Below are 46196 nucleotides of genomic sequence, written 5' to 3'. Positions count from 1 at the left end.
ACGTCGATTCGCCCGGATTGCGCGATCATCGGCGAGCCGACTTCTCTGCAGCCGATTCGCGCGCATAAAGGCCATATCTCTACCGCCGTGCGCGTGCTGGGCCAGTCCGGCCACTCCAGCGATCCGGCGCGCGGCGTGAACGCCATCGAACTGATGCATGACGCCATCGGCCGCATCATGACCCTGCGCGACGACCTGAAAGAGCGCTATCACTACGAGGCGTTCACCGTGCCGTATCCGACGCTGAACCTCGGCAGCCTGCACGGCGGTGATGCCTCGAACCGTATCTGCGCCTGCTGTGAACTGCACATGGACATCCGCCCGCTGCCGGGCATGACCCTGAGCGATCTCGACGGCCTGCTGAATGAAGCGCTGGCCCCGGTGAGCGAACGCTGGCCGGGTCGCCTGACGGTCTCGGAACTGCACCCGCCGATCCCGGGCTATGAGTGCCCGCCGGATCACCAACTGGTCCAGGTGGTGGAAAAACTGCTCGGCGAAAAAACCGACGTGGTGAACTACTGCACCGAAGCGCCGTTTATTCAGACCCTGTGCCCGACACTGGTGCTCGGCCCGGGCTCAATCAACCAGGCCCACCAGCCGGATGAATATCTGGAAACCCGCTTCATCAAGCCCACCCGCGAACTGATTACCCAGGTTGTGCATCACTTCTGCTGGCATTAAAACCGCACCGAAGAGTCCCCCCTCCCCGTGGGAGAGGGTTAGGGTGAGGGGAACAAATCGCATGATCTCCGTCACATTCCCATAAGCATCTCTTATCTGACGCAAAGCGAATTAAATTTCGTAAATTGCCCACATTTATTCGTTTGCTGAACCGTTTTCGCAGCAATTGACGACGGGGGTTTTACGTGGCTTTATAAAGGGAGATGACAAAATAATGTCCAAAAGATTTTCGATTGGGCATAAACAAAAATGATGGGGTGACTGGGTTTTTATGAACGAACAATATTCCGCGTTGCGTAGTAATGTCAGTATGCTCGGCAAAGTGCTTGGAGATACCATCAAAGATGCGTTGGGGGAAAACATCCTCGACCGCGTTGAAACCATCCGCAAGCTGTCTAAATCTTCCCGTGCCGGTAACGAAGCCAATCGTCAGGAGCTGCTCACCACCTTGCAGAACCTGTCAAATGATGAGCTGCTGCCCGTTGCACGCGCATTCAGCCAGTTCCTGAATCTGGCCAACACCGCTGAGCAATACCACAGCATTTCGCCAAATGGCGAAGCTGCCAGCAACCCGGAAGTCATTGCCCGTACGCTTCGTAAACTCAAAGACCAGCCCAATCTCAACGTAGCCACCATCAAAAAAGCGGTGGAATCTCTTTCGCTGGAGCTGGTGCTGACCGCTCACCCAACCGAGATCACTCGTCGTACGCTGATCCACAAAATGGTGGAAGTGAACAACTGTCTTAAGCAGTTGGATAACAAAGACATTGCCGACTACGAGCGCAACCAGCTGATGCGACGCCTGCGCCAGCTGATTGCCCAGTCCTGGCATACCGATGAAATTCGTAAACATCGTCCAAGCCCGGTCGACGAGGCAAAATGGGGCTTTGCGGTGGTGGAAAATAGCCTGTGGGAAGGGATACCAAACTACCTGCGCGAGCTGAACGAACAGCTAGAAGAGAACCTGGGCTACCGCCTGCCGGTTGATTTTGTTCCGGTGCGCTTCACCTCCTGGATGGGCGGCGACCGCGACGGTAACCCGAACGTGACCGCGGAAATCACCCGTCACGTCCTGCTGCTGAGCCGCTGGAAAGCGACCGATCTGTTCCTGAAAGATATTCAGGTACTGATCTCCGAGCTGTCGATGGTTGAAGCAACGCCGGAACTGCGCGCGCTGGCCGGAGAAGAAGGTGCCAGCGAGCCGTACCGTTTCCTGATGAAGAAACTGCGTGGTCAGCTGATGGCGACTCAGGCCTGGCTGGAGGCACGCCTCAAAGGTCAGCGCCTGCCGAAACCCGAAGGTCTGCTCAGCCAGAACGAGCAGCTCTGGGAGCCGCTATACGCCTGTTACCAGTCGCTTCAGGCCTGTGGCATGGGCATCATCGCCAACGGCGAACTGCTCGACACCCTGCGCCGCGTGAAGTGTTTCGGCGTGCCGCTGGTGCGTATCGATGTACGTCAGGAAAGTACCCGTCATACTGAAGCGCTGGGTGAACTGACCCGCTACCTCGGCATCGGCGATTATGAAAGCTGGTCCGAAGCCGACAAGCAGGCCTTCCTGATCCGCGAACTGAATTCCAAGCGCCCTCTCCTGCCGCGCAACTGGGAACCAAGCAACGACACCCGCGAAGTGCTCAATACCTGTAAGGCGATCGTGGATGCGCCGAAAGGATCGGTGGCCGCCTATGTGATCTCCATGGCGAAAACCCCGTCCGACGTGCTGGGCGTTCACCTCCTGCTGAAAGAAGCCGGTATCGACTACGCTCTGCCGGTCGCGCCACTCTTTGAAACCCTTGATGACCTGAACAACGCCAACGACGTGATGACGCAGTTGCTGAACATCGACTGGTATCGCGGCTTTATTCAGGGCAAGCAGATGGTGATGATCGGCTATTCCGACTCCGCAAAAGACGCGGGCGTGATGGCGGCATCCTGGGCGCAGTATCAGGCGCAGGACGCGCTGATCAAAACCTGTGAGAAAGCGGGTATAGAACTAACCCTGTTCCACGGACGCGGTGGCTCAATCGGCCGTGGCGGCGCGCCTGCTCACGCGGCACTGCTGTCACAACCACCGGGAAGCCTGAAAGGCGGCCTGCGCGTTACCGAGCAGGGCGAGATGATCCGCTTTAAATACGGTCTGCCGGAAGTGACGATCAGCAGCCTGTCGCTCTACACCAGCGCCATTCTGGAAGCGAACCTGCTGCCACCGCCGGAACCGAAAGAATCCTGGTGTCGCATCATGGACGAGCTGTCAGATATCTCCTGCGATCTGTACCGCGGCTACGTGCGTGAAAACAAAGATTTCGTGCCTTACTTCCGCTCGGCAACCCCTGAGCAGGAGCTGGGTAAACTGCCGCTGGGCTCGCGTCCGGCCAAACGTCGCCCAACCGGTGGCGTCGAGTCTCTGCGTGCAATTCCGTGGATCTTCGCCTGGACGCAAAACCGTCTGATGCTGCCCGCCTGGCTGGGTGCCGGTGCCGCACTGCAGAAAGTGGTGGAAGACGGCAAGCAAAATGAACTGGAAACCATGTGCCGCGACTGGCCGTTCTTCTCTACCCGCCTGGGTATGCTTGAGATGGTCTTCTCGAAAGCTGACCTGTGGCTGGCGGAATACTACGATCAGCGTCTGGTGAAACCTGAGCTGTGGGCGCTGGGTAAAGAGCTGCGCGAACTGCTGGAAGGCGACATCAAAGTGGTACTGGATATCGCCAACGACGCACACCGGAGGGAAGACCTGCCGTGGATTGCCGAATCTATCCAGCTGCGTAATATCTACACCGACCCGCTGAACGTCCTGCAGGCAGAGCTGCTGCACCGTTCGCGTCTGGCAGAAGAGGAAGGTAAAGAGCCGGATCCACGCGTCGAACAGGCGTTAATGGTGACGATTGCAGGCGTTGCGGCAGGTATGCGTAACACTGGCTAATGCTTTACGCCCGGCGGCGCTGCGCTTGCACGGGCCTACGATAAGTAGGCCGGGTAAGCGTTAGCGCCACCCGGCAAATTTCGGTAGTCCCCTTATGCATTTCGATATCACCCAGATTTTGACTGACCTGGTGAACCGCACGTTACCGCTGGGTCAGATTCATTTCTCAGCGCTGAATGAACAGCATCCCCGAACCTCTCCCTGCCTCGGCATTACGCTTGATACCCCCTGCGAGGCCTTTTTTTCTTTTTTTGGACAAATCACACCTCCCGCGCCTCACGTCCTGAGCATACATTTCGGTAAGCAGCAGCTTACAATCGAGTTACAGCGTGACAATGTGCTCTTACAACAATTACAGATTGCCCGACGCGGCCCGCGAACGGGGGCTTTTCTTCTGCAAACGCTCACCGAATTACAGATGCAGCCTGAGGAGCAAGACACAGCAAGGCTGGTGATTTTAAGCCTGCTCAGCCACTGCCGGGATCTGCTTGGCAGCGAAATTCACACCGACAGCCGCAGCCGGGCACTGTTCGAAGCCGTTCGGAGCTATATCGAAGAAAATTATGCCTCTTTGTTAACTCGCGAATCCGTAGCACAGGCGTTCTACATCTCACCAAACTACCTTTCCCATCTATTCCAGAAAGTCGGCAGCGTCGGATTCAATGAATATTTAACAAAAACGCGCCTGGAACATGCGCGTCAGCTGCTGAAAGGCTACGATCTCAAAATTAAAGATATCGCCACACGCTGCGGATTTACGGACAGCAACTACTTTTGCCGTCTCTTTCGCAAACACACCGAACGTTCCCCTTCCGAATATCGACGCCAGTATCACAGCCAGCTCATCACCAAAAAGTAGCATTGTGATCGCTCTCTCACTTCGCTAAGGACATTACATTTGTCCAGTATTTAGCAAAATTGACCTGTATTCGCCGCGCCTGGGTGCGCCGTATCCTTTATTCAACCTTTCTGACTTAAGGAAAAATAATGGAACTGTACCTGGATACCGCCAACGTGGCGGAAGTAGAACGTCTGGCGCGCATTTTTCCCATAGCGGGTGTCACCACAAATCCGAGCATCATTGCTGCCAGCCGCGAATCCATCTGGGAAGTGCTCCCGCGCCTGCAAAAAGCCATTGGACCTGAAGGTACGCTGTTTGCCCAAACCATGAGCCGCGACGCAGAAGGCATGGTGGCGGAAGCTAAACGCCTGAGTAATGCCATCCCGGACATCGTGGTGAAAATCCCGGTCACGGCTGAGGGGCTTACCGCGATCAAAGCGCTGAGAAAAGAGGGCATTACCACGCTGGGTACTGCCGTTTATAGCGCCGCACAGGGTTTGCTCGCCGCGCTGGCGGGAGCGAAATATGTCGCTCCCTATGTAAACCGCGTTGATGCTCAGGGTGGTGACGGCATTCGCATGGTCCAGGAGCTGCAATCCCTGCTGGAAATGCACGCGCCGGAATGCAGGGTGCTCGCCGCCAGCTTCAAAACGCCGCGCCAGGCGCTGGACTGCCTTCTCGCCGGATGTGAAGCAATCACGCTTCCTTTAGATGTAGCGCAACAAATGCTCGGCACCCCGGCGGTAGAGTCAGCCATAGAGAAGTTCGAGCAGGACTGGAAAAACGCGTTTGGTAACCTCAACCTCTAAGGGAGAACTGTTATGGACCGTATCATTCAATCACCTGGGAAATACATCCAGGGTGCTGATGTGCTTACCCGTCTCGGCGACTATCTGAAACCGCTGGCACAGCGCTGGCTGGTTGTCGGCGATAAATTTGTGCTGGGTTTTGCCGAAGAAACCCTGCGTCAGAGTTTTAAAAAAGCCGAACTGCATGCAGAAATTGCGCCGTTTGGTGGCGAATGTTCACAAAATGAAATCGATCGCCTGAAAAAGCTGGCCGACAGCGCCGACTGCATGGCAGTGCTGGGCATTGGCGGCGGTAAAACGCTGGATACCGCCAAAGCGCTTGCCCACTTTATGGACGTGCCGGTCGCCATTGCGCCAACCATCGCATCCACCGATGCGCCGTGCAGCGCCCTTTCCGTGATTTATACCGACAGCGGTGAGTTCGACCGCTACCTGATGCTGCCGCACAACCCGAACATGGTCATTGTCGACACTAAAGTGGTGGCGGGCGCACCAGCGCGGCTGCTGGCCGCCGGGATTGGCGATGCACTGGCAACCTGGTTTGAAGCACGCGCCTGCTCGCACAGCGGGGCAACCACTATGGCGGGCGGAAAGTGCACACAGGCGGCGTTAGCGCTGGCCGAGCTGTGCTACAACACGCTGGTTGAAGAGGGTGAGAAGGCGATGCTGGCAGCGGAACAGCACGTGGTGACGCCTGCTCTTGAACGCATTATCGAAGCCAACACCTATCTCAGCGGCGTAGGTTTTGAAAGCGGTGGTCTGGCAGCGGCACACGCTATTCATAACGGTATGACGGCGGTACCGGATGCGCATCACTTTTACCACGGCGAAAAAGTGGCGTTTGGCACGCTGACTCAACTGGTGCGGGAAAACGCGCCGGTAGAAGAGATCGAAACCGTCGCGGCACTTTGTCACAGCGTGGGGCTGCCGATCACCCTGGCGCAATTGAATATCAAAGAAGATATTCCGGCGAAAATGCGTCTGATTGCGGAAGCATCTTGCGCAGAAGGTGAAACCATTCACAACATGCCGGGCGGCGTGTCACCGGATCAGGTTTACGCGGCGCTGCTGGTTGCCGACCAGTATGGGCAGCGTTTCCTGCAGGAATGGGAGTAAATAGCGTGAATAAAAATCCCCGCATCAGCGGGGATTTTTTTTGCCCGTAGGCCGGGTAAGCGTTAGCGCCACCCGGCACAAGGGTTACTGCAGGTCAAACCGATCCAGATCCATCACCTTCGCCCATGCCGCTACGAAGTCACGAACGAACTTCTCGCTGGCATCGCTGCTGGCGTAAACCTCAGCCAGCGCGCGCAGGACAGCGTTGGAACCGAAGACAAGGTCGGCACGGGTAGCGGTGGATTTCACTTCGCCGCTGGTGCGGTCGCTACCGGCAAACAGTTCGTTTGATTCATCGGTCGCTTTCCACTGGGTGTTCATATCCAGCAGGTTCACGAAGAAATCGTTGCTCAGCACGCCTTCACGGTTGGTGAATACGCCATTCTTGCTGCCATCGAAGTTGGCACCCAGAACGCGCAGGCCACCGATCAGCACCGTCAGCTCTGGCGCCGTCAGCGTCAGCTGCTGGGCTTTGTCGATCAGCAGTGACTCGGTGGTGGACACATCCACCTGCGCACGGTAGTTGCGGAAGCCATCGGCAACGGGTTCGAGCAGGTTAAACATCTCGATATCCGTCTGATCCTGACGCGCATCCACGCGGCCCGGCGTGAACGGTACGTTGACGTAAACACCTGCGGCTTTCGCAGCTTGCTCTACGCCTACCACGCCCGCCAGCACGATGATATCGGCCAGTGAAGCTTTGTTGGTGGTGCGCTGGATAGCTTCCAGAGCCGGTAACGCGCGAACCGCCGCGGCGTTCACGTCCCAATCGCGCTGAGGTGCCAGTGCCAGACGCGCGCCGTTGGCACCGCCGCGCTTATCGCCACCGCGGAAGGTTGAAGCTGACGCCCAGGCAACCGAAACCAGTTCGCTCACGGACAGACCGGATGCCACAATTTCCGCTTTCAGGCTTTCAATGTCTTCTTTCGAAGGATTGAACACCGCCTGCGGCAGCGGATCCTGCCAAATCAGATCTTCTTTCGGCACTTCCGGGCCGATGTAACGCGCTTTTGGCCCCATATCGCGGTGGGTCAGCTTGAACCAGGCACGCGCGAAGGCTTCGTTGAAGGCCTGCGGATCGTTCAGGAAGCGGCGGGAAATTTTCTCGAATTCCGGGTCAAAACGCAGCGTCAGGTCGGTGACCAGCATGGTAGGTTTACGTTTTTTCGACGGGTCGAACGGATCGGGCATGATTTCCGGCGCATCCACGGCTTCAAACTGAATCGCACCTGCCGGGCTGCGGGTCTGCACCCATTCGTATTTGAACAGGTTCTCGAAGAAGTAGTTGCTCCACTGGGTAGGGGTTTGCGACCAGATGACTTCCAGACCGGAGGTAATGGCATCTGCGCCAATCCCCGTGCCGTGCGTGCTCGCCCAGCCCAGGCCCTGCGCTTCAATCGGCGAGGCTTCCGGGTCGGTGCCCACGTGCGTGGCTTCACCCGCGCCGTGGGTTTTGCCGAGAGTGTGGCCGCCCGCGATCAGCGCAACGGTCTCTTCGTCGTTCATGCCCATGTTGCCGAAGGTCGCGCGAATGGCCGCCGCAGCAGACAGGGGTTCACCGCTGGCGTTTGGCCCTTCCGGGTTGACGTAAATCAGGCCCATTTCGGTGGCGGCGAGAGGACGCTTCGCCAGCGCTTCCGGGTCACGGTGGGTCAGCCAGGCCTTTTCATCGCCCCAGTTCACGTCCAGATCCGGCTCCCAGACGTCTTCACGCCCGGCGCCAAAACCAAAGGTGCGGAAGCCGGAGTTCTCCAGCGCCACGTTCCCCGCGAGGATAAACAGGTCAGCCCAGGAAATTTTTTGTCCGTATTTTTGTTTGATAGGCCACAGCAGGCGGCGCGCCTTATCCAGGCTCACGTTATCAGGCCAGGAGTTCAGCGGTGCAAAGCGTTGTTGACCGCGTCCGGCACCGCCGCGCCCGTCAACGGAGCGATAGGTACCTGCCCCGTGCCAGGCCATACGGATAAACAGGCCCGCATAGCTGCCCCAGTCGGCAGGCCACCACGGTTGAGAGTCGGTTAAAAGTGTTTTGAGATCGCCTTTAAGGGCGGAGTAATCAAGCTTGCTAAATTCTTTGCGGTAGTCGAAGTCTTCACCCAGTGGGTTCGAACGATTGGAATGTTGGTTAAGAAGATCGATGCGGAGTTGTTTTGGCCACCAGTCGCGGCTGCCTGTACCTGCGCCCGCGCTGTGATCGACGCCGCCCTGATGGAACGGGCATTTGCCGACTGATGCCGCTTTATTGGTCTCGTCTGACGTGCTCATCGCTTTGCTCCCTTTTACAGTGTTACCGTTACGATATACGCCCTTGTTGATAAGGTATAGTTGAGATAACCCACAGATTCGATAGTTAAATCCGTTTAATTTCCCATGGAAAATACATGAGTTTTGTACGTCAAAGGCAGCATTGCTGATATGGCAGGAAAATAAAACCCTTATAAATCAAAAAACCCTCCGAAGAGGGCTCTTTTTTTTGTTACACGCCTGGTCTAACGCCGAGCGTGTGGCATATGGCGTAACTCATCTCTGCACGGTTCAGCGTGTAGAAGTGGAAATCCTTCACCCCTTCACGACTCAAGATCTTCACCATGTCCATCGCGATATTTGCGCCCACCAGCTTGCGTGTTTCCGGGTCATCGTCCAGCCCCTCGTACATTTTAGACATCCAAAGCGGAATGCGCACATTGGTCATATCGGCAAATTTCTTCGCCTGTTTGAAGTTAGAGACCGGCAGAATGCCCGGGATAATTTCGACGTCGATACCCGCAGAAACGCAGCGGTCACGGAAGCGCAGGTAGCTTTCAACATCGAAGAAAAATTGCGTTATCGCGCGGTTCGCGCCAGCGTCGACTTTGCGTTTCAGGTTGAGCAGGTCCGCCTGGGCGCTTTTCGCTTCCGGATGCACTTCAGGATAAGCAGCAACGGAGATATCAAAGTCAGCCACGTCTTTCAGCAGCGCAACCAGATCGGCGGCATACATGTCCGGCTTGCCGCTCCCCGGCGGCAGGTCACCGCGCAGGGCAACGATATGACGAATGCCGTTATTCCAGTAATCCTGGGCGATAGCCCGCAGCTCGTCGCGGGTGGCATCGATACAGGTAAGGTGCGGTGCCGCTTCCAGACCGGTACGATCTTTGATGCCTTTAATGATGCTGTGCGTACGGTCACGCTCGCCGGAGTTAGCACCATAAGTCACGGAAACAAACTTCGGTTTCAGGCTGCTCAGGCGATCGATAGAGCTCCACAGGGTTTGCTCCATTTCACTGGTGCGCGGCGGGAAAAATTCAAAAGAGACGTTAATCTGGCCGTTTACTTCGGCCAGGCTCTGATTCAGGGCTTCCCGCTGGTTGGCGTGAAAAAAGCTCATACCTTACCTCTATCTATCGCGTGTCGTTGTCTGTGGTGTTGTGAACTTCTATACGTTTAGACGTCCAGATGTAAAAATGACGGAAAAGCGGAGTGACGTCAACATAAATAATCAACAATAACGGTGAGGTTTGTTCAGGGAAGATGAAGGGAATTCATGATGGGGGGTGAGTGCGGTCTGATGCCCTCACCCTAACCCTCTCCCCCAGGGAGAGGGAAATACAGAGGTTACAGTAGCTTAGCCAGACGGTTAATGTCGGACTGGATCGCCCCGGCTGTGACATCGCGCCCCGCGCCCGGACCGCGGATCACCAGCGGGTTATCGCGGTACCAGCGGCTTTCGATAGCGAAGACGTTATCGCACGGCAGCAGCGCCGCCAGCGGATGTTCAGGACGCACCGCCTCCACGCCTACGCGCGCTTTACCGTTCGCCTCGAAACGCGCTACGTAGCGCAGCACCAGGCCCATCTCGTTGGCGGCTTCCAGACGCTGTACCATCTGCTCGTTCAGCTCGTCGCCGTTTTCGAAGAAGTGATCTACAGACCCTTCCTCACAGCCCGCAGGCACCAGCGATTCAACACGCACCTGACCCGGTTCGATGTCGTAGCCCGCTTCACGCGCCAGGATCACCAGCTTACGCATCACGTCTTTCCCGGCAAGGTCCACGCGCGGATCGGGCTCGGTTAAACCCTGCTGCCATGCCTGATCCACCAGGTCGGTGAAGGGTACGGTGCCGTCGAACTGCAGGAACAGCCAGGAGAGCGTACCGGAGAAGATACCGCTCAGCGCCAGAATACTGTCGCCGCTTTCAATCAGGTCGCGCACGGTATGGTTAACTGGCAGCCCCGCGCCAACGGTAGCGTTGTAGAGCCAGTGACGACCGGTTTTTTCAAACGCGTCGTGGATCTGACGGTATTTATCGGTGCTGCTCGCCCCCGCCAGCTTGTTGGCGCTGATGACGTGGAAGCCGTGGCTGGCGAAATCCAGATACTGATCCGCAAGCTGCTCGCTGGCGGTCACGTCCAGCACGACCAGGTCATCGTAAGGGTGCGCGCGCATCCACAGGAACAGGGACTCTTCATCCTGCTCAATGGCTTCATCATTAAAGAAGGCAAGCGCGCGGCTGGCGTCCAGCCCTTCGTAATTCAACAGGCTACGGCGGCTGTCCACCACGCCCGCGAGAATAAATTCAAATCCGGTACGCGCGGAGAGCGTTTCCTGCTCACGGGCGAACAGTTCCAGCCAGCGGGAACCGATGTTCCCTTTCCCGAACAGCACCAGGCCGATGCGTTTTTCCGCGCGGAACAGGGAGGTATGCAGACCCTGAATCAGGCTTTCGGTTGGCCCTTTACGCAGCACGGCCACCAGGCTGATTCCCTCTTCTGACTGCCAGGTGAACTCCACCGGCTGGCCTTTCAGCTGCTGCCAGAAGCGGTGGCAGTGCAGCGGGTTACGGGTGACGCCCGCGCCCACCATCGCCACCAGCGCCAGACCCTGACGCAGGCGAAGCTCGCCCGGCAGGCCCGCTTCATCGAGGATTTTCAGCGCGCTGTCCGCCACTTCTGCGGTATAGCAGAACTGCAGCAGCTGGCGGTCGTTGTGAACGCCGACGGCCAGCGGGCGCACCTGAGCACGTTTGAGGATCAGGTCGATATCTTTATGCGCCAGCCTGAAGTCCTGGCCCGCAGGCACCTGGAACTCAATCAGGCAGATGTCGTCGTGGCTGGTGACAATACGCGCGCCCGTACCGGAGGCCAGTACGCGTTCGATACGGGTAGAGCCTTGATCCGGGGTATAGCTGCAGCGCAGCTGCAGGTCGATATCGCTACCGGAAACCGGCTGCAGCGTACGGGCGTGCAGTACCGGCGCGGCCAGACGCGCCAGCTCGCTGGCTTCGTCGAGACGCAGCAGCGGCAGCAGGCAGGCATCTTTCACCTTACGCGGGTCCGCGCTGTAGACACCGGCCACGTCGCTCCAGATGGTGACGCGGGACACGCCCGCCAGCGCACCGATTTGCGTTGCCGAGTAGTCCGAGCCGTTACGGCCCAGCAGCACGGTTTCGCCCGCGTTGCTGCGGCTGATAAAGCCGGTCACGACGATACGTTTGCCCGGATGCTGCACCAGCAGCTGTTGCAGCAGCGGGTAGGACAAACCTTCATCCACCTGAGGCTGCGCGGCGCGTTCGGCACGCAGGAAATCACGCGCGTCGAGCCAGGCCGCCTCCACGCCCAGATGTTGCAGAACGGCGGCCATCAGACGTGCGGACCACACTTCACCGTGGCCCACCACTTCGGCATAGACCGCGTCGGTAATACCGCTGTCCAGCAGGGCAGCCAGACGCTCAAGGTCATGGGTAAAGGCGCTGATCAGTCCATCCGCCACGTCCGCAGGCAGCAGGCCGGCAATCAGCTCGCTCTGGTAACGGCGTAAAGACTGTTGTACCTGATGCGCAGAAAGGCGATCGGTCTGGCTCAGTTTCAGCCAGCTAATCAACTGGTTGGTGGTGCTGCCCGCCGCCGAGACAACCATCATGTCACCCGGCTGTGAATACTCGGTCATGATCCCTGCAACGCGCAGGTAACACTTCACATCAGCAAGACTACTACCACCAAACTTGTGCAGTTGACGACCCTTCGCCCCTGCCTGCGCTATCACACTCATGATTACCCCTTGGCTGCGACCTGGAAGCCATTTTCCAGATCGGCAATTAAATCTTCAGAATCTTCAATGCCGGTTGAGATACGCAGCAGCGTCTCAGAGATCCCGGCGGCGGCACGTGCTTCCGGTGCCATACCTGCGTGCGTCATGGTCGCGGCGTGGGAGATTAAGCTTTCAACCCCACCTAATGATTCCGCCAGCGTAAACAATGACAGCCCGCTCAGGAAGCGACGCAGCGTTTGCTCGTCACCGTCCAGTTTCAAAACTCAACATCGCGCCAAAACCTTTCTGCTGGCGCGCGGCAATCTCGTGCCCCTGATTTTCCGGCAGCGACGGGTGATAGAGTTTCTTCGCCAGCGGCTGGGTTTTCAGGAAATCGACGATCGCCTGGGCATTGCGCTGCGCCACTTCCATGCGTGGCGACAGGGTGCGAATGCCGCGTAACAGCAGGTAGCTGTCGAAGGCGCTCGCGGTAACGCCAATGTTATTGGCCCACCATGCCAGTTCGGTGACAACGTCGGGATCTTTTGCAATCACCACGCCTGCCACCACATCAGAATGACCGTTCAGATATTTAGTGCATGAATGCAACACCAGATCGGCACCCAGTGCTAACGGGTTCTGAAGGGCCGGGCTGAGGAACGTATTATCCACTACACTTATCGCTCCCGCATCCCTTGCGAGCTGACAAATTTTCGCAATATCGACAACGCGCAAGAATGGATTGCTTGGACTTTCCACCAGAACCAGCTTCGGTTGCTCTGCCAGCGCCTGCTTCAGCGCCTGTTCGTCGTTTTGATCGACAAACAGCACGCGATAGCAGCCGCGTTTTGCCAGGCTATCAAACAGTCGATAGCTGCCGCCGTAGCAGTCGTGCGGCGCAACCAGCAGGTCGCCAGGCTTCAGGAACACCGTCGTCACCAGGTGGATTGCGGACATCCCCGTATTGGTTAATACCGCACCCGCCCCCCCTTCCAGCTCTGCCAGGGCACGTTGGGTCACGTCACGCGTAGGGTTGCCACGACGGGAATAGTCATGCGCGCGGGGTTCATTAAATCCGGTGAAATTATAGGTACTGGAAAGATGAATCGGCGGGACAACGCAGCCGTACTGCTCGTCATCATTCAATCCGCTACGCACTGCGATGGTGGCCTGTTTACGCGTCATGGTGAGGGCTTCCTGGCTTAATAGGTGAAAAGTCAGGCACCAGAGTAAACATTGAAAGTATGGACGTCAATACATCTGGACATCTAAACTTCTTTGCGTATAGATTGAGCAATGCGCAAATAGCCGTTAAAATTATATGCTTTAGTGCACGCTGCAGCGGCAATATCCGTGCCACGGTATCGTCTCTACGGTAAACTAGGCAAGATTACGGTTCAAAACCGGCGGTTATCGGTTCTGCGCCTTTAGATTAATGACTGAGAGGATTAAAGGTATCTCATGGCTGAATGGAGCGGCGAATATATCAGCCCATACGCTGAGCACGGTAAGAAGAGTGAGCAAGTAAAGAAAATTACGGTTTCCATTCCTCTGAAGGTGTTGAAGATCCTCACCGATGAACGCACGCGTCGTCAGGTGAACAACCTGCGCCACGCGACCAACAGCGAACTGCTGTGCGAAGCGTTCCTGCATGCGTTTACCGGCCAACCGTTGCCGAACGATGACGATTTGCGCAAAGAGCGCAGTGATGAAATCCCGGAAGAGGCGAAAATCATCATGCGTGAACTGGGCATTGACCCGGATACGTGGGAATACTGAGAAGCAGATACAAAAAAGGCACCTTGCGGTGCCTTTTCTTTCGGGATACTTATTTAGCGCCCGGGATGCTGAAACGCTTGTTGAAGCGGTCAACACGGCCACCGGTTGCAACATCACGCTGCTTACCAGTGTAGAACGGGTGGCATTTGCCGCACACGTCCAGGTTCAGATCGTGACCCACGGTGGAGCGGATCTGGATAGAGTTACCGCAAGAGCAGTTTGCAGTAATCATTTCGTATTTCGGGTGAATATCTTTTTTCATGGGAGAACCTCAGTTAAGGCCGCGTCGCTCTTCCAGCCCTAACGCCAGACACCACGCGATGTTGAATGTAATTTCTTTGGCGTAATATACACCAAAGGCGGCGAATCATACAGAATTTGACCAGCGTATGCAAACTGATCCGCACGCCGCTTTCACTAATGTGTATACTAACGCGCCACTTTTCAAGTCAGGAAGATTCGATGCCCGTCGCTCACGTTGCCCTGCCCGTTCCGCTTCCCCGCACCTTTGACTACCTGCTGCCCGACAGCATGAGCGCCAAAGCGGGCTGTCGCGTGACCGTGCCGTTTGGCAAACAGCAGCGCGTGGGGATCGTGGTTTCCGTGAGTGAAAAAAGCGAGCTGCCGCTTAATGAACTGAAATCGGTTGTTGAGGTACTGGACAGCGAGCCGGTTTACTCCACCAGCACCTGGCGACTGCTGCTGTGGGCGGCGGATTACTATCACCATCCGATTGGCGACGTCCTGTTCCACGCGCTGCCAATCATGCTGCGCCAGGGCAAAAGCGCCAGCCATGCGCCGATGTGGTACTGGTTTGCTACCGAGCAGGGTCAGGCCGTGGATATCAACAGCCTGAAGCGTTCGCAGAAACAGCAGCAGGCGCTGGCGGCACTGCGTCAGGGAAAAATCTGGCGGCATCAGGTCGACGAGCTTGAGGTCAGCGAAACCGCGCTCCAGGCATTAAGAAAGAAAGGGCTGAGCGAACTGGCAAGCGAAGCGCCCGCCCTTCACGACTGGCGCGACGGCTTCTCCGTCTCCGGCGATCGCCTGCGTCTGAACACCGAGCAGGCCACCGCCGTGGGGGCGATTCACAGCGCCTCGGACCATTTCTCTGCCTGGCTGCTGGCGGGCGTGACGGGGTCCGGCAAGACCGAAGTTTATCTGAGCGTGCTGGAAAACGTGCTCGCACAGGGCAAACAGGCGCTGGTGATGGTGCCGGAAATCGGCCTGACGCCGCAGACCATCGCCCGCTTCCGCGAGCGCTTTAACGCGCCGGTTGAGGTGCTGCACTCAGGGCTTAACGACAGCGAGCGCCTCAGCGCCTGGCTGAAAGCGAAAAACGGCGAAGCGGCGATTGTGATCGGCACCCGCTCATCGCTGTTTACACCGTTTAAAAATCTCGGCGTTATCGTAATAGATGAAGAGCACGACAGCTCCTATAAACAGCAGGAAGGCTGGCGCTATCACGCCCGTGACTTAGCGGTATACCGCGCACACAGCGAGCAAATTCCCATTATTCTCGGCTCCGCCACGCCTGCGCTCGAAACGCTGCACAACGTGCGCCAGCGTAAATACCATATGCTGCGCCTGACGCGTCGCGCGGGTAATGCCCGTCCGGCGATTCAGCACGTGCTGGATCTGAAAGGTCAGCAGGTTCAGGCCGGGCTCGCGCCTGCATTGATTACCCGAATGCGACAGCACTTGCAGGCGGGCAACCAGGTGATCCTGTTCCTTAACCGACGCGGCTTTGCACCCGCCCTGCTGTGCCACGACTGCGGCTGGATTGCCGAGTGCCCGCGCTGCGACCACTACTACACCTTCCATCAGGCCCAGCGTCATTTACGCTGCCACCACTGCGACAGCCAGCGCCCGGTGCCGCGCCAGTGTCCGTCGTGTGGCTCAACGCATATCGTGCCGGTCGGTCTGGGCACGGAGCAGCTGGAACAGGCCCTTGGCCCCTTCTTCCCGGACGTGCCGATTTCGCGTATCGATCGGGACACCCCCAGCCGCAAAGGCGCGCTGGAACAACAGCTGGCGGAAGTGCATCGCGGTGGTGCACGCATATTGATTGGCACCCAGATGCTGGCAAAAGGGCATCACTTCCCGGACGTCACGCTGGTCGCCCTGCTGGACGTTGACGGCGCGCTGTTCTCGGCAGATTTCCGCTCCGCCGAGCGCTTCGCCCAGCTTTATACCCAGGTGGCGGGGCGTGCCGGACGCGCAGGAAAGCAAGGCGAAGTGGTGCTGCAAACGCACCACCCTGAGCACCCGCTGCTGCAAACGTTGCTGCATAAAGGCTATGACGCCTTTGCCGAACAGGCGCTGGCCGAACGCCAGACCATGCAGCTGCCACCGTGGACCAGCCACGTCATCATCCGGGCGGAAGACCATAACAACCAGCAGGCGCCGCTTTTCCTGCAACAGCTGAGAAACCTCCTGCAGGCCAGCCCGCTGGTGGATAGTCAGCTGTGGATTTTGGGTCCGGTTCCAGCGCTGGCCCCGAAACGCGGCGGACGTTTCCGCTGGCAAATCTTACTTCAGCACCCGTCACGTATCCGCCTGCAGCATATTGTCAGCGGCACGCTGGCGCTGATCAACACCCTGCCGGAAGCGCGCAAAGTGAAGTGGGTTCTGGACGTCGATCCCATCGAAGGCTGAAGACGGATCGAAAAATTTAACGCGCCTCACACTTTTTATGAAAATTCTGTAACCGATTCCATTAACTATCTGTAAAAATGGTGATGTCCGCAGTTCGGTGTTCAGGCGAGGAGAAGACGTTGAAGTCCAGGAAAGAGGTCACTACGGCGACCATGAAAGACGTTGCCGAGAAAGCACAAGTCTCTACGGCAACCGTGTCCCGCGCATTAATGAACCCGGATAAAGTCTCCCAGGCGACCCGTAACAAGGTTGAACAGGCGGCGCTGGAAGTGGGCTATTTCCCGCAGGCGATGGGGCGCAACGTAAAGCGCAATGAATCGCGGACTATTCTGGTGATTGTGCCGGACATCTGCGACCCCTTCTTTAGCGAGATCATTCGCGGTATCGAAGTGACGGCGGCTGAACAAGGCTATCTGGTGCTGATTGGCGACTGCGCCCACCAGAATCAGCAGGAAAAAACCTTTATCGATCTCATTATCACCAAGCAGATTGACGGCATGTTGCTGCTTGGCTCCCGCCTGCCGTTTGATGCCAGCATTGAAGAACAACGCAATTTACCGCCGATGGTGATGGCCAACGAGTTCGCACCAGAGCTGGAACTGCCGACGGTGCATATTGATAACCTGACAGCCGCGTTCGATGCGGTGAACTATCTTCAGGAGCTGGGGCATAAGCGTATTGGCTGTATTGCCGGGCCGGAAGAGATGCCGCTTTGCCACTACCGCCTGCAAGGCTATGTTCAGGCGCTGCGCCGTACCGGAGCCATCGTTGACCCTCACTATATTGCGCGCGGTGATTTTACCTTTGAAGCGGGCGGACAAGCGCTGGAGAAACTGCTGGCACTGCCGCAGCCGCCAACGGCGGTGTTCTGCCACAGCGACGTGATGGCGCTGGGCGCGCTATCACACGCCAAACGTCGTGGGTTACGCGTGCCAAAAGACCTGTCGATTATCGGCTTCGATAATATTTCGCTTTCAGAGTTTTGCGATCCGCCGCTCTCTACCGTTTCACAACCGCGCTATCAGATTGGCCGCGAAGCGATGCTGCTTTTGCTGGATCAGCTGCAGGGTCAAACGGTTAGCAGCGGCTCGCGGTTACTCGACTGCGAGCTGATTGTTCGCGGCTCTACCCAGGCATTGACTTAAAGTAAATGCCTTTCGGACACCCTTATCTGGTCAAAGCCCCGCCGCTTAAGTAACATGGCGGGCTGACGAACGAATAAATACAGCGAAACGATAGTGGCACAACGAGATTATGTACGTCGCGGCCAGCCGGCACCTTCGCGACGCAAAAAGAGTAGTTCAAAAAGCAAGCAGCGGAACCTGCCTGCCGTCTCGCCAGCAATGGTCGCTATTGCTGCGGCTGTACTGGTGGCCTTTATTGGCGGCCTGTACTTCATTACGCACCATAAAAAAGAAGAATCTGAAGCGCTTCAGGGCAACAAAGTGGCCGGTAATGGCCTTCCGCCGAAGCCTGAGGAGCGCTGGCGCTATATTAAAGAGCTGGAAAGCCGCCAGCCTGGCGTGCGTGCGCCTACCGAACCGTCTGCCGGTGGCGAGGTGAAAAATGCCGATCAGCTGACGAACGAACAGCGCCAGCTGCTGGCACAGATGCAGGCCGATATGCGCCAGCAGCCTACGCAGCTGAATGAAGTGCCGTGGAATGAACAAACGCCTGCGCAGCGTCAGCAAACGTTGCAGATGCAGCGTCAGCGCCAGGCACAAATTCAGCAGCAACAACAGCAGCAGTGGACGCAAACCCAGCCGGTACAACAGCCGAAGGCCCAGCCATACCAGCAGCCACAGCAGCAGACGCGTACGGTACAATCGCAGCCTGTTCAGCAACAGCCAAAAGCGCAGCCGTATCAGGATCTGCTCCAGACGCCAGCGCATACCACGGCGCAGCAGCCGAAAACGCAGCAGGCCGCGCCGGTGACCAAAGAGACCGAAGCACCGAAGCAAACGGCTGAGAAAAAAGACGAACGCCGCTGGATGGTGCAGTGCGGCTCGTTTAAAGGCGCCGAGCAGGCCGAAACCGTGCGTGCTCAGCTCGCGTTCGAAGGATTTGACTCACGCATTACCACCAACAATGGCTGGAACCGCGTGGTGATTGGCCCGGTCAAAGGCAAAGAAAATGCCGATGGCACTATCTCTCGTTTGAAAGTAGCCGGTCACACAAACTGCATTCGACTCGCCTCCGGGGGTTGAAACCCCCAAAATCCCCCCCATCTATCATTTAATTCAGCCCTGAGCACTGGCTCAGGGCTTCTGTTTCCCGAATCTGTAACCAGGGGGTCTGCTCGTGACAACAATAGTAAGTGTACGCCGTAACGGCCATGTGGTAATCGCCGGTGATGGCCAGGCCACGCTGGGTAATACCGTCATGAAAGGCAACGTGAAGAAAGTGCGTCGTCTCTACAACGACAAAGTGATCGCCGGTTTTGCAGGCGGCACGGCGGATGCCTTCACGCTGTTTGAACTGTTTGAACGCAAACTGGAAATGCACCAGGGTCATCTGGTGAAAGCCGCCGTTGAACTGGCGAAAGACTGGCGTACCGACCGCATGCTGCGCAAGCTCGAAGCGCTGCTGGCCGTGGCCGATGAAACCGCCTCGCTAATCATCACCGGTAACGGTGACGTGATTCAACCGGAAAATGACCTGATTGCCATCGGCTCCGGCGGCCCGTACGCCCAGGCTGCAGCCCGCGCCCTGTTGGAAAACACCGACATGAACGCGCGCGATATCGCGGTGAAAGCGTTGGATATTGCAGGTGATATCTGCATTTATACCAACCACAACCACACCATCGAAGAATTGACCTCCAAAGCGTAAGGATCTCCCATGTCTGAAATGACCCCACGCGAAATTGTCAGCGAACTGAACAAACACATTATCGGCCAGGATAACGCCAAGCGTTCCGTGGCGATTGCCCTGCGTAACCGCTGGCGTCGTATGCAGCTTGACGAAGAGCTGCGCCACGAAGTGACCCCGAAAAACATTCTGATGATCGGGCCGACCGGTGTTGGTAAAACCGAAATCGCTCGTCGCCTGGCGAAACTCGCTAACGCGCCGTTCATCAAAGTGGAAGCCACTAAGTTCACCGAAGTGGGCTACGTGGGTAAAGAAGTGGATTCCATTATCCGCGATCTGACCGACTCGGCAATCAAGATGGTGCGCGTCCAGGCTATCGAGAAAAACCGCTACCGCGCAGAAGAGATGGCCGAAGAGCGCATTCTCGACGTGCTGATCCCACCGGCTAAAAACAACTGGGGCCAGGCAGAGCAGCAGGCGGAACCGTCCGCAGCGCGCCAGGCATTCCGCAAGAAACTGCGTGAAGGCCAGTTGGACGACAAAGAGATTGAGATCGATCTCGCTGCCGCGCCGATGGGTGTGGAAATCATGGCGCCTCCGGGCATGGAAGAGATGACCAGCCAGCTGCAGTCCATGTTCCAGAACCTGGGCGGCCAGAAGCAGAAAGCACGTAAGCTGAAAATCAAAGACGCGATGAAGCTGCTGATTGAAGAAGAAGCGGCGAAGCTGGTGAACCCGGAAGAGCTGAAGCAGGACGCTATCGACGCGGTTGAGCAGCACGGCATCGTGTTTATCGACGAAATCGACAAAATTTGTAAGCGCGGCGGCAACAGCTCCGGCCCGGATGTATCCCGCGAAGGCGTTCAGCGCGACCTGCTGCCGCTGGTTGAAGGCTGCACCGTCTCCACCAAGCACGGCATGGTGAAAACGGACCACATTCTGTTTATCGCTTCCGGTGCGTTCCAGGTTGCCAGCCCGTCGGATCTGATCCCGGAACTGCAGGGCCGTCTGCCCATCCGCGTTGAGCTGCAGGCGCTGACCACCGAAGATTTCGAACGTATCCTGACCGAGCCAAACGCCTCTGCCACCGTGCAGTACAAAGCGCTGATGGCAACCGAAGGTGTGAACCTCGAGTTCACCGAAGACGGTATCAAACGTATCGCCCAGGCCGCATGGCAGGTGAACGAAACCACCGAGAACATCGGTGCGCGTCGTCTGCACACCGTACTGGAACGCCTGGTGGAAGATATCTCTTATGATGCGAGCGACCTTAACGGTCAAACCATCACCATTGATGCAGAATATGTGAGTAAACATCTGGATGCGTTAGTGGCAGATGAAGATCTGAGCCGTTTTATCCTATAATCGCGGTTACTGCTTTCTCATCACGTTTAATGGGGGCTAATGCCCCCATTTTTATTGGCTAAATACTTATGACTGACATCAGCCGTACTCAGGCGTGGCTCGAAAGTTTGCGCCCTAAAACGCTTCCTCTGGCCTTTGCCGCGATTATCGTCGGTACTGCGCTTGCCTGGTGGCAAGGTTATTTTGATCCGCTGGTCGCCGCGCTGGCATTGATTACCGCCGGCCTGCTGCAAATTCTCTCCAATCTCGCCAATGACTATGGCGATGCGGTGAAAGGCAGCGACAAGCCCGATCGCATCGGGCCGCTGCGCGGGATGCAGAAAGGGGTCATTACCCAGGCACAGATGAAACGCGCGCTGATTATCACCGTGGTGCTGATTTGCTTGTCCGGCCTGGCGCTGGTGACGGTCGCGTCTAAGACCACCAGCGATTTCATCGGTTTCCTGGTGCTGGGTTTGCTCGCGATTATCGCAGCCATTACCTACACCGTTGGCACGCGCCCTTACGGTTATATTGGGCGGGGTGATATCTCCGTGCTGGTGTTCTTCGGCTGGCTGAGCGTGATGGGGAGCTGGTATCTACAGGCGCATACGGTCATCCCTGCCCTGTTCCTGCCCGCAACAGCCTGCGGCCTGCTGGCCACGGCGGTGCTAAACATCAACAACCTGCGCGATATCGACAGCGATCGTGAGAACGGCAAAAACACCCTGGCCGTGCGTCTGGGGCCGGTGAATGCGCGCCGCTATCATGCCTGTCTGCTCATTGGCGCGCTGGTTTGCCTGGCGCTGTTTAACCTGATTTCCTTGCAGAGCTTGTGGGGCTGGCTGTTTGTGCTTGCCGCGCCGTTGCTGGTTAAGCAGGCCCGCTTTGTGATGCGTGAGCTCAGCCCGTCCGCTATGCCGCCAATGCTGGAACGTACGGTAAAAGGCGCGCTGTTGACTAACCTGTTGTTCGTCATCGGGATTGTGTTAAGCCAGACGCTCAGTTAGCTGACAAATATCAATTAACAATTGATGATTTTGCCAACAACGCATTTCGCACGATATACTGAACACATGCGCAGCAACTGAGCGTTAAACCTATGAAATACGATACCTCCGAGCTTTGTGACATCTACCAGGAAGATGTCAACGTCGTTGAACCGCTGTTCTCCAACTTTGGTGGGCGGTCGTCGTTTGGCGGGCAAATCATCACGGTGAAATGTTTCGAGGATAACGGGTTGCTGTACGATCTGCTCGAACAGAATGGTCGTGGCCGCGTTCTGGTGGTCGACGGCGGCGGTTCCGTGCGCAGAGCATTGATTGATGCTGAACTGGCGGGAATTGCCGTCCAGAACGAGTGGGAAGGCATTGTGGTGTACGGGTCCGTGCGTCAGGTGGACGATCTCGAAGACCTGGATATCGGGATTCAGGCCATCGCGGCCATACCGGTAGGCGCAGCGGGCGACGGCATCGGCGAAAGCGACGTGCGCGTCAATTTCGGCGGCGTGACCTTCTTCTCCGGGGACCATCTCTACGCCGATAACACCGGTATTATCCTGTCCGAAGATCCACTGGATATCGAGTAGTAGAACAGTCAGCGTGAACCATAAAAAAACCGCCAACAGCAATGTGGCGGTTTTTTTGTCCCTCGGGATTCGCGGTCCGTTGGGAGGATTTACAGCTCCACACCAGGGACTTTTATCATACCCCTCAATAAGCGGCAGGCAATCCCTTAGACCCTTTATAAAATCTTAATTTTATTTGCACATCTTAACGGCGAGGCTGATGTTAACTATGATGAAGCGTCCCTTTCCGCCATCTCGCACATGGGCATCGGTCCAGGGAAAGGTGTATTCACAGCCGTATAACAGCCCACACCAGGGCTTGTGTCCACCGACTTATCACCGGTGGTGAACGGTGGAGCGGTTAGCAGCAGGGACCGCATAATGAAACGCTATTTATGTATCGCGTTCATTGTCGCCAGCGTACTCGTGGTAAAGAGTGATGAACCGAGTGGGTTTATTGCTTATGCTATGACAACGCAGGACAAGTAGCGTTAAGGCCGCCTCGGGCGGCCTTTTTTATGGCTTGACTCAGTTAGCGATAACCATAAAAAAGCCGGGTGGCGGCTTCGCCTTACCCGGCCTGGTCAGTCATCCCTAAGGGGATCAGACCTCTTCCATACGTCCCAGCAGCGCCTGCAGGCGATCCTGCCAGCCGTTCTGCTGTTCGCGCAGCTGGTTGTTTTCGCGCTCCAGTTCTTCGCGGCCGTGCTGAGCGTTCTGAACTTCCTGCGCCAGGCTGTTGTTCTTCTCTTTCAGCTCTTCAATTTCCATCTGCAGCAGGGTGATGGTGTCAATCGCCTGCTGTACTTTCGATTCCAGTTTCTCAAACACTTCTAAAGACATGATGCTACCTCTCCTGAATTGCAAGGCGACGCTTTAACGTAAACGCGCACGACATATACCGTCGATTGTATGGAGCGCGGCGCTCTGTGTCCAGCGACACACCGCGCAGATCGCGGTTTGCAACACTTTTAGGTCTGGTCCTGGTGCGTTCGCGTCATATACCCCTAAATTGTTAACTCATTCGTTAATGAAATGATTCAGCTCACATTCTGAGGCTGATGCAAAAATGTGCTTTATGGCGCGAAAAACGCTCATTTTATTGACGCAGACCACACATTTTGATTTCGATATTTCTCGTTTTTGCTCGTTAACGATAAATTAACACTATGTCTACAGGACATCGTGGCTGTCACGGGCGGCCATGCTAACAATAAACATTCATCTCTTCAGGATTCCGATTATGAGTCAGACATCAACCTTAAAAGGCCAGTGCATTGCCGAGTTCCTTGGTACCGGGTTGTTGATATTCTTCGGAGTGGGCTGTGTCGCTGCACTGAAAGTGGCGGGTGCCAGTTTTGGTCAGTGGGAAATCAGTATCATCTGGGGTCTGGGCGTGGCGATGGCCATCTACCTGACTGCAGGGGTTTCCGGTGCACATCTTAACCCGGCGGTGACCATCGCGCTGTGGCTGTTCGCGTGCTTCGATGGACGCAAAGTTGTTCCTTTCATCATTTCTCAGTTTGCCGGCGCCTTTTGCGCAGCGGCGTTAGTTTACGGGCTTTATTACAATCTTTTCATCGACTTCGAACAGACGCATCATATGGTGCGCGGCAGTGTCGAAAGTCTGGATCTGGCTGGCATCTTCTCAACCTATCCGAACCCGCATATCAATTTTGTGCAGGCGTTCGCAGTTGAAATGGTGATTACCGCTATTCTGATGGGCGTCATTATGGCGCTGGGCGATGACGGCAACGGCATTCCGCGCGGCCCGCTGGCCCCGCTGCTGATTGGCCTGCTGATTGCGGTTATCGGCGCATCAATGGGTCCACTGACCGGCTTCGCGATGAACCCGGCGCGTGACCTGGGGCCAAAAACCTTCGCCTTCTTCGCTGGATGGGGCGACGTCGCCTTCACCGGTGGCAAAGACATTCCTTACTTCCTGGTTCCGCTGTTCGGGCCAATCGTAGGGGCGGCGCTGGGTGCATTCGGCTATCGCAAATTAATTGGTCGCCACTTACCGTGCGACACCTGTGTGGAAGAAGAGAAAGAAACAACATCTACCGCACAACAAAAAGCTTCGCTGTAATCTGACTACGGGACACCTAACATGACCGAAAAAAAATATATTGTTGCGCTCGACCAGGGCACTACCAGCTCCCGCGCTGTCGTAATGGATCATGACGCGAACATCGTCAGCGTGTCACAGCGCGAATTCGAGCAAATTTATCCTCGTCCAGGCTGGGTAGAGCATGACCCAATGGAGATTTGGGCGTCACAAAGCTCCAACGCTGGTCGAAGTGCTGGCAAAAGCCGACATCAGCTCCGACGAAATTGCCGCCATCGGTATCACCAACCAGCGTGAAACCACCGTGGTCTGGGAGCGCGAAACCGGTAAGCCAATTTACAACGCCATCGTCTGGCAGTGCCGTCGTACCTCAGAAATCTGTGAGAAGCTAAAGCGCGACGGTATGGAAGAGTACGTTCGTAGCGCTACCGGCCTGGTGGTTGACCCGTATTTCTCCGGCACCAAGGTGAAGTGGATCCTCGACCACGTGGAAGGCTCACGCGAGCGTGCTAAACGCGGCGAGCTGCTGTTCGGTACCGTTGATACCTGGCTTATCTGGAAAATGACCCAGGGACGCGTTCACGTCACTGACTATACCAACGCCTCGCGTACCATGCTGTTCAACATCAACACCCTGGAGTGGGATGACAAGATGCTGGACGCGCTGGACATCCCGCGCGCGATGCTGCCTGAAGTGCGTAAGTCTTCAGAAGTGTACGGCCAGACCAACATCGGCGGTAAGGGCGGCACCCGTATTCCTATCGCCGGTATCGCCGGTGACCAGCAGGCGGCGCTGTTCGGTCAGCTGTGCGTCAAGGAAGGGATGGCGAAGAATACCTATGGCACCGGCTGCTTTATGCTGATGAACACTGGCGAGAAAGCGGTGAAATCAGAAAACGGCCTGCTGACCACCATCGCCTGCGGCCCGCGAGGCGAAGTGAACTATGCGCTGGAAGGTGCGGTGTTTATGGCCGGTGCGTCCATTCAGTGGCTGCGCGACGAGATGAAGCTGATCAGCGATGCGTTCGATTCCGAGTACTTCGCGACCAAAGTGAAAGACACCAACGGCGTGTACGTGGTGCCTGCGTTCACCGGTCTGGGCGCACCGTACTGGGATCCGTATGCACGCGGCGCGATTTTCGGTCTGACGCGCGGTGTGAACTCTAACCACATTATTCGCGCCACCCTGGAATCCATTGCCTACCAGACGCGCGACGTGCTGGAAGCGATGCAGGCTGACTCCGGCATTCGTCTGCACGCCCTGCGCGTGGACGGCGGTGCGGTAGCGAATAACTTCCTGATGCAGTTCCAGTCCGACATTCTGGGCACCCGCGTTGAGCGCCCTGAAGTGCGCGAAGTGACGGCGCTGGGCGCAGCGTACCTTGCCGGTCTGGCGGTAGGCTTCTGGCAGAACCTGGACGAGCTGCAGGAAAAAGCGGTTATCGAACGCGAATTCCGCCCGGGCATCGAAACCACCGAGCGTAACTTCCGCTACAGCGGCTGGAAAAAAGCGGTGAAACGCGCTCTGGCGTGGGAAGAGCACGAAGAGTAATCCCCCTCACCCCGGCCCTCTCCCCAAAGGGGAGAGGGTGTTTTAAGTCCCCTCGCCCCTTTGGGGAGAGGGTTAGGGTGAGGGGAGTACAGGCCGCACCTTACCCACTCTGTGATAAACTTCGTGCAATTCCTTTTGATTGCACGAGTACCTCATGAAACGTGAACTTGCTATCGAGTTTTCCCGCGTTACCGAAGCGGCCGCCCTTGCAGGCTATAAATGGCTGGGTCGTGGCGACAAAAATACCGCCGACGGCGCCGCCGTCCATGCCATGCGCATTGTACTTAATCAGGTCAACATCGACGGCACCATCGTGATCGGCGAAGGCGAGATCGACGAAGCGCCGATGCTCTATATCGGTGAAAAAGTCGGTACCGGCAAAGGCGATGCCGTGGATATCGCCGTCGACCCAATCGAAGGCACCCGTATGACGGCGATGGGCCAGGCCAACGCGCTGGCAGTGCTGGCCGTGGGCGATAAGGGCTGCTTCCTCAACGCGCCGGATATGTACATGGAAAAGCTGATTGTCGGTCCTGGCGCGAAGGGCGCAATCGACCTCAGCCTGCCGCTGGAAGAGAACCTGCGCAATATCGCCAAAGCCCTGGGCAAACCGCTCAGCGAGCTGACCGTGACGATTCTGGCCAAACCGCGCCACGACGCCACCATCGCGCAGATGCAAAAGCTCGGCGTGCGCGTGTTTGCCATTCCGGATGGTGACGTTGCCGCCTCCATTTTGACCTGCATGCCGGACAGTGAAGTAGACGTGCTGTACGGTATCGGCGGCGCGCCGGAAGGCGTGGTCTCTGCGGCGGTAATCCGCGCGCTGGACGGCGATATGCAGGCGCGTCTGCTGCCACGTCATGAGGTGAAAGGCGATAGCGACGAGAACCGCCGTATCGGGGAAAACGAGCTGGAACGCTGCGAAGCGATGGGAATCGAGGCCAATAAAGTGCTGGCTCTGGACGAGATGGCGCGCAGCGACAACGTCGTCTTCTCGGCGACCGGCATCACCAAAGGCGATCTGCTGGACGGCATCACCCGCAAGGGCAACATGGCGACCACCGAAACGCTGCTGATCCGCGGTAAATCGCGCACCATTCGCCGCATTCAGTCTATCCACTATCTCGACCGCAAAGACCCGGACGTGCAGACGCACATTCTGTAAAACCGTTTGATCGATTGAGCTTTCCGGCCCAAATGGGCTGGAAATCTCCCCGCTAAGTACGGAAGATAGAACAGAGAAACAGCACAGGAGAAGATCATGGCGGACTGGGTAACAGGTAAAGTCACAAAGGTACAGTTCTGGACCGATGCGCTATTTAGTCTCACCCTGCATGCTCCCGTCCACCCGTTCACAGCCGGGCAATTTGCAAAGCTGGGGCTGGATGTCGACGGCGAACGCGTGCAGCGCGCCTACTCTTACGTTAACGCGCCTGATAACCCGGATCTCGAGTTCTATCTGGTCACCGTCCCGGACGGTAAACTCAGCCCACGCCTCGCGGCGCTGAAGCCTGGCGATGATGTGCAGATTGTGGCAGAAGCGGCCGGTTTCTTCGTGCTCGACGAAATTCCAGACTGTGACACCTTGTGGATGCTGGCAACCGGCACCGCCATCGGGCCTTATCTCTCTATTTTGCAGTACGGCAAAGATCTGGAACGTTTCAAAAACATCGTGCTGGTTCACGCCGCGCGCTACGCCGCAGACCTGAGCTACCTGCCGCAAATGCAGGCGCTGGAACAGCAGTATGGCGGGAAGCTGAAAATTCAAACCGGGGTCAGCCGTGAAACGGCGTCAGGCTCACTGACCGGACGTGTTCCGGCGTTGATTGAGAGCGGTGCGCTGGAGGAGGCGGTTGGCTTGCCAATGAATATCGAAACCAGCCATGTGATGCTGTGCGGTAACCCGCAGATGGTTCGTGACACGCAGCAGCTTCTGAAGGATACCCGGCAGATGACGAAACACCTTCGTCGCCGACCGGGCCATATGACGGCTGAACACTACTGGTGATCAGCGGTACTTCACCTCAAGGGTATCTTTACCGTATTTGTTTTCGCTCTGGGTGCCGATAAACGCGCCCAGATCGACAACCATCATCACGAAGATAATGCTCGGCACCATCCTGCCCACGACCCACGGCAGGATAGACGGCAGCACTGACCAGTTTCCTGCCACCAGCATCCACGCCAGAATAATCAGAAAAGCCCATGCGCCGGAACGGCCGCGATCGTGCAGACGTTTCACCACCACGGCGGCCGTTGGCCACAGCAGGCAGACCAGCGCAAACGCCGCCGTTTGCGTGCTCAGCCACGCGTTATAAGCAACAAAAAACAGAAGCAGCATGGCGACAACCCACGTCACCATCCAAACCCAGAAATCACGGCGTCCAATACGCCCTTTGAATGAAAACAGCCACTGCTGTATGGTCATGTAAGGTTCCTTATTATCGTATAGCGCGCATTTTACCCTGGAGTTGTGACCTTTTGACAAGCCGACCAGATATCGTTTTAATCATGAGCACTTACGGCCAGGGGCAATATTGATGAAATTAACGGCACACTCTCTTTTCCTGTGTTTAGCGATGCTGAGCGCAGGCAGCTCTCTGCATGCCGCTGAAAACACCGCTCCAACTACAGCGCCGTATCTCCTGGCGGGCGCGCCCTCCTTCGACCAATCCATCAGCCAGTTTCGTGAAGCCTTTAATCAGGCCAACCCAAAGCTGCCGCTGGACGAATTTCGCGCCATTGATAGCGCCCGAGATACCCCAACCCTGACCCGTGCAGCGAGCAAAATTAACGAGAATTTATACGCATCGACAGCGCTGGAACGCGGCACGCTAAAAATTAAAAGCATGCAGATCACCTGGCTGCCAATCCAGGGGCCGGAACAGAAAGCGGCCAGGGCGAAAGCGCTGGAGTATATGAGCGCCATTTTGCATGCCTTCACCCCGGCGCTAACGAAAACGCAAAGCCAGCAAAAGCTGCAAAAATTGCTGACGGCAGGTAAAAACAAGCGTTACTACGCCGATACGGAAGGCGCCATTCGCTATGTGGTGGCGGATAACGGTGAAAAAGGCCTGACCTTCGCTGTTGAACCGATTAAGCTGGCGCTATCAGACTCACTCGGAGGGGCGAATTAATGACAAAAAGCAAAGCCTTTCAGGGGAAAATCTCTATACTGATTCACAGACCATGCTGCCCATAAGGGCGGCCATATTCCTTAATTCGCTTATTTAGCGTGGAGAATTGAAATGCGACATCCTTTAGTGATGGGTAACTGGAAACTGAACGGCAGCCGCCACATGGTAAACGAACTGGTTGCGAACCTGCGTAAAGAGCTGGCTGGCGTAACCGGCTGCGCGGTTGCTATCGCTCCGCCGGATATGTACCTGGACCTGGCTAAACACGCCGCTGACGGCAGCCACATCGTGCTGGGTGCGCAGAACGTTGACGTTAACCTGTCTGGCGCATTCACCGGTGAAACCTCTGCTGAAATGCTGAAAGATATCGGCGCGAAATACATCATCATCGGCCACTCTGAGCGTCGCACCTACCACAAAGAATCCGATGAGTTCATCGCGAAGAAATTCGCCGTGCTGAAAGAGCAGGGCCTGATCCCGGTTCTGTGCATCGGTGAAACCGAAGCGGAAAACGAAGCGGGCAAAACTGAAGAAGTGTGCGCACGCCAGATCGACGCTGTGCTGAAAACCCAGGGCGCAGCAGCGTTCGAAGGCGCGGTCATCGCTTACGAGCCAGTCTGGGCGATCGGTACCGGCAAATCTGCAACCCCTGCACAGGCTCAGGCGGTTCACAAATTCATCCGTGACCACATTGCTAAAGCCGACGCGAAAGTGGCTGAGCAAGTGATCATCCAGTACGGTGGTTCCGTAAACGCAGCCAACGCTGCTGAGCTGTTCACCCAGCCAGACATCGATGGCGCGCTGGTTGGCGGTGCATCCCTGAAAGCTGACGCTTTCGCGGTGATCGTTAAAGCAGCAGAAGCGGCTAAACAGGCGTAAATGCCTTTGTGGCGGGTGGCGCTTGCGCTTACCCGCCCTACAAAACCCCTACAACTTACCTAACACGCTAAACCACAGATAATCCAGCGGCAGTAGCACAAGATACGTTGCAATGGCCAGCGCCAGACAGAGCACCATCCCCGCCCTTGCAGGCACCTTTCCTAAGCCCATCGCCACCACAATCGGCGACGCCTGATACGGCAGCAGCGGTGTGGAGTAGCCCAGCACCTGAATCATAATCACCGACAGCAGCGGGAAACCGGTCGCGTCCGAGAAGCTTTGCGCCAGCGTGGTATAGAGTGCAGGAACGCCGTTGGCGGTCATAATGAAGTTGAGCGCCGTGGTTATCCCGGTCAACGCGAGGAAACTGGTGAACGGCCTGTGTGCATCCAGCGGCATGATGCGAAGCAATGCCTCGCCCACAGCCGTTCCAATGCCGGTTTGCGTCACCACGATTGCCAGACCGAGAATACCCGCGACGTAAATACAGGTTCGCATATTCACCCCCGCAGAAAACTCCTCTCCGGTGATAAAACCGATGCGCGGCAGCATAACGATGACCGCTGCCGCCAGTCCTGTCCACGCAGGCCCCACGCCGTGCCAGCTCTCCGTCACCCACATTCCCAACACCACCGCCAGCAGCCAGGCGAGACGCTTTTCGTCCCGCCCCATAGGCTCTGAGGGCGTCAGCTCCTTCGGCGGTTTCGGGCTGCCGGGGAATAGCCAGCAGATCAGGCCAATCAGGATCAGGCCTTTGAGGATACCGAGCACCGGCGTGTGCAGCAGCAGATACGGGACATAGTTCAGGTGAATACCGTATGAGCCCTCCGCCGCACCGCTCATCACCAGATTGGGGACGTTAGCAGGCAGGATAGTGGCTGAAAGCTGGAAGGGGCCGAACCCGACGGCCAGCGCCAGACCGAACCAGGCGCGGGAGCCGTCGGCGATACCGGCGCGTTTTGCCATCGCCGCGACAATCGGCATCAGCAGCGCAATACGCCCCATGTTCGACGGCATCACAAACGCCAGCGCATAGCTCAGCAGCACCACGCTTGCCACCATCAGCGGCCAGGAGTCGGTAAGCTTTGCGGAGAGCGCCCGGGCGGCCCTGTCCGCCAGGCCGGTTTTACGGATCGCCACGCCGAGGACAAAACCGCTAAATACCAGCCAGAAAGCTGACGAAGCAAAACCGCCAAAAATCACCTCCGGCGGGGCAATTTTGGCGATCATCGCCGCCGTGAAAAACAGCAGCGCGGTGAGAAATTCCGGCAGCAGCGACGTCGCCCACAGCACGATGGTGACGCCAACAATCAGTGAGGGCAACAGCAGAGGATGCGTTAACCAGAGCGACATACCTGTCTCCTGTAGAATTTTTCAGCAAGTCTACGGCGACAGGCAGGACGAGTAAACGCCATTTATAGTGGGGTCACTTAAGGATATCGCATTGATGATCCTGAAGTTCCTCCGCCGACGCGCGGTTAAGCATCAGCAGATTACGCTCGGTCGCCAGCAAAACAAACGAACCGTCCGACTGCTGCGCCATCGCCAGCGCGAAGCGCCCCATATGGTCGCGCGCTTCCGGCAGCTCTTCTGCCAGCATCATAAACGGGCTGCGCTGGACCAGCTCATTCTCCGTCACCCGACGGGCAAGATATTCATGCCCTTCCAGCCCGCCCGGGAACGGTAACCACTGGGTGCTAATTTGCCCCTGAGCGGCATTGAGCTTCTCGCGCACGTCCGGGCGCAGGCAGGAGATATGAATATGAAAATGGTTTTGCGGGCGGCCAGTTGGGGAGTTGATCGTCAGCGAAATGGCGCTGTCAGGCACCTCTGAACCGCGCTTCAGCGTCATAAAGCTGCGGGACTGCCACGCCAGCCAGAAAAAGTTCGGCGTGTGAGGCTCGGTCAAAAGGGGACTTTCGGTGCCGTTGATGCGGTACGTGGGCATCAGCAGATACTGCAGCGGGCCGTTGCGGTCTTTAAACACCGCATAGCCTGCATCCGTTTTCACCTGCGCGCACGGCGCGGGGTTGCGGTGTTGGATCTGATTCGGCACGCACTGGTCGAGAACTATATGCCGCAACGCGTTCGGATTACCCGCCTTCATCCAGTACGCGCCGCCAGCGGCCAGGGCGATGACAATCAGGATCAATACGATAATTTTTTTCACAACGCGTTCCCTGTTTTCGATAGAGGCGAAAGAGTAACGCAAAATGATGACCAAATAAAAAACCCGGCGGATTTCTCACACCGGGTCACCGTGTCGTTCGTTGTGTAGCGCTTAGCGTTTGCTGATCTGGTCGAAGGTGCCGCCGTTAGAGAAATGCTCTTTCTGCGCTTTGGTCCAGCCGCCGAAAACATCGTCAATGGTGAAGAGCTTCAGTTTCGGGAATTCGCTGTCGTATTTCTTCGCCACAGCCGGGTCACGCGGGCGATAGAAGTTCTTCGCCGCGATTTCCTGACCTTCCGGAGAGTAGAGATACTTCAGGTAGGCTTCCGCCACCGCTTTGGTGTCTTTCTTCTCAACGACTTTGTCAACCACGGAGACGGTCGGCTCGGCGAGAATAGATTCGCTTGGGGTGACGATCTCGAACTTGTCTTTACCCAGCTCGTTGGTCGCCAGCAGGGCTTCGTTTTCCCACGCAATCAGCACGTCGCCGATGCCGCGCTCAACGAAGGTGTTGGTTGCGCCGCGCGCGCCGGAATCCAGCACTTCGACGTTTTTAAACAGCGCTTTCACGAATTCCTGCGCTTTAGCCTGGTCACCGTTGTTGTGGTGCAGGGCGTAGCCCCAGGCCGCCAGGTAGTTCCAGCGCGCGCCGCCGGAGCTTTTCGGGTTCGGGGTAATCACGGAAACGCCCGGTTTGATCAGGTCGTTCCAGTCCTTAATGTGTTTCGGGTTGCCTTTACGCACCAGGAAAACGATGGTCGAGGTGTATGGCGCGGAGTTATCCGGCAGACGTTTGATCCAGTTTTTATCAATACGACCACGTTCCGCGATTGCGTCCACGTCGTAGGCCAGCGCCAGGGTCACCACGTCAGCTTCAATGCCGTTAATCACAGACGTTGCCTGTTTGCCCGAGCCGCCGTGAGACTGGCGAATCACCACGTTATCGCCGGTTTCCTGTTTGTAGTGCGCCGCGAAGGCTTTGTTGTATTGATCGTACAGCTCACGCGTCGGGTCGTACGACACGTTCAGTAACTGGATGTCCTTTGCCAGAACGCTGGTCGATGCCAGCAATAATGTTAAACCCACGCCCCATTTATTCATCGCCCAGCTCTCTTGTGTAGTGTTTTGATGAATGCAGCGTGCCAGAAAGCGAATCGATGATTAAAGAATAAAAAAAGATTGGCTATAACGTAGTGGAATAAAAGAGTGGATTAGTGGCCTGATGCCCTCACCCCAGCCCTCTCCCACGGGAGAGGGAGCAAACATAAAAAAACGGTAACCCAGGGGTTACCGTTTTGCATTTACCTTGCGCCACCCGGCACAATACAGACGCCGATCAGTACAGTTTTTTCGCGCAGTCCAGCCAGTCACCTTTGAACGGACGCTTCATGTTTTCAATCGCGTCGATGATGTCATGGTGTACCAGTTGTTCGTTCTGAATACCGACGCAACGACCGCCATGCCCCTGCAGCAGCAGTTCGATAGCATACGCACCCATACGGGAGGCCAGAATACGGTCGTACGGGCCAGGGGAACCGCCACGCTGGATGTGACCCAGAACGGTTGCACGGGTTTCGCGTTTGGTTTCGGTTTCGATGTACTTCGCCAGCTCGTCAACGTCGCAGATGTGCTCGGTGATGGCGACAATGGCGTGTTTTTTACCTTTCGCGATACCGGCTTTGATTTCGTTCACCAGGTCTTCACGGCTGAATTCCACTTCCGGTACCACCACGAACTCACAGCCACCGGCGATAGCGGCCGCCAGCGTCAGATCGCCGCAGTAACGACCCATCACTTCAACGATGGAGATACGCTGGTGAGAAGAAGAGGTGTCACGCAGGCGGTCAATCGCTTCAACAACGGTACCCAGTGCAGTGAAGTAACCGATGGTGTAGTCAGTGCCTTTGATGTCGTTGTCGATGGTGCCAGGCAGACCGATGCACGGGAAACCCATTTCGGTCAGACGTTTTGCACCCATATAAGAGCCGTCACCACCGATAACAACCAGCGCGTCCAGGCCACGTTTCTTCATGTTTTCGATAGCCACTTCGCGAACGTGTTCATCACGGAATTCCGGGAAGCGTGCAGAACCGAGGAAAGTACCGCCACGGTTGATCATGTCAGACACGCTGTAGCGGTCCAGTTGAACCATGCGGTCTTCGTACAGGCCCAGGTAACCGTCATAAACGCCAAACACTTCCAGACCTTCCGTCAGTGCTGCACGGACAACACCACGAATTGCCGCGTTCATGCCCGGCGCATCACCGCCGCTTGTCAACACACCGATTTTCTTAATCATGACTACCTCTGAACTTAGGAATGCAAAATTGAAATCTGTTGCCGGAAGAAACTGTTCGACCAACGAATACTGCAAATAGTATATCAATCGCTTCCAGCTGAATTGATTCAGGTCAGACCAAATGGCGGTAATTTATACACAAAATGCTGGTCTGGCTCACTTTTTTACAACGAATTACGAAAGCTCAACATGTCCGGGTACAACCGAGCAGGGATCCTGGTGAATAATGACGTCCGAACCAGGAAAACGCTGCAAAATCGCCTGCTCGACCTGCTCAGCTATAACGTGAGCCTGAACCAACGGCAGGTTGTCTTCCATTTCAATGTGGATCTGTATAAAGCGGGTCGGCCCTGACTGCCGCGTACGAAGATCGTGGGCACCACTGACGCCGGGCCAGTGGGTCACGATGGCAAAAATTTCATCACGTTCTGCATCAGGCAGCGCACGGTCAAGAAGCGATTGCACCGCTTCATATCCCATCCGTAAGGCGCTATATAAGATATAGACCCCTATCCCTAACGCAAACAATGCATCGGCCCGATGCCAGCCATACCAGGCCAGACCGAGCGCAATAAGAATAGCCCCATTCATCATAACATCAGACTGATAATGAAGCATATCCGCCCGTACAGCCTGGCTTTGTGTTTTACGCACGACCCAGCGCTGGAACGTTACCAGAACAAGTGTGCTAATAAGAGCAATGACCGTGACGATCACGCCAACACCGGGATCGTTCATCGGTGAGGGTGAAATGAGATGCTGAATACCGGTCAAAAACAGGAACAGCGCGGAGCCAGAAATAAACATGCTTTGCGCCAGCGCCGCGAGCGATTCTGCTTTTCCGTGTCCAAATGTGTGCTCTTCATCCGCCGGTTGCAGCGAATAGCGCACCACCAGCAGGTTGGTCAGCGAGGCGGCAATATCCACTAAAGAATCCACCAGCGCCGCCAGAATACTGACTGAGCCGGTGTACCACCATGCGAAAATTTTGATAACCAGCAAACACGACGCCATTATCGTCGCGGCGATTGCGGCCCGGCTTACCAGCCGTCCATAGGATTGATTCATAAACACTCCTGTCATGCCATGGCGCTAGTATAACGGATGGTTGCGGAGTCAAAGGATGAATAAACGGTTAACAAAAGAGAATGACGGGCAAAAAAAACCCCCACATCATGTGGGGGAAGACAGGGATGGTGTCTATGGCAAGGAAAACAGGGTTTACTGGTTACTACGGGTACTGCTATTGCTACTGAAAAGCGTCGTTTCTGAGCTTCGCTGCATCCGTGCAACCTTACGCAACTGGTCCATCCGTTGCTGATGTTTGTCGTTCAAAACCGCTTGCTGCTCGGGCGATAGCAGATGGAACATCTGGTTGCGGACCTTCGCCATCTCTACCTGGCGGGCAACCTGTTCCTGTGCCATTTTTTCTGCCTGAGCGCGTACAGCGCTTTCGTCAAAATTTTCTGCGGTGACAAGGCGATGCATTGTCTCCATTTCGCTAACATTAACAGGGGGCTGGTCGTGTCTTGCCCTCTGCATCAGATCTCGCATCTGTTGACGCTGATGTTCGGTTAAACTTATGCCGTCAAACATATGGCTTTGGCCGCTGTGCTGCGTTGCACCCTCTTGCGAGGAACTGTTATCGCCGATGATAGCTACAGCAGCCTGGCTAAACGCACTGAACGCCAGCGTTGAGGCCATGACGGCAGCGGTAACTTTGCGCATCACTTGCTCCCAAAATCTTTCGTGTCGCGATTCAACGAGAGACAGTCTACGATTCAGGCTGCAAACATGCGTCAGGGGGTGTAAAACAACGTAAAGTCATGGATTAGATAGCCTTGATGTCGTAATTTCTGCCTCGGAGGTATTTAAACAATGAATAAAATCCTGTTAGTTGATGATGACCGAGAGCTCACATCTCTTTTAAAGGAGTTGCTCGACATGGAAGGTTTCAACGTCCTGGTTGCCCATGATGGCGAGCAGGCGCTGAGTCTCCTTGACGACAGCATCGATTTACTTTTGCTCGACGTGATGATGCCGAAGAAAAACGGCATTGATACGTTGAAAGAGCTTCGCCAGACACACCAGACCCCCGTTATCATGCTGACCGCGCGTGGCAGCGAACTTGACCGCGTACTCGGCCTTGAGCTGGGCGCGGATGACTATTTACCGAAGCCGTTCAACGACCGTGAACTGGTGGCCCGTATTCGCGCGATCCTGCGTCGTTCCCACTGGAGCGAGCAGCAGCAGAATACCGACAACAGCTCACCAACGCTGGAAGTGGACTCCCTGAGCCTGAACCCGGGCCGTCAGGAAGCGAGCTTCGACGGTGAAACGCTGGAACTGACCGGCACCGAGTTCACCCTGCTTTACCTGCTGGCGCAGCATCTCGGCCAGGTGGGATCGCGTGAACATTTAAGTCAGGAAGTGCTGGGCAAACGCCTTACCCCGTTTGACCGCGCCATCGACATGCACATCTCTAACCTGCGCCGCAAGCTGCCGGAGCGTAAAGATGGTCACCCATGGTTTAAAACCCTGCGTGGTCGCGGTTATCTGATGGTTTCCGCTTCATGATAGGCAGCTTAACCGCCCGCATCTTCGCCATCTTCTGGCTGACGCTGGCACTGGTTTTAATGCTCGTTTTGATGTTGCCAAAACTCGACTCACGCCAGATGACGGAGCTTCTCGACAGCGAGCAACGTCAGGGCGTGATGATCGAGCAGCACGTGGAAGCCGAGCTGGCAAACGATCCGCCGAACGATTTAATGTGGTGGCGCAGATTATTTCGCGCTATCGACAAGTGGGCGCCGCCCGGACAACGCCTGCTGCTGGTCACCAGCGAAGGCCGCGTCATTGGGGCCGATCGTAATGAAATGCAGATTATCCGTAACTTCATTGGCCAGGCGGATAACGCCGATCACCCACAGAAGAAGAAATATGGTCGGGTAGAGATGGTTGGCCCTTTCTCGGTACGGGATGGGGAAGATAACTATCAGCTCTACCTGATTCGCCCCGCGAGCAACTCCCAGTCCGATTTCATCAACCTGCTGTTTGACCGCCCTCTGCTACTGCTGATTGTCACCATGCTGGTCAGCTCGCCGCTGCTGTTATGGCTGGCGTGGAGCCTGGCAAAACCGGCGCGTAAGCTGAAAAATGCGGCGGATGAAGTGGCTCAGGGTAACCTGCGACAACACCCTGAACTGGAAGCAGGGCCGCAGGAGTTCCTTGCCGCCGGGACCAGTTTTAACCAGATGGTGAGCGCGCTGGATCGCATGATGACCGCCCAGCAGCGTCTGCTGTCGGATATCTCGCACGAGCTGCGCACCCCGCTCACGCGCTTACAGCTCGGCACCGCCCTGCTGCGACGCCGCAGCGGTGAGAGCAAAGAGCTGGAGCGTATTGAGACGGAAGCTCATCGTCTGGACAGCATGATTAACGACCTGCTGGTGATGTCGCGCAATCAGCAGAAAAACGCGCTGGTGAGCGAAACAGTCAAAGCCAATCACCTGTGGCACGAGGTGCTGGATAACGCGGCGTTTGAAGCGGAACAGATGGGTAAATCCTTCACCGTCAACTTCCCGCCGGGCCCGTGGCCGCTGTACGGTAACCCCAACACGCTGGAAAGCGCGCTGGAGAATATCGTGCGTAACGCCCTGCGCTATTCGCACACGAAGATTGAGGTGGCGTTCTCGGTGGATAAAGACGGGATCACCATCATCGTGGACGATGACGGCCCTGGCGTCAGCCCGGAAGATCGCGAACAGATTTTCCGTCCGTTCTACCGTACCGACGAAGCGCGCGACCGCGAATCAGGCGGCACGGGGCTGGGACTGGCGATTGTTGAAACCGCCATGCAGCAGCACCGAGGCTGGGTGAAAGCCGACGACAGCCCGTTGGGTGGGTTACGGTTAACGCTGTGGCTACCGTTGTATAAGCGTTCGTAATCCCCTCACCCCGGCCCTCTCCCCAAAGGGGCGAGGGTGAAAAGACCGCACCGAGCCGTCCCCTCTCCCCTATGGGGAGAGGGTTAGGGTGAGGGGGAGTTATTTCCCCCACAATCTCCGCGAATTATCCTCGATCTTGCCGCTTACGCGCCGCTTCTGCATGGTTCTGGTCCAGCTGGTCGATAACCCCGCCGCCGACAGCAGGCGATGATACTGCTCGTCGTCAAACGGCATATGCCAGGCAATAGCGCAGGCCTCATACACGGAGACATCGCTCAGCCGCGACGCCAGTTCCAGCGGTGCATCCGCAGAAACCTGCCCGGCCAGCACCACGCGGTAGAGCCAGCCGGTTTTACCCGCATTTTGCAGCTGCTCGGACATATCGCTGATGCCGAAATGGTAGTTGAGCTTGAAGCACGGCGAGCGCGGCTGCGTCACCTGAATCAGGGCGTCGCCCCAGCGGTAAATATCACCGATAAAGACGTTTTTCTCGGTCAGCCCTTCGGTCGAGAGGTTCTCGCCAAACGCGGGGGCGACAAACAGCTCCGCCTGTTCGGGGAATTCGGCTTTCCAGTGATGATAGTGCTCGCGCGGATAGTGGCACAGCGCGCGCTCGGGCCCGCCGTGGATTTTCTTTTCGGCCTGCTCGTCACCCGCCAACCCGAGGTCGGTTAGCGTCAGCTCGCCGGCGACCTGAATTTTAGCGATGGCGCTCGGGCGGCTGCCGTCATACTCCCTGATCTTGCCTGTAAACACATTCACCGGGTAATGCATTGCTGCCTCCATTACGCAGATACAAAAAAAGCGAGTCATAAGACTCGCTTCTCACAGGCGTCAATGCAACCTTATTTTTTAGCGGCGAAACGCGCTGCTGCTTCGTCCCAGTTCACCACGTCCCAGAAGGCTTTGATGTAGTCCGGGCGACGGTTCTGGAATTTCAGGTAGTAAGCGTGTTCCCACACGTCCAGGCCCACGATTGGGAAGCCGGATGCGCCAGAAATTGCTTCGCCCATCAGCGGGGAGTCCTGGTTAGCGGTAGAAACAACCGCCAGCTTGTCGCCTTTCAGAACCAGCCACGCCCAGCCAGAGCCGAAACGGGTTGCAGCGGCTTTTTCGAATTCCGCTTTGAAGTTGTCTACGGAACCGAAGTCGCGCTCGATAGCCGCTTTCAGGTCGCCCTGCAGGGTGGTACCGGTTTTCAGGCCTTTCCAGAACAGGCTGTGGTTAGCGTGACCGCCCGCATTGTTACGCAGAACGGTTTTCTTGTCCGCTGGCAGTTGGTCCAGCTTGGTGATCAGCTCTTCAGCAGACAGGTTCGCGAACTCTGGCAGGCTTTCCAGCGCGGCGTTCGCGTTGTTCACATAGGTCTGGTGGTGTTTAGTGTGATGGATTTCCATCGTCTGCTTGTCGAAATGCGGTTCCAGTGCGTCGTAGGCATACGGCAGGGATGGCAGTGTATAACTCATAATCCTCTCCATTATTGTCGGGCGGCACAGCTGTTAATGCCGCGTAAGCGGTTGGTTCATTATAGTTAATTAAATGATATTGAAAATGATTATCAATGCCGTAGTTTTTATAAGGTTATTCGTTTTTCGATTAATGGCGGAAATGTGAGTCTGCTCACGCGGTTAACGTGCTGATTGCCATTCAGAACAAAAGTGCGGCAACCTTCTGAAGGTTCCCAAACCGCCTAATTTTTACACTCATCAAGTCGGCGGGAAGCCACCGACTATAAAAACGATGAGGATGTAAAAATGAATCATGCGATTACGATGGGTATCTTCTGGCATTTGATAGGCGCGGCCAGTGCTGCCTGTTTCTATGCCCCGTTTAAAAAAGTGAAAGGCTGGTCATGGGAAACCATGTGGTCCGTTGGCGGTACCGTGTCATGGCTGATTTTGCCGTGGACCATTAGCGCCATGCTGCTCCCGGATTTCTGGGGCTACTTCTCCTCCTTCAGCGCCTCTACCCTGCTGCCGGTGTTTCTGTTCGGCGCGATGTGGGGCATCGGCAACATCAACTACGGCCTCACCATGCGCTATCTCGGCATGTCGATGGGCATCGGCATCGCGATTGGCATTACGCTTATCGTCGGCACCCTGATGACGCCGATCCTCAACGGCAACTTCGACGTGCTGATCAACACGCAGGGCGGACGAATGACACTGCTTGGCGTGCTGGTCGCGGTGATCGGCGTGGGTATCGTCACCCGCGCGGGCCAGCTGAAAGAGCGCAAGATGGGCATCAGGGCCGAAGACTTCAACCTGAAGAAAGGGCTGCTGCTGGCGGTGATGTGCGGCATCTTCTCGGCGGGCATGTCGTTCGCCATGAACGCCGCCAAACCGATGCACGAAGCGGCCGCGGCGCTGGGCGTTGACCCGCTATACGCTGCCCTGCCAAGCTACGTGGTGATCATGGGCGGCGGCGCGCTGGTGAACCTCGGCTTCTGCTTCATTCGTCTGGCAAAAGTGAAGAACCTGTCGGTAAAAGCCGACTTCTCGCTGGCAAAACCGCTCATCATCACTAACGTGCTGCTCTCCGCTCTCGGCGGCCTGATGTGGTACCTGCAGTTCTTCTTCTACGCCTGGGGCCACGCCAGTATTCCGGCGCAGTACGACTACATGAGCTGGATGCTGCACATGAGCTTCTACGTGCTGTGCGGCGGGCTGGTGGGGCTGGTGCTGAAGGAGTGGAACAACGCCGGGCGTCGTCCGGTGGGCGTGCTGAGCCTGGGCTGCGTGGTAATTATCATTGCCGCCAACATCGTTGGCCTCGGCATGGCGAACTGATTACGCTGCCTTTCGACTGCGATGACGCCACTGAACCGGCGTCATCCCCACCTCGCGGTTAAACACCACCGGAAAGTAGTTGCTGTCCTCAAAGCCGCAGCGCATCGCCACTTCACTCACCATCAGCTCCGTATGCTGCAGCAGATACTGGGCGTGGCAGATGCGCAGCTGGCGCAGGTAGTGGTTCACCGTCATCCCCGTCTGGGTGCGGAACTGCTGGCGCAGCGCGCGCTCGCTGCACTGCTCCTGCTCGCAGAATTTCTCCAGCACAAAGCTTCTGTTCAGGCTGCCCGCAAGCGTGGTGATGAGCTTATCCAGCAGCGCTTCCTGCGTCGTGGCGGAGGGGTTATCGGTGGCGTAACGGTGACGTTTCAGCGTCATCACCAGCTGGGCGAAAAGCAGCTCCGCCATCTGGTTGGCGACCGGGTCGCTCTTCTGGCTCTCCTGCTCCAGCTGAGAGATAACCTGCCGAACCTGGGTCATGCCGCCGCTGCTTAAGCGCCAGTGCGGTTCTCCTCGGGCATCAAGAAAACCGGGAATGTTGGCCACCCAGTCGACGTTAAGCCTGAGCCTGTCCGGGCAGTAGATGACGTTCTGCAGCACCAGGTCGTTAACCGAGGCGTAGGAGTGTTTATCTTCGGCGCGGATGTAGAACAGATCCCCGCGCGTGATGCGGTAGGGTCGGTCGTTGAGGACGTGCAGGCCGTTGCCGCGCCACACCAGCACCAGCTCGCAGAACTCGTGGGTATGCTCGGCAAAGACGTTTTGCGGGTAGCGATCGGCCACCGCGACGGCCTGACTCGCGGAGGCCAAAAAAATCATCTTTGCGAAGGATTAACTGAGCAGCCACACCACGACCTCTGTGCCGAAAAACCTGACATTATTAGCTTTATTGCGGCAATAAAACGGTGACTGCCCTCGCGTTACTGAAGCAACGCGTCTTTTCCCTGACGAATATCGCGCGGCGACCAGCTAAACTCCCGACGGAAAAGCGTCGAAAAGTGGTTACTGTCGCCGAAACCGCAGCGATAGGCGATATCCGTGACGCTTTCGTCAGTATGGCGTAAAAGATGACGCGCTTTGATTAACCGCAGGCGGTTAAGGTAGCGCTGGGGCGTCAGCCCGGTGTGCTGCTTCAGCTGGCGATGCAGGGTGCGCAGCGACAGCGAAAAATCATCCGCCAGCGTTTCCCAGCAGACATCTTCGGCGAAATGGTCTTCCAGCCAGGCCATCAGATGGTTCAGCCGGGCGTCGTTGTTTTCCAGCCCCTCCACCAGACTACTGCGGCGCAGCAGTACCAGCAGCTGCATGAACAGCAGCTCGCGCGTGGCAATGGCGTGCGTCTCCTGCCCGTCCTCGCTCTGCTCCATCTGGCTCACCAGCTGTCGCACCTGCTGTAAGGTGGACTGGTTCACCCGCCAATGCGACGGATAGTGTCCGTCCTGCTCCTGCGGCAGCAGCTGATTCAGCCCGGAGAGAAACTGGAACGCGTCCGGGGAACGATAGAGCACGTTGGTCAGGCACAGGTTGTCGGTATGTTCATACAGGTGCCTGTCGTGGTCCCGCACAAAGCACACGGTACCGCCGCTGATGGTGTACGGCTGGCCGTTAAACACGTGAATGCCCGTCCCGTGCTCAACAATCACAATCTCATGAAAATCATGATGATGCTCCGGGAACGCGGCCTGAGGGAGCCGCGGCTCAATCGCGACGGGCGACCCTCCTGCAGGGAAAAAATCCACGCTGTGTAGTACGGTCATAACGGCCCCCACCAATGAGAAATGTTCTCAAAATAGTAATTAAGGCCTTGCGCCCTCACCTTAAATTTTCGGCAGCAAACCTCGCAAAAGCTGTCCGTTTTTCAAGAAACCGGCGGAAAGATCGGGAAATGCGGTAAGCGTCACACTGCCTGAAAACCCCGCTATTACTGGAAACTGTGAACTCCCTCACGTTCATCTTTGCTTTCTTGCCAGCGCCGGATTTGGCCTGGCAGTGGCGAGAAGGTGCCTTTTTCTTCCCTTTCTTACACTCATCGCTAATGAATTAAGAAAGGATCCGACCATGACTTTTCGCCATTGTGTCGCTGTCGATTTAGGCGCATCCAGCGGCCGCGTAATGCTCGCCATCTGGGACTGTAGCCAGCGCACACTTTCGCTTCGCGAAATGCACCGTTTCGCCAACTGCCTGAAAAAGCAGGACGGTGTTGAGACCTGGGATATCGATGCCCTGGAGGCGGAGATCCGCACCGGGCTGAACAACGTCTGCAACGACGGCATTCGTATCGACAGCATCGGTATTGATACCTGGGGCGTGGACTATGTGCTGCTGGACGGTAACGGCGAGCGCGTCGGTCTGCCCGTCTCCTACCGCGACAGCCGCACCGACGGCCTGATGGCGCACGCCATCGCCCAGCTTGGCAAGGACAACATCTACGGGCGCAGCGGCATTCAGTTTCTGCCGTTTAACACGCTGTACCAGCTGCGCGCTCTCGTCGAGCAGCAGCCGGAGCTGGTCGCGAACGTGGCCCATGCGCTGCTGATCCCGGATTACCTCAGCTACCGCCTGACCGGCAATATGAACTGGGAATACACCAACGCCACCACCACCCAACTGGTGAACATCAACACCGATAACTGGGACGAAAACCTGCTGGCGTGGACGGGCGCATCGCCGTCCTGGTTCGGCACGCCAACGCACCCCGGAAATGTGATCGGTCAGTGGATTTGCCCGCAGGGGAATGAAATCCCCGTCGTTGCCGTCGCCAGCCACGATACCGCCAGCGCGGTCATTGCCTCGCCGCTCGCCGGCAAAGACGCGGCGTACCTTTCTTCCGGCACCTGGTCGCTGATGGGCTTTGAGAGCAAAACGCCGTACACCAGCGATGCCGCGATGGCGGCGAACATCACTAACGAAGGTGGTGCGGAAGGGCGCTATCGCGTGCTGAAAAACATCATGGGCCTGTGGCTGCTTCAGCGCGTGCTGAAAGAGCAAAACGTTACCGACCTGCCTGCGCTTATCGCGGAGACCGAAAAGCTGAAGGCCTGCACCTTCCTGAGCAGCCCGAACGATAACCGCTTTATCAACCCGGCGCACATGAGCGCCGAAATCCAGGCCGCCTGTTTCGCCGCCGGGCAGCCGGTGCCGTCCAGCCCGGCAGAGCTAGCGCGCTGCATTTTTGACAGCCTCGCCCTGCTGTATGCCGACATCCTCAGCGAGCTAGCCGATCTGCGTGGTAAGCCGTTCAGCCAGCTGCACATCGTGGGCGGCGGCTGCCAGAACCAGCTGCTGAACCAGCTTTGCGCGGATGCCTGCGGCATCACCGTGGTGGCGGGCCCTGTAGAGGCTTCCACGCTCGGCAATATCGGCATTCAGCTGATGACGCTGGACGAACTCTCCAACGTTGACGACTTCCGTTCGGTGGTGGCGGTGAACGCCAGCCTGACCACCTTCACCCCCAATCCCTGCCATGAGATTGCCCGCTACCGGGCGCAGTTTCAGCAAAAACGACTGACTAAGGAGCTTTGCGCATGACCACTCAATTAGAACAAGCCTGGGACCTGGCTAAACAGCGTTTCGCCGCCGTCGGCGTGGATGTCGAAGAGGCCCTGCGCCAGCTCGACCGTCTGCCCGTCTCTATGCACTGCTGGCAGGGCGATGACGTCGCCGGTTTCGAGAACCCGGGCGGTTCCCTGACGGGTGGTATTCAGGCCACGGGTAATTATCCGGGCAAAGCGCGTAACGCGACCGAGCTGCGCGCCGACCTGGAGCTGGCCCTGAGCCTGATCCCGGGGCCAAAGCGCCTGAACCTGCACGCGATTTACCTCGAATCCGACGAGCCGGTGGCGCGCAACGAAATCAAACCGGAACACTTTAAGAACTGGGTGGAGTGGGCAAAAGCCAATAAGCTGGGCCTGGATTTCAACCCATCCTGCTTCTCGCATCCGCTGAGCGCGGACGGTTTTACCCTCGCCCACGCGGACGATGAAATCCGTCAGTTCTGGATCGACCACGTGAAGGCCAGCCGCCGCGTGTCTGCGTACTTTGGCGAGCAGCTGGGCACACCGTCGGTGATGAACATCTGGATCCCGGACGGCATGAAGGACATCACCGTCGACCGTCTGGCTCCGCGCCAGCGCCTGCTGGCCGCGCTGGATGAGGCCATCAGCGAGAAGCTGGACCCGGCGCACCACATCGACGCCGTGGAGAGCAAGCTGTTCGGCATTGGCGCCGAGAGTTACACCGTCGGCTCGAACGAGTTCTACATGGGGTACGCTACGAGCCGCCAGACCGCGCTGTGCCTGGATGCCGGTCACTTCCATCCGACCGAGGTGATCTCCGACAAAATCTCCGCTGCCATGCTCTACGTGCCGCGCCTGCTGCTGCACGTCAGCCGCCCGGTGCGCTGGGACAGCGACCACGTGGTGCTGCTGGATGACGAAACCCAGGCGATTGCGAGCGAAATCATCCGCCACGACCTCTTTGACCGCGTCCACATCGGCCTCGACTTCTTCGATGCCTCCATCAACCGCATCGCGGCGTGGGTTATCGGCACCCGCAACATGAAAAAAGCCCTGCTGCGCGCCCTGCTGGAGCCGACTGCCGAACTGAAAAAGCTGGAAGCAAACGGTGACTACACCGCGCGTCTGGCGCTGCTGGAAGAGCAGAAATCCCTGCCGTGGCAGGCGGTGTGGGAGATGTACTGCCAGCGTAACGACGCGCCTGCGGGCAGCCAGTGGCTGGACAACGTGCGGGCGTATGAGGAAGACGTGTTGAGTCAGCGCGGGTAACTGCCCCCTCACCCTAACCCTCTCCCACAGGGA

Annotated in this window: 38 protein-coding genes and 3 pseudogenes; 24 read left to right on the top strand and 17 right to left on the bottom strand. The window is 56.9% G+C overall.

What is annotated here, in order from left to right; translation table 11 throughout:
- The 5 genes from argE to gldA form a co-directional block, all read left to right on the top strand.
- Positions 1–681 (top strand): acetylornithine deacetylase (gene argE, locus ENTMO_RS26795; RefSeq protein ID WP_010436984.1); only part of this gene is annotated, 681 nt, incomplete at its 5' end.
- Positions 682–952: 271 nt separating this feature from the next.
- Positions 953–3604, top strand: a complete 2652-nt coding sequence (gene ppc, locus ENTMO_RS0123500; protein ID WP_010436980.1) for a phosphoenolpyruvate carboxylase — start codon at positions 953–955, stop codon at positions 3602–3604.
- A gap of 94 nt (positions 3605–3698) precedes the next feature.
- The gene (locus tag ENTMO_RS0123495) at positions 3699–4463 is read left to right on the top strand and encodes a helix-turn-helix transcriptional regulator (protein WP_010436975.1); all 765 of its coding nucleotides are present in this window, start codon (positions 3699–3701) and stop codon (positions 4461–4463) included.
- Between the two features lie 128 nt (positions 4464–4591).
- Positions 4592–5254, top strand: coding sequence for a fructose-6-phosphate aldolase (gene fsa, locus ENTMO_RS0123490; protein WP_010436974.1), 663 nt, complete (start codon positions 4592–4594; stop codon positions 5252–5254).
- 12 nt (positions 5255–5266) lie between these two features.
- Positions 5267–6370, top strand: coding sequence for a bifunctional L-1,2-propanediol dehydrogenase/glycerol dehydrogenase (gldA, locus tag ENTMO_RS0123485; protein ID WP_010436972.1), 1104 nt, complete (start codon positions 5267–5269; stop codon positions 6368–6370).
- 84 nt (positions 6371–6454) lie between these two features.
- Here the strand turns inward: gldA and katG are convergent, their stop codons facing one another.
- The 4 genes and pseudogenes from katG to metB form a co-directional block, all read right to left on the bottom strand.
- On the bottom strand, positions 6455–8635 hold the full coding sequence (katG, locus tag ENTMO_RS0123480) for a catalase/peroxidase HPI (RefSeq protein WP_010436971.1): 2181 nt from the start codon (positions 8633–8635) through the stop codon (positions 6455–6457).
- A gap of 211 nt (positions 8636–8846) precedes the next feature.
- Positions 8847–9737, bottom strand: coding sequence for a methylenetetrahydrofolate reductase (gene metF, locus ENTMO_RS0123475; RefSeq protein ID WP_010436968.1), 891 nt, complete (start codon positions 9735–9737; stop codon positions 8847–8849).
- Positions 9738–9964: 227 nt separating this feature from the next.
- Positions 9965–12397 carry a bifunctional aspartate kinase/homoserine dehydrogenase II gene (locus ENTMO_RS0123470; RefSeq protein WP_010436964.1) on the bottom strand — a complete coding sequence of 811 codons (2433 nt, stop codon included), beginning with the start codon at positions 12395–12397 and terminating at the stop codon, positions 9965–9967.
- Positions 12398–12399: 2 nt separating this feature from the next.
- Positions 12400–13561 (bottom strand): annotated as a pseudogene (metB, locus tag ENTMO_RS24505) (cystathionine gamma-synthase).
- Between the two features lie 276 nt (positions 13562–13837).
- Here metB and metJ point away from each other — a divergent pair.
- On the top strand, positions 13838–14155 hold the full coding sequence (gene metJ / locus ENTMO_RS0123460) for a met regulon transcriptional regulator MetJ (protein ID WP_010436961.1): 318 nt from the start codon (positions 13838–13840) through the stop codon (positions 14153–14155).
- 49 nt (positions 14156–14204) lie between these two features.
- Here the strand turns inward: metJ and rpmE are convergent, their stop codons facing one another.
- Complete coding sequence (rpmE, locus tag ENTMO_RS0123455; RefSeq protein WP_003862040.1) at positions 14205–14417, bottom strand: 50S ribosomal protein L31; 213 nt, start codon at positions 14415–14417, stop codon at positions 14205–14207.
- Between the two features lie 200 nt (positions 14418–14617).
- Between rpmE and priA the strand changes: the two genes are divergently transcribed.
- The 7 genes from priA (at position 14618) to rraA (ending at position 22556) form a co-directional block, all read left to right on the top strand.
- Positions 14618–16813: a primosomal protein N' gene (gene priA / locus ENTMO_RS0123450; protein ID WP_010436955.1), complete on the top strand. Its 2196-nt coding sequence runs from the start codon at positions 14618–14620 to the stop codon at positions 16811–16813.
- A 119-nt stretch (positions 16814–16932) separates the two neighbouring features.
- A complete protein-coding gene (gene cytR, locus ENTMO_RS0123445; protein ID WP_010436953.1) occupies positions 16933–17958 on the top strand; it encodes a DNA-binding transcriptional regulator CytR in 1026 nt (341 codons plus the stop codon).
- Between the two features lie 93 nt (positions 17959–18051).
- A complete protein-coding gene (gene ftsN, locus ENTMO_RS0123440) occupies positions 18052–19020 on the top strand; it encodes a cell division protein FtsN (RefSeq protein ID WP_029485229.1) in 969 nt (322 codons plus the stop codon).
- Positions 19021–19114: 94 nt separating this feature from the next.
- Positions 19115–19645 carry an ATP-dependent protease subunit HslV gene (hslV, locus tag ENTMO_RS0123435; RefSeq protein WP_008501802.1) on the top strand — a complete coding sequence of 177 codons (531 nt, stop codon included), beginning with the start codon at positions 19115–19117 and terminating at the stop codon, positions 19643–19645.
- Between the two features lie 9 nt (positions 19646–19654).
- Positions 19655–20989: an HslU--HslV peptidase ATPase subunit gene (gene hslU / locus ENTMO_RS0123430; RefSeq protein WP_010436948.1), complete on the top strand. Its 1335-nt coding sequence runs from the start codon at positions 19655–19657 to the stop codon at positions 20987–20989.
- 68 nt (positions 20990–21057) lie between these two features.
- A complete protein-coding gene (menA, locus tag ENTMO_RS0123425) occupies positions 21058–21978 on the top strand; it encodes a 1,4-dihydroxy-2-naphthoate polyprenyltransferase (protein ID WP_010436946.1) in 921 nt (306 codons plus the stop codon).
- A 92-nt stretch (positions 21979–22070) separates the two neighbouring features.
- Entirely contained in the window at positions 22071–22556 is a 486-nt protein-coding gene (gene rraA / locus ENTMO_RS0123420; RefSeq protein ID WP_010436943.1) for a ribonuclease E activity regulator RraA, read from the top strand.
- Between the two features lie 582 nt (positions 22557–23138).
- Here rraA and zapB read toward each other — a convergent pair.
- Positions 23139–23378, bottom strand: coding sequence for a septal ring assembly protein ZapB (gene zapB, locus ENTMO_RS0123410; RefSeq protein WP_010436935.1), 240 nt, complete (start codon positions 23376–23378; stop codon positions 23139–23141).
- 400 nt (positions 23379–23778) lie between these two features.
- Between zapB and ENTMO_RS0123405 the strand changes: the two genes are divergently transcribed.
- The 4 genes and pseudogenes from ENTMO_RS0123405 (at position 23779) to fpr (ending at position 28163) form a co-directional block, all read left to right on the top strand.
- Positions 23779–24624 carry an MIP/aquaporin family protein gene (locus ENTMO_RS0123405; RefSeq protein ID WP_010436934.1) on the top strand — a complete coding sequence of 282 codons (846 nt, stop codon included), beginning with the start codon at positions 23779–23781 and terminating at the stop codon, positions 24622–24624.
- Positions 24625–24645: 21 nt separating this feature from the next.
- A pseudogene (gene glpK, locus ENTMO_RS24500) lies at positions 24646–26155 on the top strand (glycerol kinase GlpK).
- Positions 26156–26309: 154 nt separating this feature from the next.
- A complete protein-coding gene (glpX, locus tag ENTMO_RS0123395; RefSeq protein ID WP_010436932.1) occupies positions 26310–27320 on the top strand; it encodes a class II fructose-bisphosphatase in 1011 nt (336 codons plus the stop codon).
- Between the two features lie 96 nt (positions 27321–27416).
- Positions 27417–28163, top strand: a complete 747-nt coding sequence (gene fpr / locus ENTMO_RS0123390) for a ferredoxin--NADP(+) reductase (RefSeq protein ID WP_010436931.1) — start codon at positions 27417–27419, stop codon at positions 28161–28163.
- On the opposite strand, the gene ENTMO_RS0123385 is transcribed toward fpr, so the two are convergent.
- Positions 28164–28583: a DUF805 domain-containing protein gene (locus ENTMO_RS0123385; protein ID WP_010436930.1), complete on the bottom strand. Its 420-nt coding sequence runs from the start codon at positions 28581–28583 to the stop codon at positions 28164–28166. It abuts the gene before it with no gap.
- A 151-nt stretch (positions 28584–28734) separates the two neighbouring features.
- Here ENTMO_RS0123385 and ENTMO_RS0123380 point away from each other — a divergent pair, with 151 nt between their 5' ends.
- Both ENTMO_RS0123380 and tpiA read left to right on the top strand, forming a co-directional pair.
- A complete protein-coding gene (locus ENTMO_RS0123380; RefSeq protein ID WP_371317580.1) occupies positions 28735–29292 on the top strand; it encodes a DUF1454 family protein in 558 nt (185 codons plus the stop codon).
- Between the two features lie 111 nt (positions 29293–29403).
- On the top strand, positions 29404–30171 hold the full coding sequence (gene tpiA / locus ENTMO_RS0123375; RefSeq protein WP_010436926.1) for a triose-phosphate isomerase: 768 nt from the start codon (positions 29404–29406) through the stop codon (positions 30169–30171).
- A gap of 48 nt (positions 30172–30219) precedes the next feature.
- Here tpiA and ENTMO_RS0123370 read toward each other — a convergent pair whose 3' ends face one another.
- From ENTMO_RS0123370 to cpxP, 6 genes are all read right to left on the bottom strand, one after another.
- Positions 30220–31524 (bottom strand): SLC13 family permease, encoded by a 1305-nt coding sequence (locus ENTMO_RS0123370; protein WP_010436924.1) that lies wholly within the window; start codon positions 31522–31524, stop codon positions 30220–30222.
- A 73-nt stretch (positions 31525–31597) separates the two neighbouring features.
- Positions 31598–32341, bottom strand: a complete 744-nt coding sequence (locus tag ENTMO_RS0123365) for a CDP-diacylglycerol diphosphatase (protein ID WP_010436923.1) — start codon at positions 32339–32341, stop codon at positions 31598–31600.
- 111 nt (positions 32342–32452) lie between these two features.
- Positions 32453–33442 carry a sulfate ABC transporter substrate-binding protein gene (locus ENTMO_RS0123360; RefSeq protein WP_010436921.1) on the bottom strand — a complete coding sequence of 330 codons (990 nt, stop codon included), beginning with the start codon at positions 33440–33442 and terminating at the stop codon, positions 32453–32455.
- Positions 33443–33677: 235 nt separating this feature from the next.
- Positions 33678–34640: a 6-phosphofructokinase gene (gene pfkA, locus ENTMO_RS0123355; protein WP_010436919.1), complete on the bottom strand. Its 963-nt coding sequence runs from the start codon at positions 34638–34640 to the stop codon at positions 33678–33680.
- 174 nt (positions 34641–34814) lie between these two features.
- A complete protein-coding gene (gene fieF, locus ENTMO_RS0123350; protein ID WP_010436917.1) occupies positions 34815–35708 on the bottom strand; it encodes a CDF family cation-efflux transporter FieF in 894 nt (297 codons plus the stop codon).
- 153 nt (positions 35709–35861) lie between these two features.
- A complete protein-coding gene (gene cpxP, locus ENTMO_RS0123345) occupies positions 35862–36368 on the bottom strand; it encodes a cell-envelope stress modulator CpxP (RefSeq protein ID WP_010436915.1) in 507 nt (168 codons plus the stop codon).
- A gap of 150 nt (positions 36369–36518) precedes the next feature.
- On the opposite strand from cpxP, the gene cpxR reads away from it, so the two are divergent.
- Complete coding sequence (gene cpxR, locus ENTMO_RS0123340) at positions 36519–37217, top strand: envelope stress response regulator transcription factor CpxR (protein WP_010436913.1); 699 nt, start codon at positions 36519–36521, stop codon at positions 37215–37217.
- Positions 37214–38587 (top strand): envelope stress sensor histidine kinase CpxA, encoded by a 1374-nt coding sequence (gene cpxA / locus ENTMO_RS0123335; RefSeq protein WP_010436910.1) that lies wholly within the window; start codon positions 37214–37216, stop codon positions 38585–38587. Before cpxR ends, cpxA begins: the two co-directional genes overlap by 4 nt.
- Positions 38588–38686: 99 nt before the next feature.
- Here cpxA and yiiM read toward each other — a convergent pair whose 3' ends face one another.
- On the bottom strand, positions 38687–39361 hold the full coding sequence (gene yiiM, locus ENTMO_RS0123330; RefSeq protein ID WP_010436908.1) for a 6-hydroxyaminopurine reductase: 675 nt from the start codon (positions 39359–39361) through the stop codon (positions 38687–38689).
- Positions 39362–39432: 71 nt separating this feature from the next.
- Positions 39433–40053, bottom strand: coding sequence for a superoxide dismutase [Mn] (gene sodA, locus ENTMO_RS0123325; protein WP_010436906.1), 621 nt, complete (start codon positions 40051–40053; stop codon positions 39433–39435).
- A gap of 288 nt (positions 40054–40341) precedes the next feature.
- Here sodA and rhaT point away from each other — a divergent pair, with 288 nt between their 5' ends.
- Complete coding sequence (gene rhaT / locus ENTMO_RS0123320) at positions 40342–41376, top strand: L-rhamnose/proton symporter RhaT (protein ID WP_010436905.1); 1035 nt, start codon at positions 40342–40344, stop codon at positions 41374–41376.
- Here rhaT and rhaR read toward each other — a convergent pair.
- A pseudogene (gene rhaR / locus ENTMO_RS24495) lies at positions 41377–42226 on the bottom strand (HTH-type transcriptional activator RhaR).
- Between the two features lie 73 nt (positions 42227–42299).
- Positions 42300–43136 carry an HTH-type transcriptional activator RhaS gene (rhaS, locus tag ENTMO_RS0123310; RefSeq protein ID WP_010436901.1) on the bottom strand — a complete coding sequence of 279 codons (837 nt, stop codon included), beginning with the start codon at positions 43134–43136 and terminating at the stop codon, positions 42300–42302.
- Positions 43137–43437: 301 nt separating this feature from the next.
- Here rhaS and rhaB point away from each other — a divergent pair, with 301 nt between their 5' ends.
- Positions 43438–44907, top strand: a complete 1470-nt coding sequence (rhaB, locus tag ENTMO_RS0123305) for a rhamnulokinase (protein WP_010436897.1) — start codon at positions 43438–43440, stop codon at positions 44905–44907.
- Positions 44904–46163, top strand: coding sequence for an L-rhamnose isomerase (gene rhaA, locus ENTMO_RS0123300; protein ID WP_010436894.1), 1260 nt, complete (start codon positions 44904–44906; stop codon positions 46161–46163). The genes rhaB and rhaA overlap by 4 nt, the downstream gene beginning before the upstream one ends.
- Positions 46164–46196 lie beyond the last annotated feature (33 nt).

Origin of the sequence: Enterobacter mori LMG 25706 (assembly GCF_000211415.1) — a bacterium.
GTDB classification, from domain to species: domain Bacteria; phylum Pseudomonadota; class Gammaproteobacteria; order Enterobacterales; family Enterobacteriaceae; genus Enterobacter; species Enterobacter mori.
This window is presented reverse-complemented; position numbering and strand designations above follow the sequence as displayed.

Excerpts from the sequence above, each read along its gene's own strand:
- ENTMO_RS0123370 (WP_010436924.1), bottom strand. The coding sequence starts at position 31,524 with ATGTCGCTCTGGTTAACGCATCCTCTGCTGTTGCCCTCACTGATTGTT.
- metJ (WP_010436961.1), top strand. The coding sequence starts at position 13,838 with ATGGCTGAATGGAGCGGCGAATATATCAGCCCATACGCTGAGCACGGT.
- cpxA (WP_010436910.1), top strand. The coding sequence starts at position 37,214 with ATGATAGGCAGCTTAACCGCCCGCATCTTCGCCATCTTCTGGCTGACG.
- fpr (WP_010436931.1), top strand. The coding sequence starts at position 27,417 with ATGGCGGACTGGGTAACAGGTAAAGTCACAAAGGTACAGTTCTGGACC.
- yiiM (WP_010436908.1), bottom strand. The coding sequence starts at position 39,361 with ATGCATTACCCGGTGAATGTGTTTACAGGCAAGATCAGGGAGTATGAC.
- rhaT (WP_010436905.1), top strand. The coding sequence starts at position 40,342 with ATGAATCATGCGATTACGATGGGTATCTTCTGGCATTTGATAGGCGCG.
- gldA (WP_010436972.1), top strand. The coding sequence starts at position 5,267 with ATGGACCGTATCATTCAATCACCTGGGAAATACATCCAGGGTGCTGAT.
- ENTMO_RS0123385 (WP_010436930.1), bottom strand. The coding sequence starts at position 28,583 with ATGACCATACAGCAGTGGCTGTTTTCATTCAAAGGGCGTATTGGACGC.
- menA (WP_010436946.1), top strand. The coding sequence starts at position 21,058 with ATGACTGACATCAGCCGTACTCAGGCGTGGCTCGAAAGTTTGCGCCCT.
- metF (WP_010436968.1), bottom strand. The coding sequence starts at position 9,737 with ATGAGCTTTTTTCACGCCAACCAGCGGGAAGCCCTGAATCAGAGCCTG.
- hslU (WP_010436948.1), top strand. The coding sequence starts at position 19,655 with ATGTCTGAAATGACCCCACGCGAAATTGTCAGCGAACTGAACAAACAC.
- katG (WP_010436971.1), bottom strand. The coding sequence starts at position 8,635 with ATGAGCACGTCAGACGAGACCAATAAAGCGGCATCAGTCGGCAAATGC.
- ENTMO_RS0123360 (WP_010436921.1), bottom strand. The coding sequence starts at position 33,442 with ATGAATAAATGGGGCGTGGGTTTAACATTATTGCTGGCATCGACCAGC.
- cpxR (WP_010436913.1), top strand. The coding sequence starts at position 36,519 with ATGAATAAAATCCTGTTAGTTGATGATGACCGAGAGCTCACATCTCTT.
- sodA (WP_010436906.1), bottom strand. The coding sequence starts at position 40,053 with ATGAGTTATACACTGCCATCCCTGCCGTATGCCTACGACGCACTGGAA.
- ENTMO_RS0123380 (WP_371317580.1), top strand. The coding sequence starts at position 28,735 with ATGCTGAGCGCAGGCAGCTCTCTGCATGCCGCTGAAAACACCGCTCCA.
- rpmE (WP_003862040.1), bottom strand. The coding sequence starts at position 14,417 with ATGAAAAAAGATATTCACCCGAAATACGAAATGATTACTGCAAACTGC.
- rraA (WP_010436943.1), top strand. The coding sequence starts at position 22,071 with ATGAAATACGATACCTCCGAGCTTTGTGACATCTACCAGGAAGATGTC.
- priA (WP_010436955.1), top strand. The coding sequence starts at position 14,618 with ATGCCCGTCGCTCACGTTGCCCTGCCCGTTCCGCTTCCCCGCACCTTT.
- ppc (WP_010436980.1), top strand. The coding sequence starts at position 953 with ATGAACGAACAATATTCCGCGTTGCGTAGTAATGTCAGTATGCTCGGC.
- pfkA (WP_010436919.1), bottom strand. The coding sequence starts at position 34,640 with ATGATTAAGAAAATCGGTGTGTTGACAAGCGGCGGTGATGCGCCGGGC.
- fieF (WP_010436917.1), bottom strand. The coding sequence starts at position 35,708 with ATGAATCAATCCTATGGACGGCTGGTAAGCCGGGCCGCAATCGCCGCG.
- zapB (WP_010436935.1), bottom strand. The coding sequence starts at position 23,378 with ATGTCTTTAGAAGTGTTTGAGAAACTGGAATCGAAAGTACAGCAGGCG.
- fsa (WP_010436974.1), top strand. The coding sequence starts at position 4,592 with ATGGAACTGTACCTGGATACCGCCAACGTGGCGGAAGTAGAACGTCTG.
- cpxP (WP_010436915.1), bottom strand. The coding sequence starts at position 36,368 with ATGCGCAAAGTTACCGCTGCCGTCATGGCCTCAACGCTGGCGTTCAGT.
- ENTMO_RS0123495 (WP_010436975.1), top strand. The coding sequence starts at position 3,699 with ATGCATTTCGATATCACCCAGATTTTGACTGACCTGGTGAACCGCACG.
- ENTMO_RS0123405 (WP_010436934.1), top strand. The coding sequence starts at position 23,779 with ATGAGTCAGACATCAACCTTAAAAGGCCAGTGCATTGCCGAGTTCCTT.
- rhaB (WP_010436897.1), top strand. The coding sequence starts at position 43,438 with ATGACTTTTCGCCATTGTGTCGCTGTCGATTTAGGCGCATCCAGCGGC.
- tpiA (WP_010436926.1), top strand. The coding sequence starts at position 29,404 with ATGCGACATCCTTTAGTGATGGGTAACTGGAAACTGAACGGCAGCCGC.
- glpX (WP_010436932.1), top strand. The coding sequence starts at position 26,310 with ATGAAACGTGAACTTGCTATCGAGTTTTCCCGCGTTACCGAAGCGGCC.
- rhaS (WP_010436901.1), bottom strand. The coding sequence starts at position 43,136 with ATGACCGTACTACACAGCGTGGATTTTTTCCCTGCAGGAGGGTCGCCC.
- rhaA (WP_010436894.1), top strand. The coding sequence starts at position 44,904 with ATGACCACTCAATTAGAACAAGCCTGGGACCTGGCTAAACAGCGTTTC.
- ENTMO_RS0123470 (WP_010436964.1), bottom strand. The coding sequence starts at position 12,397 with ATGAGTGTGATAGCGCAGGCAGGGGCGAAGGGTCGTCAACTGCACAAG.